At 51.0% G+C, this 57,671-nt stretch carries 46 protein-coding genes (1 of these 46 running past the window's edge); 23 read left to right on the plus strand and 23 right to left on the minus strand.

Annotated features, from left to right (window positions below):
* Positions 1-123: 123 nt before the first annotated feature.
* The 6 genes from ACNRUY_RS06400 to glnA form a co-directional block, all read right to left on the minus strand.
* Positions 124-846: a fimbrial biogenesis chaperone gene (locus tag ACNRUY_RS06400; RefSeq protein ID WP_488110815.1), complete on the minus strand. Its 723-nt coding sequence runs from the start codon at positions 844-846 to the stop codon at positions 124-126.
* Between the two features lie 116 nt (positions 847-962).
* A complete protein-coding gene (locus ACNRUY_RS06405; RefSeq protein WP_488110816.1) occupies positions 963-1,508 on the minus strand; it encodes a hypothetical protein in 546 nt (181 codons plus the stop codon).
* Positions 1,509-1,682: 174 nt separating this feature from the next.
* On the minus strand, positions 1,683-3,140 hold the full coding sequence (gene glnG, locus ACNRUY_RS06410; RefSeq protein ID WP_488110817.1) for a nitrogen regulation protein NR(I): 1,458 nt from the start codon (positions 3,138-3,140) through the stop codon (positions 1,683-1,685).
* 116 nt (positions 3,141-3,256) lie between these two features.
* Positions 3,257-4,336 carry a nitrogen regulation protein NR(II) gene (glnL, locus tag ACNRUY_RS06415; RefSeq protein ID WP_488110818.1) on the minus strand — a complete coding sequence of 360 codons (1,080 nt, stop codon included), beginning with the start codon at positions 4,334-4,336 and terminating at the stop codon, positions 3,257-3,259.
* Between the two features lie 271 nt (positions 4,337-4,607).
* A complete protein-coding gene (locus ACNRUY_RS06420) occupies positions 4,608-5,219 on the minus strand; it encodes a DUF4124 domain-containing protein (RefSeq protein ID WP_488110819.1) in 612 nt (203 codons plus the stop codon).
* Between the two features lie 198 nt (positions 5,220-5,417).
* Positions 5,418-6,821 (minus strand): glutamate--ammonia ligase, encoded by a 1,404-nt coding sequence (glnA, locus tag ACNRUY_RS06425; protein ID WP_488110820.1) that lies wholly within the window; start codon positions 6,819-6,821, stop codon positions 5,418-5,420.
* Between the two features lie 736 nt (positions 6,822-7,557).
* Here glnA and thiI point away from each other — a divergent pair.
* The 4 genes from thiI to ACNRUY_RS06445 all read left to right on the plus strand — a co-directional run bounded on the left by thiI (position 7,558) and on the right by ACNRUY_RS06445 (position 13,418).
* The gene (thiI, locus tag ACNRUY_RS06430; protein ID WP_488110821.1) at positions 7,558-9,024 is read left to right on the plus strand and encodes a tRNA uracil 4-sulfurtransferase ThiI; all 1,467 of its coding nucleotides are present in this window, start codon (positions 7,558-7,560) and stop codon (positions 9,022-9,024) included.
* 26 nt (positions 9,025-9,050) lie between these two features.
* A complete protein-coding gene (locus tag ACNRUY_RS06435) occupies positions 9,051-9,554 on the plus strand; it encodes a dihydrofolate reductase (protein ID WP_488110822.1) in 504 nt (167 codons plus the stop codon).
* A gap of 186 nt (positions 9,555-9,740) precedes the next feature.
* A complete protein-coding gene (locus tag ACNRUY_RS06440) occupies positions 9,741-12,581 on the plus strand; it encodes a hypothetical protein (RefSeq protein WP_488110823.1) in 2,841 nt (946 codons plus the stop codon).
* A gap of 144 nt (positions 12,582-12,725) precedes the next feature.
* Positions 12,726-13,418 carry a YccT family protein gene (locus ACNRUY_RS06445; RefSeq protein WP_488110824.1) on the plus strand — a complete coding sequence of 231 codons (693 nt, stop codon included), beginning with the start codon at positions 12,726-12,728 and terminating at the stop codon, positions 13,416-13,418.
* A 126-nt stretch (positions 13,419-13,544) separates the two neighbouring features.
* Here the strand turns inward: ACNRUY_RS06445 and argA are convergent, their stop codons facing one another.
* From argA to ACNRUY_RS06465, 4 genes are all read right to left on the minus strand, one after another.
* A complete protein-coding gene (gene argA, locus ACNRUY_RS06450) occupies positions 13,545-14,867 on the minus strand; it encodes an amino-acid N-acetyltransferase (RefSeq protein ID WP_488110825.1) in 1,323 nt (440 codons plus the stop codon).
* 36 nt (positions 14,868-14,903) lie between these two features.
* Complete coding sequence (gene argE, locus ACNRUY_RS06455; RefSeq protein ID WP_488110826.1) at positions 14,904-16,058, minus strand: acetylornithine deacetylase; 1,155 nt, start codon at positions 16,056-16,058, stop codon at positions 14,904-14,906.
* A 101-nt stretch (positions 16,059-16,159) separates the two neighbouring features.
* Entirely contained in the window at positions 16,160-17,428 is a 1,269-nt protein-coding gene (locus ACNRUY_RS06460) for an inorganic phosphate transporter (RefSeq protein WP_488110827.1), read from the minus strand.
* A 35-nt stretch (positions 17,429-17,463) separates the two neighbouring features.
* Positions 17,464-18,144 carry a TIGR00153 family protein gene (locus ACNRUY_RS06465; RefSeq protein WP_488110828.1) on the minus strand — a complete coding sequence of 227 codons (681 nt, stop codon included), beginning with the start codon at positions 18,142-18,144 and terminating at the stop codon, positions 17,464-17,466.
* Positions 18,145-18,325: 181 nt separating this feature from the next.
* Here ACNRUY_RS06465 and ACNRUY_RS06470 point away from each other — a divergent pair, with 181 nt between their 5' ends.
* From ACNRUY_RS06470 to ACNRUY_RS06495, 6 genes are all read left to right on the plus strand, one after another.
* Positions 18,326-18,946: a CYTH domain-containing protein gene (locus ACNRUY_RS06470; RefSeq protein ID WP_488110829.1), complete on the plus strand. Its 621-nt coding sequence runs from the start codon at positions 18,326-18,328 to the stop codon at positions 18,944-18,946.
* A 269-nt stretch (positions 18,947-19,215) separates the two neighbouring features.
* A complete protein-coding gene (locus tag ACNRUY_RS06475) occupies positions 19,216-20,535 on the plus strand; it encodes a GntP family permease (protein WP_488110830.1) in 1,320 nt (439 codons plus the stop codon).
* Between the two features lie 154 nt (positions 20,536-20,689).
* Entirely contained in the window at positions 20,690-22,429 is a 1,740-nt protein-coding gene (tfpB, locus tag ACNRUY_RS06480) for a type IV pilus assembly ATPase TfpB (RefSeq protein ID WP_488110873.1), read from the plus strand.
* A 155-nt stretch (positions 22,430-22,584) separates the two neighbouring features.
* Positions 22,585-23,103: a hypothetical protein gene (locus ACNRUY_RS06485; protein WP_488110831.1), complete on the plus strand. Its 519-nt coding sequence runs from the start codon at positions 22,585-22,587 to the stop codon at positions 23,101-23,103.
* Positions 23,104-23,116: 13 nt separating this feature from the next.
* On the plus strand, positions 23,117-24,166 hold the full coding sequence (locus ACNRUY_RS06490; RefSeq protein WP_488110832.1) for a YopT-type cysteine protease domain-containing protein: 1,050 nt from the start codon (positions 23,117-23,119) through the stop codon (positions 24,164-24,166).
* The gene (locus tag ACNRUY_RS06495; RefSeq protein WP_488110833.1) at positions 24,150-24,533 is read left to right on the plus strand and encodes a CesT family type III secretion system chaperone; all 384 of its coding nucleotides are present in this window, start codon (positions 24,150-24,152) and stop codon (positions 24,531-24,533) included. The genes ACNRUY_RS06490 and ACNRUY_RS06495 overlap by 17 nt, the downstream gene beginning before the upstream one ends.
* 4 nt (positions 24,534-24,537) lie before the next feature.
* Here the strand turns inward: ACNRUY_RS06495 and ACNRUY_RS06500 are convergent, their stop codons facing one another.
* Positions 24,538-25,473 carry a phosphatase PAP2 family protein gene (locus tag ACNRUY_RS06500; protein WP_488110834.1) on the minus strand — a complete coding sequence of 312 codons (936 nt, stop codon included), beginning with the start codon at positions 25,471-25,473 and terminating at the stop codon, positions 24,538-24,540.
* Between the two features lie 282 nt (positions 25,474-25,755).
* On the opposite strand from ACNRUY_RS06500, the gene ACNRUY_RS06505 reads away from it, so the two are divergent.
* Positions 25,756-26,805, plus strand: coding sequence for an NAD(P)-dependent oxidoreductase (locus tag ACNRUY_RS06505; protein WP_488110835.1), 1,050 nt, complete (start codon positions 25,756-25,758; stop codon positions 26,803-26,805).
* On the opposite strand, the gene ACNRUY_RS06510 is transcribed toward ACNRUY_RS06505, so the two are convergent.
* The 3 genes from ACNRUY_RS06510 to ACNRUY_RS06520 form a co-directional block, all read right to left on the minus strand.
* Positions 26,798-28,495: a hypothetical protein gene (locus ACNRUY_RS06510; RefSeq protein ID WP_488110836.1), complete on the minus strand. Its 1,698-nt coding sequence runs from the start codon at positions 28,493-28,495 to the stop codon at positions 26,798-26,800. The genes ACNRUY_RS06505 and ACNRUY_RS06510 overlap by 8 nt on opposite strands.
* 216 nt (positions 28,496-28,711) lie before the next feature.
* Positions 28,712-30,490 carry an acyl-CoA dehydrogenase C-terminal domain-containing protein gene (locus ACNRUY_RS06515; RefSeq protein ID WP_488110837.1) on the minus strand — a complete coding sequence of 593 codons (1,779 nt, stop codon included), beginning with the start codon at positions 30,488-30,490 and terminating at the stop codon, positions 28,712-28,714.
* A gap of 148 nt (positions 30,491-30,638) precedes the next feature.
* Positions 30,639-31,208, minus strand: a complete 570-nt coding sequence (locus ACNRUY_RS06520; RefSeq protein ID WP_488110838.1) for a hypothetical protein — start codon at positions 31,206-31,208, stop codon at positions 30,639-30,641.
* Between the two features lie 350 nt (positions 31,209-31,558).
* Here ACNRUY_RS06520 and ACNRUY_RS06525 point away from each other — a divergent pair, with 350 nt between their 5' ends.
* Positions 31,559-31,819 carry a hypothetical protein gene (locus ACNRUY_RS06525; protein WP_488110839.1) on the plus strand — a complete coding sequence of 87 codons (261 nt, stop codon included), beginning with the start codon at positions 31,559-31,561 and terminating at the stop codon, positions 31,817-31,819.
* Between the two features lie 121 nt (positions 31,820-31,940).
* Here the strand turns inward: ACNRUY_RS06525 and ACNRUY_RS06530 are convergent, their stop codons facing one another.
* On the minus strand, positions 31,941-33,731 hold the full coding sequence (locus tag ACNRUY_RS06530) for an acyl-CoA dehydrogenase C-terminal domain-containing protein (protein WP_488110840.1): 1,791 nt from the start codon (positions 33,729-33,731) through the stop codon (positions 31,941-31,943).
* 540 nt (positions 33,732-34,271) lie between these two features.
* On the opposite strand from ACNRUY_RS06530, the gene ACNRUY_RS06535 reads away from it, so the two are divergent.
* Positions 34,272-36,695: a glycoside hydrolase family 2 protein gene (locus ACNRUY_RS06535; protein WP_488110841.1), complete on the plus strand. Its 2,424-nt coding sequence runs from the start codon at positions 34,272-34,274 to the stop codon at positions 36,693-36,695.
* 153 nt (positions 36,696-36,848) lie between these two features.
* On the plus strand, positions 36,849-37,490 hold the full coding sequence (locus ACNRUY_RS06540; RefSeq protein ID WP_488110842.1) for a TetR/AcrR family transcriptional regulator: 642 nt from the start codon (positions 36,849-36,851) through the stop codon (positions 37,488-37,490).
* 86 nt (positions 37,491-37,576) lie between these two features.
* Here the strand turns inward: ACNRUY_RS06540 and pdxR are convergent, their stop codons facing one another.
* Positions 37,577-39,112, minus strand: a complete 1,536-nt coding sequence (pdxR, locus tag ACNRUY_RS06545; RefSeq protein ID WP_488110843.1) for a MocR-like pyridoxine biosynthesis transcription factor PdxR — start codon at positions 39,110-39,112, stop codon at positions 37,577-37,579.
* A 95-nt stretch (positions 39,113-39,207) separates the two neighbouring features.
* Here pdxR and ACNRUY_RS06550 point away from each other — a divergent pair, with 95 nt between their 5' ends.
* Together ACNRUY_RS06550 and ACNRUY_RS06555 are read left to right on the plus strand one after the other, a co-directional pair.
* A complete protein-coding gene (locus ACNRUY_RS06550) occupies positions 39,208-39,858 on the plus strand; it encodes a pyridoxamine 5'-phosphate oxidase family protein (protein WP_488110844.1) in 651 nt (216 codons plus the stop codon).
* A gap of 117 nt (positions 39,859-39,975) precedes the next feature.
* On the plus strand, positions 39,976-41,328 hold the full coding sequence (locus ACNRUY_RS06555; protein ID WP_488110845.1) for a GH1 family beta-glucosidase: 1,353 nt from the start codon (positions 39,976-39,978) through the stop codon (positions 41,326-41,328).
* Positions 41,329-41,619: 291 nt separating this feature from the next.
* Here the strand turns inward: ACNRUY_RS06555 and ACNRUY_RS06560 are convergent, their stop codons facing one another.
* On the minus strand, positions 41,620-43,194 hold the full coding sequence (locus ACNRUY_RS06560; protein WP_488110846.1) for an OprD family outer membrane porin: 1,575 nt from the start codon (positions 43,192-43,194) through the stop codon (positions 41,620-41,622).
* Between the two features lie 81 nt (positions 43,195-43,275).
* A complete protein-coding gene (locus tag ACNRUY_RS06565; RefSeq protein ID WP_488110847.1) occupies positions 43,276-43,920 on the minus strand; it encodes a hypothetical protein in 645 nt (214 codons plus the stop codon).
* Between the two features lie 421 nt (positions 43,921-44,341).
* Between ACNRUY_RS06565 and ACNRUY_RS06570 the strand changes: the two genes are divergently transcribed.
* From ACNRUY_RS06570 to ACNRUY_RS06580, 3 genes are all read left to right on the plus strand, one after another.
* Positions 44,342-45,757 (plus strand): MFS transporter, encoded by a 1,416-nt coding sequence (locus tag ACNRUY_RS06570; protein WP_488110848.1) that lies wholly within the window; start codon positions 44,342-44,344, stop codon positions 45,755-45,757.
* 232 nt (positions 45,758-45,989) lie between these two features.
* Positions 45,990-47,198, plus strand: a complete 1,209-nt coding sequence (locus ACNRUY_RS06575) for a hypothetical protein (protein ID WP_488110849.1) — start codon at positions 45,990-45,992, stop codon at positions 47,196-47,198.
* A 325-nt stretch (positions 47,199-47,523) separates the two neighbouring features.
* Complete coding sequence (locus ACNRUY_RS06580; RefSeq protein ID WP_488110850.1) at positions 47,524-48,435, plus strand: hypothetical protein; 912 nt, start codon at positions 47,524-47,526, stop codon at positions 48,433-48,435.
* A gap of 56 nt (positions 48,436-48,491) precedes the next feature.
* On the opposite strand, the gene bioD is transcribed toward ACNRUY_RS06580, so the two are convergent.
* The 5 genes from bioD to bioB are packed head-to-tail and all read right to left on the minus strand — an operon-like array spanning position 48,492 to position 53,223.
* Positions 48,492-49,175: a dethiobiotin synthase gene (bioD, locus tag ACNRUY_RS06585; RefSeq protein WP_488110851.1), complete on the minus strand. Its 684-nt coding sequence runs from the start codon at positions 49,173-49,175 to the stop codon at positions 48,492-48,494.
* A gap of 58 nt (positions 49,176-49,233) precedes the next feature.
* Complete coding sequence (gene bioC / locus ACNRUY_RS06590; protein ID WP_488110852.1) at positions 49,234-50,073, minus strand: malonyl-ACP O-methyltransferase BioC; 840 nt, start codon at positions 50,071-50,073, stop codon at positions 49,234-49,236.
* A complete protein-coding gene (locus tag ACNRUY_RS06595) occupies positions 50,070-50,849 on the minus strand; it encodes an alpha/beta fold hydrolase (RefSeq protein WP_488110853.1) in 780 nt (259 codons plus the stop codon). The genes bioC and ACNRUY_RS06595 overlap by 4 nt, the downstream gene beginning before the upstream one ends.
* Complete coding sequence (gene bioF, locus ACNRUY_RS06600) at positions 50,846-52,105, minus strand: 8-amino-7-oxononanoate synthase (protein WP_488110854.1); 1,260 nt, start codon at positions 52,103-52,105, stop codon at positions 50,846-50,848. Before bioF ends, ACNRUY_RS06595 begins: the two co-directional genes overlap by 4 nt.
* Positions 52,105-53,223, minus strand: a complete 1,119-nt coding sequence (bioB, locus tag ACNRUY_RS06605) for a biotin synthase BioB (RefSeq protein WP_488110855.1) — start codon at positions 53,221-53,223, stop codon at positions 52,105-52,107. The genes bioF and bioB overlap by 1 nt, the downstream gene beginning before the upstream one ends.
* Positions 53,224-53,332: 109 nt before the next feature.
* Between bioB and ACNRUY_RS06610 the strand changes: the two genes are divergently transcribed.
* The 4 genes from ACNRUY_RS06610 to ACNRUY_RS06625 form a co-directional block, all read left to right on the plus strand.
* A complete protein-coding gene (locus tag ACNRUY_RS06610) occupies positions 53,333-54,064 on the plus strand; it encodes a ComFC family protein (protein WP_488110856.1) in 732 nt (243 codons plus the stop codon).
* 124 nt (positions 54,065-54,188) lie between these two features.
* A complete protein-coding gene (locus ACNRUY_RS06615) occupies positions 54,189-55,187 on the plus strand; it encodes a serine/threonine protein kinase (protein WP_488110857.1) in 999 nt (332 codons plus the stop codon).
* 354 nt (positions 55,188-55,541) lie between these two features.
* Positions 55,542-56,528 carry a hypothetical protein gene (locus ACNRUY_RS06620; protein WP_488110858.1) on the plus strand — a complete coding sequence of 329 codons (987 nt, stop codon included), beginning with the start codon at positions 55,542-55,544 and terminating at the stop codon, positions 56,526-56,528.
* A 67-nt stretch (positions 56,529-56,595) separates the two neighbouring features.
* Positions 56,596-57,671: the 5' portion of a hypothetical protein gene (locus tag ACNRUY_RS06625; protein WP_488110859.1), read on the plus strand. 424 nt of this gene lie beyond the right edge of the window; 1,076 of the gene's 1,500 nt are visible here — the first part of the coding sequence; the start codon lies at positions 56,596-56,598; its stop codon lies off the right edge, out of view.

A 57,671-nucleotide genomic window follows, 5' to 3' on the forward strand; every position in this document is an offset into this window, starting at 1 on the left:
TAGCAACTCGTTACGAGCGGCTTCTGCGTAACTATACGGGAATGCTTCAAATAGCAGCCATCATGGTCTGGTTGGCATGAGTTTGAGTTAAAATCTGGCAGATCGGTTAGATGAGAACGCCGCCTAGATGGGAAACGTCTCCGTTTTTTCAAACTCACCGTCAAACAGCCCGTACTGAATAAACCCTTTCCCTTTTGCCGCGCCTTTCATAGCCTGCTCAGGAAGAGGCAGCTCCCAACTTTCACCCGCGTAAATCCGGGAGCCTTCACCAAGATTGGTGCAACTGTCAGGCTGGTTGCTGGTGCAGTATTTTCCATTCCTTAAAACAACGTTGATATTACCGCTATTGGTAAACCTCATGGCACCCTTGCTAACGGAGGCCGCCACCTTGTACTCAGGGTTTTTCGGCCTTACAAAAACCAGAGCCTGATAAGCCACCAGCAACTTGATGGCGGTTCTTTTCGCTTCCAGATCCCCAACCACCGGCCGGAACGTCACCCGGTACACCAGCTCTTTGTCTGCCGGTGTTTCCAGACTGACCAGCCTGACGGTTTTTCTGCTGTTGGGAGGGATAATGGCTTTGTTGGGGGTTGCCAGCAGTTTCACTGCTGAAGGATCAGTAACACGAATGCGCTCTTCTTTATCGGTACCGGGATGAACCACCTTATAGACTTCCGTCTGCAGGTACAGATTCTCTTTATCAGGGTTTGAGACGATAACATCCTGCCGTGGCAGTTTATCGGGCTTGAAGTAAACAATCATCCGGTCTAGGGACATTGTCGCCACTGAGCTGCCAGTAAAGGCCAGGCCAGCCAGCAGGCAGAATCCTTTTACGGTTGTTTTCATGATGTACCCGTTATCCCAACCTGGCCCTGCCCATCCGCGGGCAGGAAGCAGTGTTTTATTTATACGGCTTTATTTTAAGCTGGGTAAACAGGATGGTAAATATGTAATAAAAGGTATTATTCCGCATGAATGACCAGCACCGCCGCTTCGCTGGATCCGGAAAAGCCATCCAGTGACTGGGCGGTCAGCGTTCTGGAAGATGCCTCACAGTCCTGTTCAACCCCCAGAGGCCCGGTGGGCTGACCGGTAATTGCAAGACGACTGCCTTCCGGTTCACTGACAATCAGATTCACCCCTCGCATCACCGTTGCAGCCAGGCTGAAGTGAGCAAGCCCCCTGCCCGTCACACACAGTGAGGCTGGCTGATCAAAGCTGAGAATATCCGTTGATACTCCGGACTGGCTGCCATTGCTTCCCTCACTTTCAGAAAGCTGAACCCTTGTGTCCAGAGAAGGATAAACCACAAAGTTGATAGTGAAGGAGCCTGATGAGCTGTTTCCGAGCTGTCCCTGGGAGGCGGCAAAGGCAGGGAGCTCCGTCAGTGAGATGACAGCGATCAGGCTGGTAAAGAAAATAATGCCAATTTTCCGACGGGTGTCGGCGGTTTTTTTGAGCGTTTTCTTAAGGGCTTTTCCAAACGTGCTTCGAAGAATCCTTTCCATGTTAATACTGCCTTACTGCAACATGTTACGTTCAGTATAGGCAGCATATTTTCAGAGCCAGGGGCCTTATATCGTTCAGAATCCCCGGATATCAGAGGCGGATAAAGATCCCTTTTTTTCACACCGCTTTTCTTTCGCTGCAGGCATTGCTGTGTTGCAGGAAACCCAGCGCTCTCAATCCACCAGCTCTTCAACACTGGAGGACAGTCCGGGCTCCAGATTCAGCTCCTTGATTTTACGGGTCAGGGTATTGCGCCCCCAGCCAAGCAGTTCCGCCGCATCCTTCTTGCGGCCACCGGTGTGGGCCAGGGCAGACTCAATCACAATCTGTTCAAAAGCAGGCACCGCCTGATCAAGAATCCCAACGTGACCTGCCGCAAGCTCTTTGTCGCACCACTGACGGAATTGCTGCTCCCAGTTACCCATTGCAGCCGCTCCAACCAGGCTTTCTGGTTGATCAACCAGTTCCGGTGGCAGGTCTGAAACCAGCACTTCCCGACCTGAAGCCATTACCGTCAGCCATCGGCAGGTATTCTCCAGCTGCCGGACATTGCCAGGCCAATCCAGCAGACTGATGTAGTTCACCGTATCCGGGTGCAGTATTTTGGGTTCCACCTCCAGCTCTTTGCCCGCCTTATCCAGAAAAAACCGGGCCAGTCGGGGAATATCCTCCCGACGGTCACTGAGTGTTGGAAGATGCACCCGGATCACATTCAGTCGATGGAACAGGTCTTCCCGAAACTTGCCCTCTTCCACCAGCTTCTCCAGGTTCTGATGGGTTGCGGCAATAATCCGGACATCCGCCTTTACCGGGGTATGCCCACCCACCCGGTAGAATTCCCCATCAGCCAGGACCCTGAGCAGCCGGGTCTGGGTATCCGCTGGCATGTCACCAATTTCATCAAGAAACAGAGTGCCTTCTCCTGCCTGCTCAAAACGTCCCCGACGCATTCCTCCCGCGCCGGTAAAAGCGCCTTTCTCGTGACCAAACAGCTCCGATTCGATCAGGTCCCGGGGAATGGCGGCCATGTTCAGGGCGATAAAAGGTTTCTGGGCTCTTGGGCTGTGACGGTGCAATGCCCGGGCCACAAGCTCCTTGCCGGTCCCGGATTCGCCATTGATCAGAACGGTGATATTGGAGTGTGACAACCGGCCAATCGCCCGGAACACCTCCTGCATGGCCGGGGCTTCACCAATAATTTCCGTGGCCTGGACGTCTTCCGCTTCCGGTGACACCTCTTCCAGACTGGCCTGCAGCTGCAGGCTGTGCTCCTGCCCTCTTTTGACCAGAGCCACAGCCTCATCAATATCAAAGGGTTTGGGCAAATATTCAAAAGCACCGCTCTGGTAAGATGCGACTGCGCTGTCCAGATCAGAGTGTGCCGTCATGATGATCACAGGCAGATCCGGTTTGCGCTCATGAACCGCTTTCAGCAGATCAAGGCCATTCATTCCCGGCATCCGCACGTCACTGATCATTACCTGGGGTTCGCTGTACTCCAGCTCTGCCAGCGCCCGGTCACCGGAGTCAAAGCTGCGGGTATCAATCCCTGCACCATTGAGGGCACGCTCCAGTACCCAGCGAATGGCCTGGTCATCATCGACGATCCAGACCCTGGAATCTACGCTCATACATCACTCCTGTGGCTGTTGTCCGGTTCAGGACGTTATCCATATTGTTCAGTGCAATTAAGCCCAATTGCTGAAGGCTTTAAATCCAACCGCTCAGGGCTGTTTAATCCACCCGCTCAGGGCTGTGTTTCCAGCGTAAGCGGTAAATAGACATTAAAGGTGGTCTGGCCAGGTTTGCTCTCACACTCAATCAATCCCTGGTGAAGACTGATGATGGACTGGGCCATGGGCAATCCAAGTCCGGTGCCGTCGGCCCGGCCACTGACCATGGGGTAAAAAATATTGTCAATCAGATCCGCCGGAATACCCGGCCCGTTATCCATAATGGACAGATGACACACCAGACGCCTTTTCTGAGTACCAATGGTGAATTGCCGGGCAATACGGGTTCGGACGGTAATCAGCCCCTCATCCCTTGGCATGGCCTGGTCAATGGCCTGCATGGCGTTGCGTACCAGATTAAGCAAAGCCTGAATCAACCGCTCAAAGTCCCCGGGTATCCCGGGAATGCTGGGGTCATAATCCCGCTTCAGCTTCAGTTCGCCACCGGTTTCAGCACTGATCAATTGTAGAACCCGCTCAAGCACCTCATGAATATTAAGGTCCACCATTTGCGGAGGCTGCAGCGGCCCAAGCATCCGATCCACCAGATCCCGAAGACGGTCTGCTTCCTGAATAATGATTTCAGTAAAATCACCCAGCCCGGATTCGGCCTGGCCTTTATCCAGCTCTCTTGCCAACTCTTTTGCCAAAAGCTGGGCAGCTCCCCGGATACCGCCCAGAGGGTTTTTAACTTCATGGGCCAGAGCCCTGACCAGGATACGGGATGTCTCCTGCTTGGCAATCAGGGACTCCTCCCGGGTAATTCGCTGCAGACGGTCCCTCGGATGAATTTCAAGCAGCAACTGAGCCTCGTCCCCGGTGATGGGAGAGACACTGTAGTCCACCGTCATCACCTCACCATTGATGGGAAAGTCCGTTTCACGTCGGGTGTATTGCTGCCCCTGGGTCAGGGCGCGATCCAGGTCGGCCTGCAAATCATCCTGTGGAATCAAGGTGGTCACCGGTTGCTGCTGAACTCTTTTCACACTGGTATCCAGCAGGGCTTCCGCAGCCGGATTCAGTGTCAGGATCCGGAGATTCTGATCCATGACAATCACAGCAGTATTGAGGTTATCCAGAATTATTTTTTGCATTTGTCTCTGTTCTTAACCCGATTAGCTCAACAGGTGTTATCAGGGCCTGTTGGCAGCGATTACCTATTGCAAAATAGCGTTGCAAAAATCAAACCACTCTTTCAAAAGGCCTCCCAGAAAGGTGCAAAAGATATGACACACACCTCACATTTCGGCAGGCTCAAATACCCATAGCGACCGAAAAATCCTTTTGAGCCAACCACCCGCCAAATGGCAGAGCATCCGATTTTTGCACCTGCACCATAACAGTGCAAGCACTTGTATCCAGCAATCAGGGGGAGGCCAGAGGAGAAGGAGGTTCCGAGGTGGGGGGAGAGGCCTGAGAGGAAGGGGGTACCGCAGGAGCGGTGTAAATGGCTCTCTGAACATGCACAGTGCTGACAGCAGACTGAACCACATTATTCTGCTGATCAACCACCTCTACGGTCAGGACATGGGTACCCCGATCAACATTCAGCAGGGTAAAATTCAGGCTGCGCCGGGCCGGTTCCACAGCATTGCCATCCATCAGCAATCTCAGTTTATGGCCCGGCTGAAGTTTTGGAGTCGTCGCCACTTTGACGGCAAAATTGCCTGAATTTCGAACGGTCTCATCGTTCACCGGTTCGATGATCTCAAGTCGACTGTACACCTCTGCAGAGGGTTCCTGCTTCTCTTCGGGTGGATGGGCTGAAGACGGTTCAACAGGCATCACCTGCATGGGAGTAATCGGGCGAAGCTTGACCTCTTCGCTGGGCTGATGAGTGGGGCGGGTATCACTGAAAACCACATTCCCGTTTTCATCCACCGTTTTGTATATGGCTGCTTTAACCTGAAATGTCCACAAGCATAGACCTATGGAAAAAACAGCTAATAACAGGCGTACATTCATTGTTATTTTCATCAGCCACACACTCCCAGCAGAACACCTGAACGGGTCGCAGAATTATGATTCCAGCATACTGACCGCCAACCCGTTTGAACAGAGGCAGGGGTCTCAAATCCCTACAAAACAAAACGGCCGGATCCCGAAGGAACCAGCCGCTCATTGTCACTATTTAAAGTAAGTCAGCCGATTTCGCTGACATCCTGTACCGGTGCCTTATACGGAATAGTACAGGTCAAACTCAACCGGGTGAGTGGTCTGGCTGACGGCCAGGCACTCATCTTTCTTGAGCTCCAGGTAACCGTCAATCATGTCATCAGTGAAAACACCACCTGCGGTCAGGAACTCACGATCCGCATCCAGAGCCGCCAGGGACTCTTCGAAGCTTTCAGCAACAGTTGGGATTTCAGCAGCTTCTTCCGGCGGCAGGTCATACAGGTCCTTATCCGCTGCATCGCCAGGATGGATCTTGTTCTTGATACCGTCCAGACCGGCCATCATCAGGGCTGCAAAAGCCAGGTAGGGGTTCGCGGTAGGGTCCGGGAAACGCACTTCGATACGGCGGGCCTTGGGGCTGTTCACATAAGGAATACGGATAGAAGCGGAACGGTTACGGGCAGAATAGGCCAGCATAACCGGCGCCTCAAAGCCCGGAATCAGACGCTTGTAGGAGTTGGTGGAAGCATTGGCAAAGGCATTGATCGCCTTGGCGTGCTTGATGACACCACCAATGTAGTACAGCGCTTCATCAGAAAGGCCTGCATAGCCGTCACCGGCAAAGAGGTTTTCACCGTTCTTGGACAGAGACATGTGAACGTGCATACCGGAACCGTTGTCACCCACCAGCGGCTTGGGCATAAAGGTTGCCGTCTTGCCATAGGCGTGGGCTACATTATGCACCGCATATTTCAGCACCTGAACTTCATCGGCTTTCTTGACCAGGGTGTTGAATTTAACACCGATTTCACACTGACCGGCTGTGCCCACTTCATGGTGGTGAACCTCTACATCCAGGCCCTGAGCTTCCATGGCATCACACATGGCAGCACGCAGGTCATGGAGGGAATCCACCGGAGGTACCGGGAAGTAGCCGCCCTTCACTTTTGGACGGTGGCCAATATTGCCCCCTTCAAACTTCTGGTTGGAAGACCAGGCCGCTTCTTCAGAGTTCACTTCGTAGGAAGCGCCGGAAATATCCACACTCCACTTAACGTCATCAAACACAAAGAACTCAGGCTCGGGACCAAAGAAAGCGGTGTCAGCAATACCCGTAGACTTGAGATATTCCTCCGCACGCTTGGCCACAGAGCGGGGATCACGCTCGTACCCCTGCATGGTGGAAGGTTCAACGATATCGCAACGCAGGTTCAGGGTAGATGCTTCGGTAAACGGATCAATGGTGGCAGTGCTGTCGTCGGGCATGAGAATCATGTCGGACTCGTTGATGCCTTTCCAGCCCGCAATGGAAGAACCGTCGAACATCTTGCCGATTTCGAAGAATTCTTCATCCACTTCACCGATGGGGATCGATACATGCTGCTCCTTCCCCTTGGTGTCAGTGAACCGCAGATCAACCCACTTGACGTCATGTTCCTTGATCAGGTTAAGAGTCTTCGACATTTATTATTTCCTCCAGGGGACAAATACCGCACTGGTGACTGGCCGTCACTGCAGCGACCTCTGATGGCTATCTGATAGCTAAGAGGTGCCTGCGGATCAGGCGGTTTTTCGATCAGTCTCGATCAATCAGAAAGAAACCTGTTTGGTGTAAGGCGATAGCAAGTGCCATGCCACCGTACCGGCTTTTCCTTGAGAAACAGATAAATCAACTGCATCGGGGAGTTATTACAGCTGAAACACACCCACTGATCTGGAAGTTGTTGGTAATAACCATTAAGTAGCCACCACTGAAGGCAACCCGCACACCTGAAAACCCGGTGAAATGACTTCCCTTGCACCGGAACAAGGCAGCCCTCAATAGTCCCGCCCCATGCGGCGCACCATAATAGCGCAAGATAAGAACCTTTAAGCACCAGAACAGCGCACCCTCAAACCAGCACCTGTTTATCCAAAAAAACCGGCGCAAAACAGTGTACTCGCTTTGAATGTCAATTGCAGTTCAACCTATAAAAATAAGTACTCATACACCTCACCCCAAAGTTTCATGCTTTATTCTCTGGCCAGGAGTACTGACCCGCTTTTTCCGGTGGGAGGGGCAATCCGAACTGTCTCCCAGGGGAAAAGAACCTGTATAATGGTGCGTCAAACCATTTATTGTAAAAGCCATCCATGGCTGCCCAGTGCTCAGCTCCCCTTCCTGCCTGGGGAAAAACCGCTGGCAAGGTACCCCAGATTCATGAAGTTCATCATTAAACTCTTCCCGGAAATCACCATCAAGAGCGCTCCGGTCCGCAAGCGCTTTATCAAGATGCTGAGGCGGAATATCCGTTCCATTCTCAAGCGAATTGATGAAAACATTGAGGTGTCAGGTGTCTGGGACTACATCGAAGTCACCACCACCAGCGATGACCCTGTTCTGGTGGCTGAAGCCGGAGACCTGCTCAGCCATATTCCCGGCATTGCCTACTGGCTTCAGGTGGCCGAACACCCCCTGACCGATATGGATGACATTCTGGACAAAGCGCTGGCTGCCCATTCTGAAGCCCTGGCAGGCAAAACCTTCCGGGTCCGCTGCCAGCGTTCAGGAAAGCATGAATTCAGGTCCGTCGATGTAGAGCGTTATGTGGGTGGCGGCCTGAATATGAAAACCGAGGCTCAGGGCGTTAACCTCCATAATCCGGACATCACCGTACGGATCGACATCAAAAACGACCGCTATTTCATGACCCAGAAGCGGGGTGAAGGTCTTGGGGGTTATCCTCTTGGCTCTCAGGAACCTGTGCTATCCCTGATATCCGGTGGCTTTGACTCTACCGTATCCAGCTTCCTGACCATGAAGCGGGGGATTCGCACCCACTTCTGCTTTTTCAACTTGGGAGGGCACGCCCACGAGCTGGCCGTAAAAGAGGTTGCTTTCTATCTCTGGAGCCGGTTTGGCTCCTCTCACCGGGTCAAATTCGTGACGATCCCCTTTGAAGGGGTGGTGGAAGAAATACTGACCAAAGTGGATAACCCCCAGATGGGCGTTATTCTCAAGCGGATGATGCTCCGGGCCGCCTCAAAAGTGGCCGACGCCATGGAAATGTCGGCACTGGTCACCGGAGAGGCCATAGGCCAGGTGTCCAGCCAGACCCTGCCCAACCTGTCCGTTATCGATTCTGTTACCGACACCCTGGTGCTGCGCCCGCTGATCACCATGGACAAACAGGACATTATCGATACGTCCATCAAGATCGGCACAGAGGAGTTTGCCCGGAATATTCCCGAATACTGCGCGGTCATCTCAAAAAATCCGACCACCCGGGCCCGGGAAGAAAAGATTGCCGCAGAGGAAGCCCGGTTTGATTTCGACCGGCTGGATGAAGCCGTTGCCCAGAGAAGAATGGTCTCCATTCACGACATCATTGCCGACGACCTCAGCCGGGAAGCCGTGGAGGTGGTTCATGAAGTCAGCCAGAACGAGGTCATTATCGACATCCGCCACCCCACGGAGGAAGAGATCAAACCCTTCCAGATGCCAGGGCGGGAAGTCATTAAAATGCCCTTTTATCGCCTGCGAACCCAGTTCCCCGAGCTGGACAAAACACGCCAGTACCTGCTCTACTGCGAAAAAGGCGTCATGAGCCAGCTTCATGCCATGCACCTGAAGGACGAAGGCCATGACAATGTGGGTGTTTACAGCCCTGACAGTCAGAAGCCCTGAGATAACAAAAAGGATTACCCAGCCCGATGAAACTGGCCCTGATCGCTGCCGTTGCCGATAACAACGCCATTGGCATCAATAACAAAATGCCCTGGTACCTGCCTGGAGACCTGCGCTACTTCAAGGCCGTCACCATGGGCAAGCCCATCATTATGGGGCGAAAAACCTTCGACTCCCTCCGCAAGCCTCTGCCCGGGCGCACCAATATTGTCATCACCCGTGACCCCCACTGGAAGCATGAAGGTGTCAAAGTTGTCCACAGCCTGGACGATGCCCTGGCCCTGGCTGAAGATGTCGCCCTGATCAATGGCAACGAGGAAATTATGGTCATTGGTGGTGAGCAGATATACCGTCAATCCATTGACCGTGCTGACCGGCTCTATCTGACAAGGGTCTACCAGAGTTTTGAGGGAGATGCGTTTTTTCCGGATGTGGACCCTCGATTCTGGCAGGAAACCTCCCGTCAGGATCTTCACAGTGAAGATGATGAACCATTAACCTACAGCTATCTGGTACTCGACAGAAAGTGACCCTCTCCGGGGAGGCTTCCTTGCCTTCCCCTTTCCCCTCCTTGGCTATAGTTAATAAATGTTGTTGCTGAGCCTCTGCCCATAAAAAAGTAAACAACCTTTTCCCGGCAGCCGCTTCGGTATCCTGATTTAGTCACTGCATGAATAATTGCATTTTCAAGGTTAAGCCACTCCAGGGATTGAGGAATGGGCGACAATACGGACATTGGACCACCGAGACTCAGACCGCCACTTTCAACCCCTCCCGGTAAATTACCAGGGCAGCCTTCCCCGCCCCCCCCTGACAGTCCGCTTCCAGACACGGATTACCAGAAGTTTGGTCACTGGGTGGTCCGCTGGTGGCACAAATTCACCGGGTTGTTCCGGCACCTTCCAAAAGAGGGTGCCCAGGCTCTGGTCACTCGCTTGACCGAACGGAGCTCCGCAAAAAGCTACTACAAAACCGCCGCAGTGCTTGAGCTTTATATTCCGAGACAGTTCAAACTTCAGGCCCGTGATGGAAATCAGGTCTCCTTCTCTGAAAAGCAGATTGCCATTGACACGGGCACTTTGGATGAGCTCAGCCAAACTCTGGAGCTAAACCCAACCGAAATCGCCTATCGTTTCGAACTTGAGCAGCGCCCTATTCCAACCGGCTACTTAAAACGCGAATTATTTCCCCACCTTGCCCATGACGTAAATCAAAGGCTCAGAGCCAGGGGGAAAAGGCCACCCCGGGATCCAATTCATGTGATTGAAACCCTGGCAAACCGTACAGGGCTCACCTCAGAACAACAATTCAGCTTTGAGCGGATGCTTGAATTAAAAAAAGCCATCCGACAGAGGTTTGGCCCTTCTCTTGAAGAGCTGGCGGACACATCAAGAGCAAAGCCTCCTCCCCTGACTCAATACGACCCTGAGCAGCCACACCTTACTCCCCCTCTTCTGGAGTCTCCGGGCAAAACAGATGCTTATATGGAGAAGGAAGATACCGCTTTTATAAAGATGAAAGTGGAAAGTGGGGGTTCCCTGAAACTGGAGCCCATGCACGACGTCAGAAACCGGGTTAAGCGATGGCTTCTTCGCAATAAGAGAGAACAGTTCATGAATGGCGCCCACCTGGTGGTTGGGACTGCCCTGGCTGCTGTGGTAACTGGAGGTATTGCCGCTGCAGTCAGTGTTCTCTTTACCCTTGGGTATCTTGCCTTCTGGTCCGGAGGCACAGAAGCCATACGCATGGCCCGGGTCATCCGGAAAATGCACAAGATGGAAAGCTCAGCGGATTACGTATCAAACCCCTTGGATCCCGAGGACATTGAGGCTTTTGACAACCTTGATGAAGAAAAATTTGAACTCTTCATGAAATGCTGCCGCTATGTATGCAGCCATGACACTCTGGCACGAATATACAATGCCTATTGTGAACTGGAAAAAGACACGGAACGAAGTATTGCTCTGGCCAGAAGGCAGAGAAGCACTATCAGTGAAATGATTGCCTTTGAAGAGAGCATGGCCCGTTATCAATACCGACGAAAAAACCTGGAAGTCTCTTTTCATCTGTTTAACCGGCTATACACCGGTGTCGTTGGTGACCTCAGGAGGCTGGAAAGAAAGTGGCAACCGGAAATGGAAGCCCTGTGGAATGAAAAGTTCAGAGACATGGATGAAAAAAGGCGACTTGCTATTTTCAAACAGGCCTCCAGAGATGGCCGCGTCATCGTCAGGGGACACTGCATTCGCACCCAGTCACCCAACTGGTTAAGCGCTATTCTTCCGGAGCTGGCTGGCGTCAAGCGGGCAAAAGACCAGAAAGATATCCTGCTGAAAGCATCAATGGCCATGGATGAACCCATCGAAACAAGCCAGGTTCAACTCGAAAAGCAAAACACAGGTATGACCACCAAAGCTATTGAAACACTTAAGCTAATGGGTAAGTCTTACGTTATCAAACAACTGAAAAAAACCATCTTTGCCACCATTGCTCATGGCTTCAAGATAACCTGGAGAGCTGGAAGCCATTTGCCCAGCCTGGAAATCACACCACAGCTGCCCAAAATTACCGTTGACGGCCTCATTCTTTTTGTTTTTTTCTTTTTCGCGGAGCTTGCTACTGCAGCTACGAATAACAAACAAAATGAACGCCGGATGGAAGAAATACGAAAGGGCGTCAAAGGCAAAACCGGACTGTTCATAAAAAGAGAGCGTACCGGCCGTGAAGAAATTGCCACGTTAAGGGCCATGACAAAAAAACAGCTGCCTTCTGTTATTGACCTGCTTTTTGACTTCCATAAATTGCTGGATGAACATTGCAAAACGCTGGAGGAACATAAAAGACGCAGTTTTGCTCTGGGTGTCAAACCTTATTCTCATCTCAAAGATCAGGAAGCTGCTGTCATTATTCTGCAGCAGGCCGCCTGGCAGCAGCTGCTGGAGAACAAAATAGGCGGCGCCTTTGGTCTTTTCTACCAGCATGTCACCGACAAAACCTACGACCTGGACAGAAAAATGATTGAAGCCCTGGTTGAGTCAGAACCAGCGCAAAGGCGAAAAACACCGGTTCCTTTTGCCTCGCCTTTTGCCTCAAGAATGCCAGGTACACAGCCCCCCCCTTTAAGACAGAAAAAGAAACCTGCAAGACAGAAAGTCAAAGCACAAGGCCCACTCACCGCCCACTCACCGCTTTCACCCAATGAGAGTCCTGCGGATTGGAAAAAACCGGCTCCTATCTGGCAGGTTCAGCCTCCTGGAGCAACCCTGACAGCAGAGAGAGTTTTCAAGGCCTGTTCCCGCCAGGTTAAGGACCTTATCAAGGCTTATAACAATCAGTCTCTTTCCGAAAAGCAGTTGCGACAACGTCTCACCCTACTCTCTTTTGATGAGATGAGCCTGCTATTGAACTGGATAAAGCTGGAAGCCCGGGAAAACCCCGGGAGAAGAAGCGAGCTAAATTCAGTAGAACAAATCGTTAACCATGTATTTCAACAGTCTGGCCGACCAGAATCGTTAACCCGACAACAAACTCGCCGCCCTCCTCCCAGCCTGGTATAAATCATCACAGGGCGGCCACCTCTTATCACTCTATTCCCTGAAGCTGGATTTATATCAAGAAAGTCAAAACTGCGGTAATCAACAATACGAAGCTGTAGTTTTACCGATCTATAATTGTTCAACAATTTGATTGAGAGATATCTTATGTTTGTACGTCGTTTGCTGGGGGCGCTGATGATTTCAACGCTGGCCCTGCCCGTTCTGGCCGACAATACCTTGGTACCACCGGAGAAAGCCCGCCTGCTGGTACTGGATGGTAAAAATGCAGAAAAAACCGATACCCAGTCCGGAATCCGTCTTGACAATGGCCGTCACCAGCTGGTTTTCCAGATAAAAACCCTGGTCAGGGACTCGGGCGATAGCAAAATGTACACTTCCACGCCGTACATCATGACCTTCAACCTGGAAGGCAACCAAAAATACACGATTCAGACTCCCAAGTTCAAAACCAGCCGTGATACCGACAAACTGGAGCGCGCACCGGAACAACAATTTACCCTGGTGAACCAACGGGGGGAAACCACACCTTTTGAATTCAAAACCCTGAACAAGTCTGGCCTGATGATTGGCTCAGATACGGTTGAGGACATCCAGAAATTCAACCTGTCGGATCACCCTGCTGCCGTCAGGGAGCTAGCGGGAACAGTTTATATCGCCGCACCTGCGGGCAGTTATTACCCAGCACAACAGCCTGCCCCGGCAGCGGTTCAGCCTGCACCGGCCACCGCCCAGCCCATGAGTGAAAACATGCTGCAGTACTGGTACAACCAGGCTGATGAAGCCACTCGTGAGCGCTTTATGAAATGGGTTGCGGAAAGTAAAAAACAAGCCAAATAAGCTTTTTTCTTACTTATCCCGTAAAGAATTCTGTTGCGCCTCGCTTTGCTCAACCGCAACCTGCGGCATAGATGAATTTTTGAATGCGGTAGGTTGCCGCTGAACGAAGTGAAGCGCAACAGCCAGCTAGCCCAATACCTTGGTCAACACCTTTGACTGCCGCTCAGGGTGTTGCTTTGCCCTGATTTCCTCAGGCAGACCTGAACCCGACACCTCCTCAAAGCCGCGCTCAATAAACCAGTGAGCCGTCTGGGTTGTCATCACATAGACTCTGCTGATGTTTTTTTCCCTGGCTTTATTCTCAAGATGAGCCAGCAGACGATCCCCCCGCTTGCCCTGACGGTATTCCGGGTGAACCACCACACAGGCCAATTCAGCCTTGCCAGCATCCTCGCCGGCAAACGGATGCAGTGCCGCACAGCCAATGATCATGCCGTCGAGCAATACGACACTGAAAAGACGAATTTCCCGCTCCAGCTCCTTTCGTGATCGACGACGAAGTATGCCCTTCTTCTCAAAAGGACGAATCAGGGCCAGAATGCCGGCAACGTCTTCAATGGTGGCACTGCGCACTTCTTCGTAATGATCTCTGGAGATCAGGGTTCCTGCTCCGTCGCGGGTAAACAGCTCCATCAGCAGGGAACCGTCCTCCACAAAGCTAATGATCTGGGTGCGTTCCACCCCCTCCTCACAGGCTCTGACCGCAGAAGCGAGCAGACGCTTTGACTCTCCAGACTGAAACACAAGCTCCACCAGGGCTTCATCGGGAGAAATGCGGTTGATTAACTCACCCTCTGGATTAAAGATGCCCCGTTCACTGCTGTATAAAAGCAGTTTTTCCGCACCCAGGCTGATGGCTGCCTCAGTGGCGACCTCTTCCGTCTCCATATTAAAAATTTCCCCGGTGGGTGATAGCCCAAGGCAGGAAAGCAATACGACATAACCACTGTCCAGCAAATGACCAATAGCCTGATGATCGATTCTGCGAACTTCGCCAGTATGCTGAAAATCAATCCCATCATGCACCCCCAGGGGTTTGGCCGTGACAAAATTGCCGCTGACCACCCGAATTCTGGCGCCATGCATCGGTGAGTTGACCAGACCAATGGAAAGCCGGGCTTCAATCAGGGCACGCAGATTTCCCACCGCGTCCTTGACACTTTCCAGGCTCTTTCGGTCGGTAATCCTGTGGTGATTGTGATACCGACTTTCAATACCTCTCTCATCAAGCCGCTCATTGATCTGGGGGCGGGCTCCATGAACCAGCACCAGGCGAACCCCCAGACTGCTCATAAGGGCAATGTCGTTAATGATGTTGCCAAGGTTGGCATGAGCCAATGTCTCACCACTGAGCATAATGACAAACGTCTTGCCCCGGTGAGCATGGATATAGGGTGAAGACTGACGAAAAAAGGTCACATAGTCTGCTGAATGATCGTTGTTATTCACGCTGAATGAGGCTCCCCCCTGATGGTCAGCAACAATTTAACAGCAATATTGCCGAATTAACGCTTTGAGTAAACCAACCATCGGTTGAATTCGATCCATTGCAAGAAATTCATCGGGCTGATGTGCCTGGTCAATATCACCAGGCCCCAGGACAACGGTATCCATTCCCATACGACTATAGAAAGGCGCTTCTGTGCCAAAAGCGACGCTGTTGGCAGAGTATCCGGTCAACTTTTCACAGGCAGCAACCAGTTCAGAATGTTCAGCCGCCGCAAACCCTTCAATAGACGGTGTAATCGCTTCCAGGGAAATGTCCACCCGATCCGCCTCTGCCAGGGGAAGCAGCCTTCGCCGGATTTCTTCCCTCAGGCTTTCGCTGCTCATGCCAGGCAGAAGTCGTATATCAAAATCCAGTTCACACTGACCGCAGATCCGGTTGGGGTTATCTCCCCCATGAATGCAACCCAGGTTGAGCGTAGGGACAGGTATGGTAAATCCGGGGTTCTGATACTGGTCGGCCAATTGTTCCCGGAACCGGATCAATTCAGAAATGACCCGATGGGCCGTTTCCATGGCATTTCGTCCCAGAGAGGGATCACTGGAATGACCAGACTGCCCGAGTATCCGGATCCGCTCCATCATAATTCCCTTGTGCATATGAATGGGCTTCATGCCGGTAGGCTCTCCCACCAGGGCATAGCGTGCTTCAGGCTTACCCAATGCCGCAAGTGCTCTGGCCCCGTTCATGGAAGACTCTTCATCGGCAGTTGCCAGCACAATTAATGGCGCTTTCAAGGGCCGGTCCAGATAGTCTCTTACCGCTTCCATCACCAGGGCGAAAAAGCCCTTCATATCGCAGACACCCAGACCATAGAAGCGGTTATCTCTCTCCTCCAGAGCAAAGGGAGCACTTTGCCAGAGACGTTCATCAAAAGGGACCGTATCCGTATGACCGGCCAACACCAGCCCTCCTGGTCCACTGCCCAGAGTGGCAATCAGGTTGGCTTTACGGGGGTTATCAGGCAGGGGCTGTATTTCACAGCTGAATCCCATTGATTCAAGCCAGCCTGCCAGTTCATGAATCACTGGCAGATTGCTCATATCATGCTCAGGAAGAGTGGAACTGACAGAGGGTATCTCTATCAGCCGGGACAGTGCGCTTTTGAATTCTGGCTGAACAATAGCCGACATAATGACCTTCCAGTGGATCATCCAGTAAACAGCAGATGTATTTATGCTTTGTTAACAGTGATGATATACAGAGAAAGGTGCTGGAACCAACCCAATAATGGTTATCCAAAATAAGCCTTCAGGCCGTGAAAGAAAATAATGGACAATAGCGCGCCCGCTGGCAGGGTAATCAACCAGGACATGAAAATCGTACCAATCACCCTCAGGTTCAATGCCCCAATCCCCCGGGCCAGTCCCACTCCCAGAACGGCACCGACCAGGGTATGGGTGGTGGATACCGGCATCCCGGTGCCTGAGGCCATTACCACGGTGGAAGCCGCTGCCAGTTCTGCAGAAAAGCCGCGGCTGGGCGTCAGTTCAGTGATATGGGAGCCTACGGTCGCCATGACCTTATAACCCCAGGTGGCCAGCCCCACCACGATTCCCAATGCCCCAAGCAATAGAACCCAACTGGGCACAACGGATGTTCCGGCCACCTGGCCACTGTGGATAATGCTGGCCACTGCCGCCAGAGGCCCCACCGCATTGGCAACATCATTGGAGCCGTGGGCAAACGCCATGGAACAGGCGGTGAAGACCATCATGACCCCAAAGACCTTTTCCACACTAGAAAAGTGAAAGGACTTGTCCGCCTGAACATCCTCTTTGATCCTGGAAAGCGCGGCCTTGCCAATCAGCATCAGCAGGAGGCCTAGCACCAGAGAAAGCAAAACACTTTCATTGTGATCCAGGGGCAGCCCGATGTGTTTCAGCCCTTTGACCAGCGTCACCATGGACATCATAAAACCCACCAGGAACATATACAGGGGCATGTACCGCTTGGCATTACGAAAAGGGTTTTCAGTATCCAGAATCAGTCTCTGGACACTCATGAAAATCAGAAAAGCCATCAGACCCGACATCAGCGGGGAAACCACCCAGCTGGCCACAATGGTGGATACCTTGCCCCAGCTCACGGCAGCCGGAGCAATTCCAACGGCGGCAAACCCTACAATGGCTCCGACAATAGAGTGCGTCGTCGACACTGGCCAGCCATAATGGGTGGCAATCAAAAGCCAGCTGCCTGCAGCCAACAGAGATGCCAGCATGCCATACACCAGCAGGTTTGGATTGGCCACCAGCTCGGGCATGGAAGGATCAATGATCCCCTTGCGGATCGTGTCGGTTACTGAGCCACCTGCCAGATAAGCACCGGTGAATTCCAGCACAACGGCAATGATAATGGCCTGCTTGACGGTCAAAGCCCCGGAACCGACAGAGGTTCCCATGGCATTGGCCACATCGTTGGCTCCCACTCCCCAGGCCATGAAAAACCCGAACAGACAGCCCAGCACCAGCAGGAGGGTTCCGTATTCAGAGATAATGGTCATCAGTCATGCCCCGGTCACGATTGTCTGGCCCACTATCAGCGGGCCAGCAACAACTGCAGGTAGCTGCCCACCCGGGAAGCCCGGTCAGCCAGGTCGCCCACCCAGTCAATGATCTTGTAGAGAAACATCACATCCACCGGAGGGAGCTCCTGCTCCAGCCCAAAGAGCATCCTGCGAATCTTCACCTGGTCCCTGTCCGTCTCGCTTTCAATTTCGTGCAGCTCTTCAATCAATTGCTCCACCAGATCCACTTCCCTTCCCCTGAAGCCGGTTTCCAGCAGCTCATCCAGCTCATCCATAGCCCTGAGCGCCTGGGCAGAGGTGGCAATGGAGCGACGTACGTAAGCCTGGAAGTCTTCTCTCATGGACTCAGGAATCACCATCTTTCTGCCCACCACCAGCCCGGCAATGTCCTTGGCCCGGTTTGCTACTTTGTCCTGAACCGTAACAATTTCCAGCAGGTCAGTGCGGGGAACCGGCAGGAAAAGGCTTTTCGGCAGGGACAGACGAACGCTTCTTTTGATGGCATCCGCCTCGTGCTCCAGCCGGATAATCTTTTGCTGAATGTTATGGACTTCATCCCAGTTGGCAGCAAAGGTCGCCTCGAAAAAAGACTCCAGCTGTGACGCACATTCATGGGCAGTGGTAATATGCTTCTGTATTGGCCCTATGGGTGAGCGCCCGAAAACGCTCGACAGAAGGTTGCTGGTTGGCATATTGGCAAATCCTTTCGGTTGAACGCGAGAGTATAGAAGTCAGTCCGGGTTCCTGCCTGTTTACCCAAGAGCCCGGGTTGATCTCTATTGCACCAAGCAATAGCACAAAGACAATTGCCAGGACAAACGGTTCCCTGAATCCGCCCCTTTCTTCGCTGGCCTCCGGAAGCATGGATAAACGATGAGTATTGAAACTGAACTGAAACTGTCTCTGTCCCGGACTGAGGCAGAAAAACTCCGAAACCTGCCATTCTGGCAAGCTCATGCCCTGGAGGCTCCGGAAACCCTGCAACTGGGCAACCGGTATTTTGATACCCCTGATCAGCGACTCAACCAGGCCCGGGTAGCCCTTAGAATCCGCACCCTTAATGGCGGCTTTATCCAGACACTGAAAACCAGAGGCGAAAGCATCAATGGCCTGACACGCCGTGGTGAATGGGAGTGGCCTCTGCCTGAGGCACAACTGAATGGCTCGCTCCTAACTGAAGTCTGGCCAGAGTCCCTTAAAGGCATTGATGTTGATCAGCTGCAGCCCCTTTTCACCACCGACTTTACCCGTACCCGCTGGACCCTTCGCTGGCAGAATCCCAGGGCAGTGATAGAAGCCGCCCTGGATACCGGCCAGGTGGAAGCAGCCGGGCGTACCAGCCCAATCTGTGAGCTGGAACTGGAACTGATTGAAGGCGATGAACACGCCCTGGATGCCGTTGCAGACCAACTGAAACAGAGCATTGATCTGATGCCCTCAGATAAAAGCAAGGCAGAAAGGGGGTTTGAATTACTCACCAGAGAACCAACATAACGGCAACAGGACCAAGCAGCCTGTCGGACCTACGACAATTTCGGCCTAAAATCCAGAAAGAGCGGCCAAATCTTTCGATGAATTCGATTGAATAGACCGGCTATTCGCACGAATCCATCGAAAGATTTGACTCGCTCTACTAAATTTTATGCTCGAAAGCATAAGCCCGGCAGGCTGCGGCTGAAAATGTGGGTCTTTTGACAGAATCAGCTACGCTGCTTACCTGACAAACTGAACAATAAGCATTTTCTGAGGCCTTTCCTTGTGCCATGACCCCTTTACTCACTGTGCTGGCCGGTTTTATCGGGTCGGTCGCCCTGCTGGTGCTGCTAACCGTCCGCTGGCAATGGCCAGCCTTCCTGGCATTACTGTCGGCCAGCTACTTTGCGGGTATCTGCTTCGGCTTTCAGCCTGACAAAGTTGCCTCACTGGTGATGGAGGGGTTTGGATCAACCCTCGGAGACATTGGCCTGACCATTGCCCTGGGAGCGCTTCTGGGGGTCATACTGGAACATTGTGGTGCCACCGAAACCATCGCCCGAGGCGTGATCAACCGGCTGAATAACCGTTACCCGGCCCTGGCCCTGGCCATTACCGGCTATATCGTGTCCATTCCCATCTATTGCGATTCGGGCTTTGTCATCCTGAACTCGGTAAGAAGCTATCTGGCCAGAAAACACCGGGTTTCCCCCGTTTTTCTCAGTACCGTGCTGGGCTGCTCCCTCTATGCAACCCATACTCTGGTGCCTCCCACTCCCGGGCCACTGGCAGCAGTAGCCAACCTGCAACTGTCACAACAGCTATCCCTTGTGCTGGTTTCAGGCCTGTTAATCTCTACCATGGCGGTACTGGCCGGTTTCGCCTGGGCGTTAACAACCCGGCATCAGATGCCGCAAAAAGAACAAACCGCCACCACAGAGCCAGACCCGCTCCCGATCCATTTTATTCCAGCGGTGACCCCGATTCTGGTGCCCATCATTCTGATTACCCTCGGAGGGTTAATGACCGACAGGAGTGGCCCCATTAGTCAGTGGCTTGCGTTCGCCGGACAACCCGTCAACGCCCTGCTGGCAGGCCTCCTTTTCTGCTGGCCCCTGGCCAGAAAGAGCCAGTGGCATCGCCTTCAGGCCAGCATCACAAAAGGCCTTGAGGCCGGGGGCAAAATTATTCTGGTGGTGGGCTGTGGAGGGGCTTTTGGCTTTATCCTGAGAAACAGCGGGCTGGCTCAGCTTCTCACAGAACACTCAGGCCTGATTCACCTGGGCCTGCTGATGCCCTTCATGATGGCGGCCCTGATCAAAACCGCCGAAGGCTCCGCCACCGTGGCATTGATCACCGCATCTGTGCTCGTTGAGCCCTTGCTACCGGCCCTGGGACTGGACAGCACCACCGGCCGGTTACTGGCCCTGTTCGCCTGTGGCGGTGGAGCCATGACCATCGCCCATGTCAATGACAGCTTTTTCTGGGTGATCGCCGAATTCACCGGAATGGATACCGCCACCGCTTTAAAATCCCTGACGGTGGCCACGCTCTGTCAGGGCATTACGGTGCTGGTGTGTGTTCAACTGCTGGCGCTACTTCTGCTCTAATCCCGGCCTTTCTCCCCATGGAAGGTCAATGGATTTGTCCAACCGCCGAAAAAAGAGAGAGAATAAGCCCTTTCCATCCACCGCAGCTTATTCATAAAACACGGAATTCCAAGTGATCGGTTTGAAAGCCTCCGGACTGCAACATCGGGAACAAATGCTGGATCTGCCCATGGTCGTGTCAGACCTGGTCAGAAGTATGCACATTGACCAGTCAACCGCAGATGAAGTTCTGGCCAGTCACCGGACTCCGGAGCAACTCCGTCTTAACCCCATTGAGTATATTGCCAGCCTTGAGCTGGACGATATTGGCCGCAAGGGCAAGAAGCTGGATATGGAATATCTATGCCAATGGCTGGCGGAGCTTTCCGGCCAGGATTACTTCCATATCGACCCACTGAAAATCGATGTCGCTTCGGTCACACCGATCATGTCCCACGCTTATGCCATGCGCCACCAGATTCTGGCCGTTGAAGTCAATAATAAGGAAATCGTGGTCGCTTCAGCCCAGCCCTGGCACAAAGTCTGGGAAGACAATCTGCGCCACGTGAACCGCCGGGAAGTGCGCAGAGTGGTGGCCAACCCGGCGGATATCCGCCGCTATACCGTTGAATTTTACCGCCTGGCCCAGTCCATCATGGGAGCCAGCTCCGACTCCGGAGTCGCTTCCACCAGCCTCAATAATTTTGAACAGATGCTGGAACTGGGCAATATGCAGGCCCCGGATGCCAACGACCAGCATATTGTGAATATTGTGGACTGGCTATTGCAGTACGCCTTTGAGCAACGTGCCAGTGATATTCACATTGAGCCCCGACGGGAACAATGCAACCTCCGGTTCCGGATCGATGGGGTTCTGCACCTGATTTATCAGATGCCTGCCAAAGTGGCCGCTGCGGTCACCAGTCGCCTGAAAATCCTGGGCCGCATGAACGTTGCGGAGAAACGCAAACCCCAGGACGGGCGCCTGAAAACCCGAAATGCCGATGGCTCTGAAATCGAATTGCGCCTGTCCACCCTGCCAACGGCGTTTGGCGAAAAGCTGGTCATGCGTATTTTTGACCCGGAAGTGCTGGTGAAATCCTTTGGGGACCTGGGCTTCTCCCGTGAGGATGAAAGACGATGGACTTCCATGTCCAGCCAGCCCAGCGGCATCATCCTGGTCACAGGCCCTACGGGCTCGGGAAAAACCACCACCCTCTATTCAACACTGAAGCTCCTGGCTACGGATAAAGTGAATGTCTGTACCATTGAGGACCCCATCGAAATGGTGGAACCTTCCTTCAACCAGATGCAGGTGCAGCACAATATTGATTTGACCTTTGCTACAGGACTCCGGGCCTTGCTCCGGCAGGACCCTGACATCATCATGGTTGGGGAGATAAGGGACCTTGAAACCGCTGAGATGGCCATTCAGGCGGCACTGACCGGCCACCTGGTGCTGTCAACCCTGCACACCAACGATGCCCCCTCAGCACTGACAAGATTGCTGGAGCTGGGTGTTCCCCCATACCTGATCAAAAATACCGTGCTGGGAGTGATGGCCCAGCGGCTGGTGAGAACCCTTTGTCCCAACTGTAAAGCTCGTACACCTCTGGATAAAGAGGGATGGAAAGCGCTGACCAAACCCTGGGCGGCATCCGCCCCGGCAGAGGTGTTTCAACCAGTGGGCTGCCTGGACTGTCGCGAAACCGGCTACCGGGGTCGTGCCGGGCTCTACGAAATTCTGGTGATGAGTGACCCAGTCAAGGCTCTGATCAATGAAAGCCCGGATATGCCTCAATTGCACCGCCAGTGCATAAAAGAAGGGATGTACAGCCTGAGACTCTCTGGCGCACAAAAAATCGCCAGTGGTTTGACCACCATTGAGGAAGTACTGAGAGTCGCTCCAGACTAGAACTCATTGATAACCTGCCGAACGTTCGTTATGTTAAAAATCGTAGGATACAGTTAACCGGTGGACGTCCGGCAGAATAAATGCGGTGAAACCAGACTCCGATTGTCCGATAACTTCATTTATTGCCTGGAAAAAACACTGACAGCGGACCTTCCATGATCAGATTCCTCCTTGTTGCGTTAACCGCTTTCTCTCTACCCGCCCTCTCAAACAGCCCCATTATGGAGATCATAGCCACTGAGCCTCCCGATACCTTTGCAGAACAGATGGCTGTGGAAATGAAAACAAACCGGTCAACGGATGAGCGGCGCACAGCCATGGAAAGCTATTTGAACAGCCTGCTTAAGGCTAACGCCGTCTATAGCACCCACCAACAGGAGCAAAAGCCCAGCCTGTTTTTCCAGATCCGTGCCAACAAAGAAGGGCTGCTGGTCATTACCCGAAACCAGCAGGGAAAGTATGGCCTGCAAAAAGACAATCGAAGCCTGTCCGTCTATGGCGTCAGTAACCAGCTGGAGTCGAACTGCTCATGGCAGGAGCAGCTCTGCTGGATTCTCTACCCTGCCAGAACCACAAGGGGAAAGGAAAGATGGCTGGAAATCAGTTATGCCCCACAGGCCATTCATGAACTATCGGATGGTATGAGTCTGCTGATTCGGGATATGCAGAAATAACGCAGGGAAAACAATGGACCCCATTGATCCATCTCGCCCAGCCTTCACCCGCTATAACGGCAATGGCAGTCCCGACACACCGGCCTCTGAAACCACTCAAATAGGTGCGTTTTCATTATCTGCTGTCTTTCCTGAAGGTCGCGATGAATTAATGGACCTGATTGCCAGGCTAAAGGCAAGCATTTTAGAAGAAGCTCAACACGCCCCTCCAGAGCCTCCCCCTCTGGAATCAAGGCTGATTGCTATTGCCAAGTCTCGAAAACCGTCTAATTCTTTTTTAAATACCATTAAGGCCGTTGGAAAAAAAGCCGTTAACCTGGGCAGTAAAATATTTCATTTCCTGATATGGAGGTGCATCAATCCGGTAAGGGATTCCTCAACAGAAGCAGGAGGTGAAGTCACGTTCAAATTTTCCCAGGCAAAGGGAAAATGGCTGGAAAATATGGTGTGGGACAGCTCTACCCGGGAAGGTGTCTGCTGGGCTCTGTCCCTGAACTGGTTAAAACATCGCTGCCAGGGTACCTCCCTTTTTCACAAAATTTATGATGGCTGCCAAAAAGGAGACATTAATCCAGAAGTCTTCGAGGAAATAAGGGCATTGCAGGAAGCCGGAAAAGGAAACCAGCCTTACTACGAGGCTCAATGGCTGCCCATGCATGGAATGACCCTTAACGAGATCACTTATAGTGATCCAGGCTTTCATAACGACCAACACATGCCCGTCGACCCCGAAGTGGAGCACCCAGGTAATTTCCCACGAAAACTGGCCGAAGCCATTACCGACCCGGAAAAATCATCATCCCCCCTGAAAATGATTTCCATTGGAGGCCATAACAAAGGCCATGCAATATCAGCCCATATTGACCCAGACAACAGCGCAGTCACCTTTTTTGACCCCAATTTTGGCGAGTTCCGGTTCCCGAATTCAAAGACGTTTAACACATGGTTTACTGAGCATTTCTGGCCTAAATCCAAATATGGAGGAAGTTTAATCGGAATGAACCAGCATTTTTCGGTGAAACATATCACCCCCTCAGGAGAAAACAATGAACGCTCAATTTGAACACCTGGTCAAACAGGTTCTGTTGACTATTGGGCTGGAATTGGAGCCTACCCGGGAAGGACTTTACATCATGGAGGTTGATGGCAAACTCGATATTTACCTTTCCTGTCACGAAGACAAGTGGGTTTTACTGTATTGTGAACTGGGCGAAGTGGACGACACTCGTAAAATACTGGCCGCCACCAACCTGTTTGGCAGACAGTGGCCTGCTCACATCATAGGGCAATACGAAGAAAAAACCATTTTCTGGTCTCAATACTGCCTGGATAGCCTGACTCCCGTTGAGCTGCAGTCCTGGCTGGAACGATTCATTGCGGATGCTGAGCGCCACCTGAGTGAGCTTATGGCGCTCGATATGGAAACCTGACGATTCAGTTTTGCAACTGCACCACCCCTTTTTCGGATGACTTTTCAACTCTGGGTGACAGGCCACACAACATAAACAGGGCGGGCGCCCCCAGCGACAACCATAAACCGCCAGCCACATTGGCCAGGAACAGGGTCAGGTAGTACTGCAAATTCTGTTCATCTGGAAGCAACCCTCCCGCAAATTTCATATAAGCCAGCAGCACAACCATTCCCAGGAGGTAACGGAGCAGCCTCTGCCACCAATGGCCATGCCCGCTGTACCCCATTACCCGGGAAGCAATAATGGCTCCAACCCCAAAGCCAAAACTGAGGGCAGACAGAATGGTGATTACCGGACTTTCAGAAAGCCATACATAGACAACGGAGAAAACTGTCAGCACCGACGTCAGGATAATAATCAGCCGCCCGACGGACTGGCTTGCCATCCATTGGGCTACTGAACCTCCCCAGGCGTAGAACCCCCAGAGAAGAACAGCCGCCAGAAACCAGCCTCCCATCACATCGGTAGGAAAGTGCACTCCCAGATATACTCTGGACAGACCAATGAGCAGCGCCATGGTCAATGCCAGAATCCAGAACCATTTCTTTGCGGTGCCTGCAGCCAGCATGATCCACAGCAATGCAGAATTCTGGGCGTGCCCGCTGGGCAGACCATAGCCATACTCCCGGTCCGGGGAAATATCCGGGTCCAGATCAAAAGGCCTTGGGTGAGCAAGGGCATCCTTGAACCCCATATTGACAAAAAACGACAGAAGAAACATAAAGCAGATATGGAGCGAAAAACGGAAGTTCAACGACCACACAATAAAAGGAACAAGATAGATATAATATCGCCCACCAAACTTGGTGATCTGTCGCATAAGTTCATCAAGAACAGGGGTTCGGTAAGACTGGATCCAGGCAATCAGCTCCAGCCCCCATTGCAGGACTTCGTTCACAGGCAGCTCCTTATTGTTATTGTTACCTGGCGTCAACAGAGTCAGGCTGACCGCTACAGTAAATCATTTCTCACCTATTTTAAAGCAACCGAATTAAACAAATACCCACAGCCAAAGAAAAACAGTTTGCGCTCCCCACCACCACGAACAACAAGAAAGCAAACGGTTTTTTGATGGTAAAGTTGGCAAACTTGCGATCGGTATCTGATATCTGGTTTGCACAATGCCGGTTCTCCGATACTCTTTGCCAGTGACCGATAATCAATGGCACCGGGTGATAAAATGTCCTTATTAGAAAAAACACTGCAAGCCGTCAAGAGCAACTTTTCGACATCGGAATACCCCTGTCTGGAGGAGCAGTTTCAACGCTTTGCCACTGAAAAGCCTCTGGCCGGGCGAAAAGTGCTTTATGGGGCTCCTCTTACCCGAAACACCCAGGTTGCTCTGCTACCCATGCTTGCATCGGAAGCAGAGCTGACCGTTTCCTGGCCACCGATTATTCCACCGGACCAGCAGGTACTGGAGCTGCTTCAAAAAGAAGGCGTCGAGTGTCTGCCGGAAGTTCCTCCCTCCCACTCCTTTGATGTCATTCTCGACTGCTGCGGAGCCAATGCCTTCTGTCAGGCAGGCTCCGGTTATGTGGAGCTCACCCGAAGCGGCCTCAGGCATTACCAGGATGTTCAGGACAAAACCTGCATTGATATTGACTCAACCCGGGTAAAAAAAGCGGAAACCATTCTCGGTACCGGCGATGGTCTACTCCGGGCCATGGAGCAAAAAGGGTATGGCGATCTACAGGGAAAAAACGTTCTTCTGTTTGGCTATGGAAAGGTAGGACAGGGCATATGCCGTGCTTTATTGCAAAAACAGGCCAGCATCACCGTTGTTGAAGTGCAATCGAATCTTCGATTACCTGAAAGCATCCACTGGATTAGCTCAACAGATACAGAATCCATCCTGCATGCTCTTTCAACCAGCGATTTTGTAATTACCGCTACTGGAATCCCTGGCGTAATAGAAAAAAACTATCCAGTCAGAGCCTTTATTGACTCAAAGGCGGTGCTGATCAATATGGGGGCCGAAGATGAGTACGGTCAGGAATTCCAGGGCAGCAGAGTAGAAAACAATAAAACCGCCCTTAATTTTATCCTGGAAGAACCCACACTGATGAAATTTATGGATCCGATTTTTACGCTGTTCAACGAAAGTGCAGCACTATTGGTATCTGACACCTGGCCAACTGGAATACAGTCCCCTCCTGATCGCCTGGTAGAGTCACTGATTGACCGGTTCTGCCTGGCACAGGGCTATCAGAAAGAGGCATTTATTTAAAACAGCGCTTCCCCTCTGCTCCAGTAACCGGGTGAAAACCGCAATCTTCGCCCTCCTCACTCCAGTAGAGGGGTTCATACTCGATCTTCACTGCTGGCAGAGCTGCTTTGTCATGCCTTGCATCATACTGCCCAGGAGGTAGCAGCCCTTTTAAATACGGATATGGGTCTTTCAAGCCATGGGCAAAGAAGCGGAGCAGTCCCCACTCAGAGGAACCGTACCCTTTGCCTCTGGCAAAATACCACTGCTGGGAAGAGGCACCGCCGGGCAGACAGTGTTCCAGAGTCAGCTGTTCTGAACGCCAGCTAAGACAAAAGTGTTCACCGGCTTTTTTACTGAACAGTCTTTTGGTACGCAGATCATGCTTCCAGATCTGATTGCTGTTGCTCTGGCAGGACTTCATCTTTACCGCGGTACCGCCATAACAGTCATAACGACCGCTGTCACCAGAAGAACAGTTTTGAACAGACAGGCAGGTTCCTTCACTGCGGTTAGTGATAAAGAGATCTTCTGTCAGTTTTTTCGAAACCCACGACCATTCAGTAGAAGGCGCCCAGGAATCCTGAGATGCCGGTGTGGAGCCACAGTTGATCTTTCCGGTAACAGGGCTCCGGTAACAGGAGTGGTACCCATTTTCCGAGCCAAACATCTGAAACCGAAACGGCTTGTGATCTCGCCCGGTTTCCTGATCCACCAGGTTCAGTAGTTCTATGTTGTCCTGACCTTCCAGTTTGTAACCGAGAGCCCTGTCCTGGTTAAACACCCACTGAGTATCGCTATCCTCACAAGGTAGAAGGCCGGAAGTCGCTCCTCCCCGAGTCAGGCAGTAGTGCTTTTTATCCGCAAGAAAATAAAGCCGTTTTTTTGAAAAATCAAAACGCCAGCCCTGAGATTTCTCATGCTCAATGCAGCCTTGCAAAGTGACCATGGTGTTTCCGCTGCAAATGGCTTCATCAACCTCATTCTCCACAGGGCAGACATACGAATCTTCATCCGGACTGCCCAGGGTCAGGCAACCGCTGTCGGATTTAAGCAAAAAATTCTCTTCCACCACTCTTTGAGCAAAGTCAGTGTCACTGAAAAGAGTGCTATCGCACTCAACCCTGCCAGTAAATGGACTTTTATAACAGAAATCGTCCCCCATCTCAGACTCAGAAAACAGGGATGATAAAGGCTCTTTTATCTGCCCCAGGTTCTTTATTAACTTCACATACCCATGCTTCTCAAGAAAATCGACCCGGCTGTTCAATATTTCCTGGTGATTGAAATACCAGGCCTGCTTTAAGTTTCCGGGCTTACAAGGCTCCATTGATAGTTTTTGGTCCTGCCGGGTCAGGCAGAGGCTTGAGGCATAACTGTCTGAGTAAATTCTTTTTTTCTGGAAATCAAAAACCCATTTCTGAAACCGATCAGTGTCGTCACAGGTTTCAAGAACCGCTTCGTTCGCTTTGTAACAAACCATCGTTTTGCCATCACTGCCTGGAAAACAACCTCCTGAGTCGTTACTGGACTCTCTGATTGCCAGACATTGCTGACTATTATTCTGCCTGAGCATAAACCGGCTGGCATAATCCTCAGGTTCATCGGCTTCTGATTGGGAAAAAGGAATACAATTCCATAAAAAAAGAAAGAAGAAACAGCCAAGCCATTCGCTTCGATTATTTTGACCCACCATAGTCAGCTTCACCATCCGTAGTGTCTGCTTTGACGTGAATAGCACCTGCTTTCATGTCAAAAAGAGCCTTTTCCAAGGCTGTCCACCCAAGAAAAAACCCCGCCACGCGAGGTTAATTGGCTGGATATGACATCAATGGGCTTCCTGCCTCTACATTATTGGGTGCTTCCTTGCATACATCCCTGTAAAAACAACGATCCAGCTATTTAAACTATAGACAAACCCGATGCCTCAGAACTGCTCATCACTCAGGGCAAACAACTCTTCGGTTCCTGAAAGCGCAGCCGTCGCCATACTTTCAAACCGCGGCAACAAACGCTTGAAGTAATAACGGGCAGTCAGCAGCTTGGCCTGATAAAAGGCCTCTTCAGAGTCACCTGATGCCAGTTTTTCCGCCGCAGCCTGTCCCATCAACGACCAGATCCAGGCATAAGCCACGTAAGAAAATGCATTCAGGTAGTCGACACAGGCTGAGTTAATGAGATTCGGGTCATCCTTGGCCTTGCTCAGCAACTGGCGTGTCAGCTCTTCCAGCTGATCGGCAGCCGCCAGCAACGGCTGGGCAAACTCCTGATCCGGTCCAACAGAGCTGCGGATTTCCCCAAGGAACTGCTCCAGGTATTCCCCGCCATTGAGGGCAATTTTACGGCCCAGCAAATCCAGGGCCTGGATACCATTGGTTCCTTCATAGATCTGGGTAATGCGGACATCACGAACCAGCTGTTCCTGGCCCCATTCACGAATATAGCCATGCCCCCCGAAAACCTGCTGACCCGCCACACAGCTTTCCAGCCCCGCATCGGTCAAAAATGCCTTCACCACTGGCGTCAGTAATGCCACCAGGGCAGAGGCTTTTTTGCGTTCGTCAGCATCGTCGCTGAACTTGGCAATATCCAGCTGTTTGGCCACGTAAGTGGAGAAGGCTCGCCCACCTTCATTGAGGGCTTTCATGTTCAGCAGCATACGACGAATATCACCATGCACCATCAAAGGGTCCGCCGCCTTCTCTTTCTGCACCGCTCCGGTGGCTGAACGCCCCTGAATCCGGTCTTTGGCGTATTCAAGGGCGTTCTGATAAGACATTTCACTGCTGCCTAGCCCCTGAATGCCAACAAACAGGCGTTCATAGTTCATCATGGTGAACATGGCATTGAGCCCTTTATTAAGCTCGCCCACCAGGTATCCCCGGGCGCCATCAAAGTTCATCACACAGGTGGCAGAGGCATTAATACCCATTTTGTGTTCTATGGAACCACAGGCGAGACGGTTGGGCTCACCCAGTGAACCATCTTCATTCACCAACACCTTGGGCACCAGGAAGAGGGAAATCCCTTTGGGTCCGGGAGGGGCATCCGGCAGCTTGGCCAGCACCAGATGAATAATATTATCGGTCAGGTCATGCTCTCCGCCGGTGATAAAAATCTTGGTGCCGGAAATGGCATAAGAGCCATCGCCATTGTCTTCCGCTTTAGTACGGATAATCCCAAGATCACTGCCAGCATGGGGTTCGGTCAGACACATGGAGCCTGCCCATTCACCCGAGTACATTCTGGGCAGGTAGAATTCTTTCAGGGATTCGCTGGCATGAGCATCAATAGCAAGGCTGGCACCAGCCGTCAGGCTTGGATAGAGAGTAAAGGCAAGGCTGGCACTGCAGACCATTTCATCAAATTGAGCGGCCAGTACCTTGGGCATGCCCATACCACCATAGGCCGGGTTACCACCGAGCCCGGTCCAGCCACCCTCCGCAAAAATATCGTAGGCGTCTTTGTAACCTGCAGCCGTGGAGACTTTGCCATCGTTCCAGCTGCAACCTTCTTCATCACCAGAACGATTAAGAGGAGCAATGGTGCGGGAAGCCAGCTTGGCCCCTTCTTCAAGAATGGCATCCGCCGTTTCCTGATCCACCAACTCCCGGGTTGCGGACCATTGTGACCATTGGCTGGCCACATCAAACACTTCATACATGACAAAGCGCATATCGCGCAGAGGGGCTTTATAATCGGCCATATCCGTCAACTCCTGGAATTCATTATTGTTAATCTCATTCCGTGAGGCCATATTACCGGAGAGAATTGCCGTTGGACAGTACGTTTTAAACAAACGTTTGGATCACTTGGGAGGCTCATTTACCAACCCCATTCAGCGAACGTTGCCATCAAAAGCGATAATAGAACCCTGCGGTCGCCACCACCCCGGCCCAGGAAAACTCGACACCAAACCCCTTGTAGTCGATGTCCAGCAGTGTTTGTAACAATGGATAGAACTTAGTCCCGAATAGCTGCAGATACTGGCTGTAACCGTACATCACTCCGGCACGATAGCCTGCCTCCACATCAAAGATGCCCCAACGGTCCTGATACAAAGTCCTTTGCCAGCCCGCAGACCAGACCCGATCCCGAAACGTATTGATAAAAGTGCCAGCGTAATACCCCTTATAAGCCAGTGCGATAAGCTGGTTGTTATTTTCCTGGTCCTCTCCCTTCTGAAAATGGGTCGTCCACATCCCCAGCAGCAGGTGGTCACGAAAAGGGCGCCCCCAAAGCGTATTCCACAGGCCAGACTCTTCACGAAAACTGTTATAAGGAAGGCTGAGATCGTATTCAAAGGGTTTCACCCGATCAGTCTCCATTGTTTCCTGGTCAGAGGGTTCATCGGAAAGGACGTTTTTCAGAGGAATCATCAAAATCAGCAGAAAAACAGCTGCCTGCAGTAATTTATTCTTCATAGGGGCCATGTTCTGGATACAGCACTCTGGCTGAACCGCTCTCCTTGGTCACAAATTAAAAGCTAAGCCGTTTTGTATAGACCATGGTTTAGAGCCAGGCAAAGTCGCCTTATGAAAGTGGCCTTATGTAAACACTCTATAAATTGGGGGGGGTAATCCAAGGCTGGAATAAAAAAAGTGATGAATTGGCTGCCCATTGCCGATTAGGTACGTTAGTTTATTATTTAGTAATAAGCCGCTTTTCTTCAGATCTGCACACGGGTTGAAAGCAGTATTGCTTATCCAGCTTCACCCTCTAACCCAAAGCAGGAATGTTTGTTTCACCCTAAATAGAATAGAAAGGTTTATCCATGCGCAATCTGTTTACCCTGGCTGTAACCATGATCCGCATCGCCTTTATGTCTTTCGAGAAGCCTTATTCTGCAGCGGATGCCATCCATCCAAAACGACGCCTGCTGTCCAGAAAACACCAGATCAAGCGAAGCTGGGTCAAATCCATCTGGATCGCCGCCGGTTTGCTGATGCTATTAAATCCGGTACTGCCCATTGCCCTGATCATTGCCCTTCCCACAACCTTTCTCAGCTTTGTGATTCTGGACGAGACGTCATAAAACCTGAAGCTGAAGAAAACCCAGAGAGAAAGAAAAAACAGTTTGAGCAGGAAAAGGGCTGAGCAAAAAAAGGGCCACCGTTAAGGCAGCCCAAGCTATCAGCCTCGCGTCAGCCGGCTAATCAGATATCACCAAAATCGTCCTCTTTCATGGACAGGAGGTTATCCGCTCCAGACTCAATACAGGCCTTGTGCATCTGGGCCCTGGGAAGGAGACGCTGGTAGAAGAATCGGGCGGTCTGGACCTTGGCTGTGTAGAACCCTTCTTCAGTGGTGCCGGCATCCAGAGCCTGCTGGGCAGTCAAAGCCATCTCGGCCCAGAAATAAGCCAGACAGGCATAGCCCGAATACATCAGATAATCCACAGAAGCCGCACCCACTTCATCAGGGTTCTTCATGGCTTTCATGCCGATCTGCATGGTCAGCTCGCCCCACTCTTTATTGAGAGCGGCCAGGGGCTTGATAAACTCCTGAAGTTTTTCATTATCCACCTGGGCCTGGCAGAACTTGTGAACCACTTTGGTAAAGGGCTTCATCGTCGCGCCCTGGGTCATCAGCACTTTCCGCCCAAGCAGGTCAAGGGCCTGAATTCCTGTAGTCCCTTCATAAAGCATGGAGATACGGCTGTCGCGGACATTCTGTTCCATGCCCCACTCGCTGATGTAGCCATGACCACCGTAACACTGCAAACCATGGTTCGCCGCTTCAAACCCTGTTTCGGTCAAAAAGGCTTTCACAATGGGTGTCAGGAAGCTCATTTCCAGGTCAGCTTGCTTGCGCACTTCCTCATCAGGGCTTTTCATCAGGTCCGCTTTCTTGGCGGTGTAGTAAACCAGGGCCCGGTTTCCTTCCGTAAACGCCTTGATCGTCAGCAGCATCCTGCGCACATCCGGGTGGACAATAATCGGGTCAGCCGGGCCATCCGGGTTTTTAGGTCCAGTCAGAGAACGCATCTGCAAACGATCACGGGCATAACGAACAGCCCCCTGATAAGCCACTTCGGCATGGGCCAGACCCTGAACCCCTGTTCCCAGTCGGGCAGAGTTCATAAACGTGAACATACAGTTCAGGCCCTTGTTGGGAGGACCAATCAGATAGCCAGTAGCGTCATCAAAGTTCATGACACAGGTAGAGTTCCCATGAATGCCCATCTTGTGTTCAAGAGAACCACAGCTGACACCATTACTTTCAGTCAGTGCATCGGGCAGATGCCTGGGAACAATAAACAGAGAGATACCTTTGGTACCGGAAGGGGCATCCGGCAGACGGGCAAGAACAATATGAACGATGTTCCCGGCCATATCGTGTTCACCAGCAGAAATAAAAATCTTGGTGCCTGAGATTTTGTAGCTACCATCCTCCTGAGGAATGGCCTTAGTCTTCAGCATACCCAGATCGGTACCACAATGAGGCTCGGTCAGACACATAGTACCGGTCCACTCACCGGAAATCAGTTTGGTCAGATAAACCTCTTTCTGTTCATCGGTACCATGGGCTTCCAGGGTATTCATGGCGCCATGACTGAGACCGGGATACATCCCCCAGGACCAGTTGGCTTCCCCCATCATTTCACTGAGCACCAGCCCCAGGGAAGCGGGCAATCCCTGACCACCATGCTCTGCCTCACTGGCCAGAGAGGGCCAACCGCCTTCAACAAACTGATGATAAGCTTCTTTGAAACCACTGGGGGTTTTCACGCCCGTTTCAGACCAGGTACACCCTTCTTCATCGCCCACCCGGTTTAAGGGAGACAGTACCTGTTCACAGAATTTCGCACCTTCCTCCAGAATGGCATCCACCATATCAGGCGTGGCATCTTCACCTTCCGGAAGATTGGCATAATGCTCTTCATAACCGAGCAGCTCATTACGGACAAAACGGATATCACGGAGAGGGGCTTTGTATTCTGGCATGACGCGTCCTCAATATTCTTGTTGTGATGAAAACAGTATAGCATCAATTCAAACAGTTGTTTGAAACTTACGTTTGCTCAGCTTCAAAGTCAAGTTATGTAGCAAAAAGTAATTTTCTGTTTCTTATACAGTACGCTTGTCTTCTATTGTTCGATCATCCACTGAAGCCAGAGGTATCCCGGGTCTCAGGTCGACTTCATAACTTACTTCGGCCAACACTCGCCACTCTCAAACCCTGTGGATGCTCACAAGGAGCATTAAACGACAGACCTTCCGGAAGAAACATGAAAAACAATCACTATAAAATGGGCGGATATTGCATAAGTCTTGAAATCTGCAGGTTAATCGACCAATTCAAATTGACGCCAATCATAAAAACTGAATAAAAATCACATTTCATATTGATCTTCTCAGGAGCATCCCTGATATTGGCCCTCGAAACGTGGACAGACAGGACCGGCACAACCACTGCCGGATATGAATGGCTCATCCAGGCCCAAGGCCGGAAACCAGAAGGACGCTCTGCAGCAGGTTTGTACTATGAGAGAAGTAAGGCACCTGAATTTTGAATGGAAGTACTGCCCCGACTTCAGGCAGGAGTTTGTGGACCCCGGTTTTGATGACCGCCAGTTCGAAACCGTGCAGATTCCCCATGCCAACCGTGAACTGCCTTACAACAACTTTGACGAAAAGTTGTACCAGTTTGAAAGCTGCTACCGGAAAACTCTGTTTGTTGAGGAGGAACAACAGGGAAAACCGGCAATTCTTCATTTCGAAGGGGTCATGACCTGTGCCAGGGTCTACCTGAATGGCCAGCTGGTCATGGAGCACAAGGGAGGCTACACCCCTTTCAAAGCCGATATTTCCAGCTACCTTAATTACGGCTCGGAAAACCACCTGGTGGTTTATGTGGACTCCCGGGAAAGAGCTGAAATCCCGCCTTTTGGTTATGTGGTTGACTACCTGACCTATGGCGGCATCTACCGGGAAGTCTGGCTGGAATTCACCGCTCCCGTGATTGTGGAAAACTGCCATGTCAGAACCCGGCAGGTTCTCTCTACGGAGAAGCTGCTCGACCTGGATCTACACCTGGACAACTTTGCTCAACAGTCCGGCACCATTGAGCTGGACTTCTCACTGGTTCACGAACAGAAGAGCATCCATACCTTCAACAAAAGCATTACGCTGAGCGGTGACCGGCAACAGCAACTGAATATTAAGGAACCGGTGCAGGGCGTTAAGCTCTGGGACACCGAAAATCCAAACCTTTACACCCTCCAGGTAACTCTCAGGCATGACAATAAAGCCCTGGACAAAAACGCTTTCCGTTTCGGGTTCCGCCAGGTTGACTATAAAAACGACGGTTTCTATCTCAATGGCGAGCGCCTGAAACTTCGCGGCCTTAACCGGCATCAATCGTTTCCCTATGTGGGCTATGCCATGCCCAGAAGGGCTCAGCAGAAAGACGCCGAGATCCTCAAACACGAACTGGGTGTGAACACTGTCCGGCTTTCCCATTATCCCCAAAGCAATCATTTCCTCGATCGCTGTGATGAACTCGGACTTCTGGTCTTTGATGAAATTCCCGGCTGGCAGCACATCGGCGAGAAAGGCGAATGGTGGGATATTACCCTCCAACATGTTGAGGAAATGATTAAAAAAGACTGGAACCGCCCCAGTATTTTCATCTGGGGAGTCCGGATCAATGAATCAGAAGACTGTGATGAGCTGTACCGGGAAACTAACCGGATCGCCCGGTCACTGGACGACACTCGACCAACAGGTGGCGTAAGATGCAGAAAAGACAGCAGCCTGCTTGAAGATGTCTACACCTATAACGACTTTGTTCACAACGGCAAAACCCACGCCCTGGACAGCCCAAAAGAGGTGATCGGCCACGACGCTCCCTATCTGGTGGCCGAACACAATGGCCATATGTTCCCCACCAAACGCTTTGATTCCCAGGAGCACCGGCAAGAGCATGCTCTCAGACACCTGAGGGTGCTGGATGCCATGTACGCCAACAATGGTATCGGCGGTGCCATTGGCTGGTGCATGTTCGACTACAACACCCACAAGGATTTCGGCAGTGGCGACCGGATCTGCTACCACGGTGTAATGGACATGTTCCGTCTGCCCAAGTACGCGGCAGCAGCTTATGCCTCCCAGCAAAACGATCAGCCTTACATGGAAGTGCTGAGTAACATGCGAATGGGGGATTACCCGGCCAGCGAACTTTGCGATGTTCACGTGTTTACCAACTGTGACTCCGTTAAGCTCTACAAAAACGACCAGTTTATTGAAACGTTCTATCCGGCCCGGGAACAATACCCCCATGTGCCCAACCCACCAATTATCATCGATAATTTCATCGGCAACCTGATCGCAGAGAACGAACCGTTCAGCCCCTCCGACAGCCGCCTGATCAAATCCATTCTGATTGAAATCAGCCGGGTAGGTATTAAGGCGCTGTCGTTGAGCAGCAAACTGAAAATGCTTTATGTCCTGAAAAAGAACCGGATGAAACTGAGCGACGGGGTAGCGCTCTACGGTAAATACGTCGGCGGCTGGGGCGATGCCTCCACCACCTTCAGAATTGAGGGCTACCAGGGTGACAGGCTGGTATGCACACAATACCGGGGTCAATCGTTTGAACAGAAACTGGATGTTCAGATTGATGATGAACACCTGACAGAGGATACAACGTACGACACAACTCGCATTGTTATACAGTGTCTCGACGAAGGTAATCACCTGATGCCTTACGCCAGTGATGCATTGAGTATTGAGACCGAAGGCCCTGTTGATGTAATTGGTCCCAGGCTGATCGCTCTCACTGGAGGGGCCACGGCATTCTGGATCAAAACCACCGGTGCATCAGGAGAAGCCAGGATCCGGATACGCAGTGAGCGCTTTGGTGTTGTGGAGAAAGTGATCCAGGTCTCCAAAACCAACATATCGTAAAGAGTCAGAGCGCCTGGCCCGTCGACCCATCCAGCAGCGGCTGTTGAATAAACACAGCCGCGGTACAAAACAGTGAAACATTGATCCTGGCCCAATCAACCAAAACTGAATTTATGTTATATTCCAGCTCGCCATTACTTGCGTACCTGTATCATGAGCGAAACAATTGATTCCCCAAAAAGCCGTCAGAAACGCAGAAGCCCTACCCAGGAGCGAAGCCGCTCAAGGGTTGATGCCATCCTCAATGCCACTCGCGACATCGTCAGTGAAAAAGGCACCGGTGGACTGAAAATTCAGGAGCTGGCCGAGCGGGCCAACATCACCCCCAGCTCTATTTATCAATACTTTCCCAATAAAAGAGCCATTATCCAGGCACTGGATGAACGGTACATCAACTCGTCCAACACTCTGATCGCTCGAAAACTGCAAGGGATCCAAAGCCTTCAGGAAGGCTTTCAGGTGCTTCAGGAAATGATGGATGAGTACTATGAGTGGCATAAGGCCGAACCGGTGATCACGGATATATGGTACGGTCTGGCCTCGGAAAAAGTCATGAAGGACGATGAACTCCAGGTCAGCCGGGAGTCTGCCAAAATTGTGATGGAAGCCCTCTCACCCTTCGTGGACGAAAGCAAGCTGCCGGAGCTGGAAAATTATGCCCTGCTGATGACCCACTTGGCTGGTACAACCGTCCGACTCTGTCTGATGACCGGAGAGGAAGAAGGAAAAAAACTTCACGAATCCTTTAAGCACCTTCTGAAAAGTATGGAGCTTTTGCTGATCTGGAACCGGTAAATCACCACAACCTGGCATGGAGCACAATTAGGTAAACACCAGGCTCCTCGCCCTGATGGCAGTCCTTACCCGCTCCACCAGCCAGCTTAAAACCTGAGGGCCGCCACTTTTTCTCTGGCAGCCTTCCCGGCCTCCATTTTCAACAACACCTCCCGAATAAAACCAACCCCTCTGAAAATCTCTGCTTCTGAACTGTTGGCAAAGCCCAGTACCAATCCATACCGTTTTGGTTGATCCACATAATACTGACTGAGCCGGGAGAACAGCAGGTTATGCTGGCTGAGCGCATCAACAAGCGCCTCCTCAGAGATACCAGCCTTCAACTCAAGCGCAAGGTGCATACCTGCTCCATGACTGTGAATTCTGCACCAGGGTGAAAGCACCCGGCACGCCTCCAGCATGACCTGAAGCTTACTGCCATAATTCACCCTCATCTTTCTTACATGCCGGCCAAAGTGCCCCTCTTGAAGAAAAGCGGCTGTAACCGCCTGGCTGTGCAGGTTTGTTTCACCGGAGTGCTCCATTTTTGCCCTGGTGAACACATCCACCAGCGCCGGGGGCAGAACCATATACCCCAGCCTCAGGCCAGGAAACAGTACTTTGCTGAACGAACCAATATAAATAACCTGCTGCTGTCGTGCTAATCCCTGCAGGCTGGCCAGGGGACGATGAGCGTAATGGTATTCACTGTCGTAGTCGTCTTCGATCACCCAGCATTGTTGGGTATTGGCCCAGTTCAATAAGGCCGTTCTGCGTTCCAGCGTCATCATAATCCCCAATGGGTACTGGTTGGCTGGAGTGACATAAACCAGTCTGGGCGACACCGGCAGCTGGTCAAGCATTGAAACCTGTATTCCCTGGTGATCCACAGGACAAGCATGCAGCTCAGCTCCTGCAGCCATCAGTGCCCGCCGCGCTCCCATATAGCCAGGCTCTTCGATAACAGCCTGATCCCCCGGGTTCAACAGCAGCCTGGCGCATAAATCCAGAGCCTGCTGGGCACCGGAAGTCACCAGTACCTGGTGGGCTTCACAGTTAACGGCTCTGGAACTTCGCACATAATCCGCAACGGCTTCTCTCAATGAAGGCAGCCCCGCCGGGGATGAGTACCCCATGAGCTCTGCCATACCCACCTGGCTGTACTGATGACTCAGTCGATTCCAGGTTCTGAGTGGAAAAGCCCTAAGGTCCGGTACTCCCACACAAAAACTGTGATTACCACCTCCTGCTCTCACTTTTTCTCCTGACAGTGCAGCTGCAACATCCGACAAAGGGTAGTCAGGCACAGCGCTACCATTTTCCCGTGAAGGGGAAACCGGTGCTAACCAGTGGTCAGGGAGTTCAATGGCCACATAAGTGCCCGATCCAGGCCGTGACTCAAGATAGCCTTCCGCCAGCAACTGCTCGAACGCGGAGATAACGGTGTTTCTTCCCAGGTTCAACTGAGAGGCCAGCGCCCGGGAAGATGGAATCCGGGCACCCGGTTTCAGTCGTCCATCCAGCATTCTCGCTCGCAGCTCCAGATAAAGCCCCCGAAAAAGAGGAGTGTCTCTTTCAGCGTTGACATTCAAGTCCCGAAGCTCGGCCAGTGGAACGGCCCTGTCGCTTATAGGTGCAGCCAATGTGGTCCCCCTTTTTTTCACAAACTGGTTCTTATGAAGGAACCAGCAGGGATATACCATGGCCACCATCAGGATAAAAGCAGAAAGGAATAACCATGGATAAACTGGCAGAAACCCCGAAGACCCGGGTAAGAAGAGGCCCCGGAAAAGCCGTTTTTGACCGGGAAATGCTCTACCGTATTTTCGATGAGGCACGGGTGGCTCACATCGGGTTTACCATTGACGAACAGCCCTACGTCATCCCCATGCTGTGCTGGAGAGTGGGCAACAGGCTTTATATCCATGGCAGCAATGGCAGCCGTATGATCAATGCCGTAACAAAGCGCAACTGCTGCCTAACTGCAACCATTGTTGATGGCATGGTACTGGCCAAATCCGCTTTTCACCACAGCACCAACTATCGTTCAGCTGTCGTATTTGGCCGATTTTCCACCGTATCAAACCCTGAGGAAATCGATGAATCCCTCAAACAGTTCATGGAAAGTATTGCACCGGGCCGCTGGGAAGAAGTTCGGCCTCCCTCAGAAAATGAACTCAATGCCACAACCATTCTTTCTGTGGATATTGAAGAAGCCTCCGTAAAAGTCAGAAGCGGCCCTGCCAATGAAGACACAAAAGATCTGGATATTCCCGTCTGGACCGGAGAGCTGAAGCTGAGGCAGGAAATAACCACCATGGCGGCGGATAAGAATTCCCCCGAAGGTATGCCTGCTCCTGATTACAGTACCGCATGGCAGGACTATTGATCCATGTCGAGATAAAGTGAATAACTGTCACATTAGGATTGACACTTAGCCGGGCACAAAGGAAGATTAATCTGAATTTTTTTCACATTATTCTTTCCTGCTCATATGACATCACAATTGCGTATTCCAAAGGACTTCCTGATCGGCTCTGCCACTGCAGCCTATCAGATAGAAGGGGCTGTAAAGGAAGACGGCCGGGGCCCCAGCATCTGGGACACTTTCTGTCACAAGCCCGGCAAAATCGATCACGGCCATAACGCCGACATTGCCTGCGACCACTACCATCGATATCAGGAAGACGTTGATATCATGGGCCAGCTATCACTGGATGCTTATCGCTTCTCTATCTCATGGTCCCGCATCTTTCCCGAGGGAAAAGGGCCACTCAACCGGAAAGGCCTGGCTTTCTACGACCGTCTGGTCGACTCCCTGCTGGAAGCGGGCATTACCCCCTTTACCACCCTGTTTCACTGGGATACACCGGAAGCCCTTTTTAAAGACCATGGGGGTTTTATGGGCAGGGAAACCTGCCACCATTTCGCCAACTACACAAGCACCGTCGTAAAACACTTTGGTGATCGCATCAAAAACTGGATCACCGTTAACGAGCCATGGGAACACGCTACCTTTGGGCATTTGTTTGGCCATCATGCGCCGGGCATGAAAAGCCCCTGGGCGTTCTGGAAAGCAATGCACCATATTTTGCTGGGACACGGCATGGCCATGCAGGCCATCCGCAGTGAAGACAGCAGTGCCAAAGCAGGCCTGACGCTCAGCTATACGCCCATGCACACCAGGGGCAATCGCCCTATTGATCAGGAAGCAGCAGCCACCGCTAATGCGTTCATGAACGGCATCGCCTTTGACCCGGTGTTCAAAGGACGTTATCCGGAAGTGCTCTGGAAACGGTTCCGCTGGTTCCGCCCTCCGATTCAGCAGGGGGACTTTGATATTATTCAGACCCCAACAGACTTTACCGGCCTGAACTACTACAGCCGTGAATTTGTCAGAGGTAACCGGCTCATTCCCGGCTTAAAAGGCACCTTTGTCAACCGGAAGCCAGAAGCCGATCCCTATAAGTTCACTGCCATGGACTGGGAAATTTACCCTGAAGGCTTCAGTGAACTGCTGACCCTGGTTCGTGAAGAGTACGGCAACCCCACGGTGTATATTACTGAGAACGGTGTCGCCTACTTTGATGAAGTGGAGGAGGGGGTCGTCGATGATCAGCCTCGTATCAGCTATCTGAAATCCCACATTGAGACGGTATTGAAAGAGAAAAACAAGGGCTCTGACGTCCGTGGTTACTTTGCCTGGTCACTGATGGATAATTTCGAGTGGGCCAAAGGGTTCAGCACCCGGTTTGGGCTGGTGCATGTGGATTATCCCACTGGACGACGAACCATTAAGAACTCCGGCCATTGGCTGGGTCAGCAGATCCGCCAGCGCGGCCCTCTGATCCAGTCATAGATTTACTTCAGCACTCCTTAGCAACCACTTCACCTGCCAAGTCTCACTCAACTCTCCAGCAATGTCCCTGATACTTGCTGGAGAATCCATACAGCCCCATCTCACGAATACCTGCAACGCGCTAACTTTTTAAAACCCAAAAAAAACACCATTACCGACTCATTAAAGAATCAGGCAATGGTGGAAATAACATCACACGTATCTTCTGAAAGAAGTATCAGGCATAGATAATTTTGAAAGGCTGGGCCGCCCTCATCCGCTGATCAGCAGCCCATTAATTAACGACGATGGTCAGAAAAGCGTCGCATTGTACTCAACAAAGATACCGAAACCACTCACCTTGGCCTGGTTGCTCTCAAAGCCATAGATCCCCCGCATAGAGAGACCTTTCAGCGGGCCTTCCTGGAGCTTGTATTTTGCTTCAAACAGGGTTTCAGTAAACTCCTTCTCACCGGTGAAATAGTATTCAATATCGCCGCTCTTCAGCACCTCGCTCATATCAATGTCCCTGGAGTGGGCGGTGATCATGCTGGTATCAAGACCGGGCAGGCCTGCGTTTTTCCAGTTATAGCCCATGGCAAAGGTATAGGTCTGCTGATTGGGGCGGTGCCACTGGTTAATCAGGGTTTGCTCCGCCATAGTGGTTCTCAGACCGCCATCCCCGATACCTGCCTTATACCAGCCCTTCTCTCCCACATCGGTATAGGAGAGCCCTGCAAACAGTGCATCCGCCTGGAAGCCCAGCATGAAATCGGTCACTTTGGCTTTATGATCCGGTAACGCCCGGCCATATTCGTTGACAAACCCATCCTTGGCTTCCTGCCAGTTATGGTAGATCTGGAAAATCAGCAGATAATCCATCTCTTTCTCAGCAGGAACATTGGCTCCCAACCAGGCAACCGGCAAACCACTTGCGAGCTGAATGGTATTCGACGTCATGTAGTCACTGGACCAGGTAGACTGAAAGCGGGCCATGCCGTAATCGGAGAAGTAATCCAGTCCCACAGAGTGGGTACTGTCAAAACCGGCTTTGCTGTAATAGTCACGGTCTTCGACTTTAATAAAGCCACTGCCAGTAATATCACCATAAGCGGTAATATCCATGGCATAGGCACTGAAATCTCCCCACTGTCCTGTGAGCATGGTCGCTTCATAGGTTTTATCCAACAGCCACTCATCAGGATCACGGTCAAAATGAGGGGTTTCCAGCATCACCCGGCCATAACGGCCTCCAATGTTTTTGTCCTCGCTGCCCAGACGCATTTTCACATTGGCGGTACTGGCCCGGCCATAGCCCTCAGCGCCTCCATAAGTCAGAATGCCACCTTCACCATCATCCTGATAAAGGCTACCTCCCTGGTAACCCAGATCAAAACCAATGAGATCAAACAGATAACCGGTTCTGAGTTCAGTCCATAACTGAAGGCCACCCTGGTTGATATCCCCATTTCTTTTCACTTCATCAGCCAGCAGCTTATTGATCCCCTCACTGATGGAAGCATAATCCAGCCCCAGATTGTCCACCAGGATTTCGGCGGCCCTGTCCCCCAGCCCAGTTATCTGCTTCACCAGAGCCACTGCCATATCGCGGGTCACGGCATAATCATAGGAAATATCAGAAGGTGTCATATTGATATTGGACAGCCGGAATTTGGCGTCCATGGTGGAGTCGTCAATAAAGCGGCTCCACGCCGTCTGTTCTTCGAAAGGGTTTACGTCCCCCAGAGGCAGATTATCAGCCTGACTGGTGGTGACCTCTTTCTCCAATTCGTGAGCCAATTTTTCGAGATCACTGGCAACAGCAGCCTGCATGGTTACCGCAGCAATTGCAGTGGCAAGAACGGCCTTCTTTAAGGAGTACAGCATTACATCCCCCGGAATAATATGGTCTGTTTTAATCGCTTACTATCTGGTCGTACAGTCGTGTTTTTACTGGACACTCATCGGTCACAGTTTTTCCAGGGCCGTTTTGATTTCATTTTCCCTGAACTGGCTGAAGGCTTTTCGCCCCTGCTCTTCAGTGGCAGACACTTGTTGCAGTGCGGATTCAAACAGTGAGCGGGCCTGTTCAAGATTTTTCTCCCCGTCCACGCTCATGGCATGGCCATATTGAGTCAGAATTTCCAGGCTGTCAGGGTTCTCTTTCAGGGCATCTTCAAACAGCTTCAGGCCTTTCTTTTTATCCCCAAAAGACAGTGGCCAGCCCGGTGCCCAGTAAACGACGGATGCCAGACTTGCTTCCGCCATGCCATCCATCGCCATGGGGTCCAGCTCAATGGCCTTTTCCAGATCCTTCCGCCCCTCTTTCAGATAACCGAGGGATTTCATACTGTTGAGGGCATTGGCAATTTCCAGGTTACTGTTTCCTTTAACAATCAACAGCTCGGCATCGTCGGGGGTTTTCGCCAGCTCATCGACCGCTGCCTGAAACACCCCTTCAAGGACCTTCACCCTTTGATCCGCATCTTCTTCCTGAAGCGCTTCAACCCAGCGCGCTTCCAGTTGATACCCCATACTGGCCGCGAAAGTCTCAGCAGAAAAAACCAGAAAAGCGAATGCGCAGACAGCGATCAACTTTAGATTTGCCTTCATCGTTTACCCCCTTGGACTGAAGAAGTCTGGAGTCGGGTCTGGAGCCGGATAATCGGTTCAGAGCCACTCAAATAAAATGAAAAACTTTCATCTTTATTATTCAGCAACTGTAAAGATTGCTTCAACAGGAACATGAATAAACGTCAGATATCGTTGATGCACGTCAATTTTGAACCGTGATCGATGATTTAGTGGACAAATTAGAGGGATAAGGCAGTAAGATGACTGATACATAGGCGAAGTTCGGTGTCAGGCCTGGAAAAATGACATTCATCACTAAAAACCTCAATTTTTCGCTTTTCCTGACTCAACCTCTACCTTCTTTTTTCAAATATGAATAATATTTACATTCTAGCGCGATAGGTGATCTTCATCACAAGGCCACCTGTGTCCCGTTGATAGCTTGTGATGGAGTGAATCCGTGCAACGACTGACCACAAAAGAAAAGCTCACCTACTGTGTGGGTAACTTTGGGAATGGCATCGCCATTGGTATCAACATGTTCTGGGTGGTTTATTTCTTCTTCCCGCCCCTGGACGCAGAAATTCCTTATGTTATCCCTCAGGGCTCCCTGTTTCTCGGGCTGACCCTGATCGGCCTGATTCTGGCCGGTAACCGCATGATTGACGCCATCACCGATCCCTGGATCGCCAGTGTCTGCGACCGAAGCAAAAACCCAAAGGGCAAGTACATTCCCATGATGCGGCTGGCGGCCCCGGGTGTACTCTTTTTCATGGCGGCGATTTTTTTGATTCCTGATCCAGGTGAGATCACTGCGCTCAACGTCATCTGGATTACGGCCTGTATTGCCCTTCAGGCGCTGTCGCATACCATGTACAACATTCCCTATTATGCACTTCAGGTAAAAATAGCCCCACATACCGATGACAAGCTGGATTTAAATACCATTATGGGCGCATTCTGGTTCAGCGGGCTGGTGCTGGCATCCTTTGCCAGTATTATATGGATTACTCTGGGGTCACAACTTGGCATTGATAAAGTCAATGGCATCCAGATCACATTTCTGATACTGGCTGCAATCGGTACTATTGCACTGCTAATCCCTACCTTCCTGATCAAAGAAACCGATTATCAGGACGTCGATCCCTCACAGACTCGTCGCCCCACCTTTTCAGCAACGATCAGTGTGATTAAAAACGATCATATTTTCCTGCGTTTTCTTCTGATTCTGGTTCTCTATTACCTGGCCACTTATATGTTTGAAACCGGGCTGACCTATTATGTGACGGTGCTGGCCAGAATGTCTGAAGCCATGTTGGGCACCATTGCCAGTATTACTGGAGTGGCCAGTATTTTCTTCTACCCGCTGGTGAACCGGCTTTCCAAGAAAAAAGGAAAGAAACCTCTGATGAAGATGGCCTTTATGCTACTGGGCATCACCCTGGCCATGGTGTCCATTATTGGTCTTGGCAGCATTTCTCCAATGATTTTCATCGTCCTGCTGGTGATCTTGTCGCCCTACCCCCAGGCAATTCTTTCCATACTGCCTGGTGCCATGACCGCAGACATTGCCACCTATTCCAAAAACAAAACCGGCCAGGATAACTCCGGTATGTATATGGCGGGCTTCTGGTTTGTCCAGAAAATAGCCGCCACCTTTGCCATGCTGCTGTTCACCTCCTTCCTCCTGTTAGGAAAAGACATCGGAGATGATCTCGGGGTCCGTTCAGTGGCCATTTTTGCCGCGGCCATCTGCGGTTTTGCCTACCTTCTGGCCAAAACTTACAACGAAGACGAAGTCATGAAGTACCAGAACAAAGAGGATGTGCAACCCCAGCCAGAAACCACTGGCACTCTGGAAACCCAGCTTTCATAAAGAAACAACGGGTATAAGCAATCCACTCACTCCGACTGTTATCAGGCCAACCCATAACAGTCGGTTCTTCTATTTATCCTGTTCCAATCCCGTTTCGTTAAATTCCCTTTCCTGATTTGATTTTCGTCTCTTATTCAAGACTGAAAAACTCAGCCAAGCTTCCTTTACAGATAAAGGATTCATGACTACTTTCCTGTCTACTCAGACAATCTTCCTCTTTAAAGGAGTCGTTATGAATCCTCATCTAAGATGCCGTTTTGTTTCACCTTACATATCGAAAACAACTAAATTTTCTATTATTTTTTTATTGCTATGCCCGTTTAACCTGGCGTACTCGTCTGTCATTCCAAAAAAGGACAACTCTCACAAAGAAACAACGCCCTGCAAGTACTTTTGCTCTGAAGCTGCCAGAACAGAGCAGCTGCTTCAATCCACACTTCTCACTGTCATTATCAGCCCTGACCTGTCTCTTGAAAACATGGGTTTTAAAATCCCACAAAACGTACTGGACTCGATGGTAAAAATCAGGAAAGCCTTTCAGGAAGGAAATTACTCAGGCAGCAATATTGAAACCCTTAGTGATGATTTAAGGCAGTTATCCTATGCTTACGCAGCAATCTATAACGCAGACCCGAAGCAACTGATTAGCTCTTTCCTGGCAGGTGCTACTATGACTACGTTGACATGGGGCGTTCTGGGAAGTATATCAACATTGGCAGGATTAGGAACAGGTGCTGCCGTAGCCTACGCCTATCCTGCAGATATAAAAGACTCAGCAAGATATATGCTCGTTCACCCTAAAGCACTGGAATATTACACGGACTTCCTGATCAGCCAATCCCCTGGACAAATAAACGATAGACCCTGGTATTACCCAAGCATCTACCTTGATAGAGACTTATCTCAACTGAATCCCATTGAATATTTTGGTGAAACCAATCTGAATCCATTCCTGACTGCTATTTTCCACCCATCTCTCAGAAAAATACTGGCTGATCAAAAGTTGCAACAAGTCTCTCCAACCACGGAAATAAAAAACCGGCTCAACAACAGTTACAATACAGAGTATTCAGAAACAAAAGTAACGGGTTTAGCCAGCTGTCCAGAAAAAGCCATTGAGGAAAACTCAAACAGTTACCAGTCATGCCTGGACAGGAATAAAACAGCACTATCAAAACTGGTCAGCCATGAGCCTGACACCTGTCAAATCATCAAGCTGTACGCAACCGGAGAAAAGCACCTCGATCGCACTGAGCCCCTCACAATAGTCAACAAGTGCCAGGATACCCATTCAACCTACCTTCAGATTCCAGTGTTACTTACCGACGAAAATCAAGGCAGGCCTTATAAACTGGCAAGCACAACAGAAGCATTTGATTCTCTTATGACTCGAATCCTCGAGCTAACTCAACCGGTCAGTGTCTCAGTGAGCGTCTATTAAGGTTAATAACGCCTTGGATAGCGGCTGCTGTAAACATGACCACTTATAGCAGCCATTCTATAAATCACTTAATATTCAATAAGTTGAAAACAGCTACTGGAACTACGACAAGAAAACCAAACCCAAAACACCCTCCTCAAAATGCTCACCACAACAACCAGAGGAACCTTTTTATCTCACCAGGGTCAATAGCCTTTATTCAAACAATACGATTTACAGTACATGGGATTTCATGTATCTGGAGGCTTAGATATGGCAAACCCACCCCCCCCCCCCTAGTGCAACCCAGGTCTTATATGACTTCGCTGTGCATGCAGGTACATCTTTGGCATCCACTGGACTTAAAGCTGCTCAATATTGCGTAAAATGCGGGCTATTCCTTGGCTATAAAGTCTGCCAGACAACTGTAACACTCCTTGTTTCAGGTCTTTGTCGTGGAAAAGATTTTTTAGTGACCCATGTAAGAAAGGTTCTTTCTGAAAGATCGGTTGAAGCTTCTAATCCAAGATCTCCACAAACACCTGGATTACGAAAACCGCTTCCCAATGGACCAGTTCAACAACCGACTGAAGAGCAGTTAATCGAAAGATTGAGTAATACTCCATTACTTCCTGGAACTACAGACTATGAATATAACGAAGTCATTAATCTGGTTAAAACCAAGCCAGAAGTAAAACAACTGGCAGATGAAATATATTCAGCCAGTTGCATTGAACTGCTAGATCACTTCAAGAGAAAAATAAAAGAACAACCATGGAAAGAGAAGCTTTATAAACAAGAAAAAGAAGCTTTTAAAGCATTAATTAAGGCAAAAGAGAATCAGTTCTCTCCACCCTCTCCTCCCAGATTCCCGTACAGTCTTAAAACCCATCAAAGGAAAAACTATCAATACCTATTGACTGATATCAATAAAATGTCTCATCAGGAGATAAAGTCTTTTCGATCTCACATAGAAAGTGACCTTAGATCAAAAACTAACAATTACCCAAGCATAACAAAAGATCAAAAAAAATCACTCTTAGCAAAATTAATGAAACAGCAATATTGCCTTCAAATAGATCAAGCAAGAACAACCAGCGAAGTTGATAGCCTTATTAAAGATGCAGAACAAAAAATCACTAAAATGCCAAAAGGTACGTATGGTGAATTATCGAGCCTAGCTGATTTAAGAAAGCGCGAACTTAACAATAACTTTCTTAAACTTCCAGCATTAAGAAACAGGCTTAACAAGGTATAAACGTTATCAGCACCTTCACGTTGAAGGTGCTGATTTCTTAAAAGAGACATACTCTTTCAATTAAAAAGACCTGATACCTCCAAACACCCTGCCACCGTCGTTTTATCAGCGCTGGCCAGCCAGGGCACCTCACCCAGGCAGGGAATGGGAAGCATGGCTTTAAGCGTCTCAACATTGTCTTTATACCGACTCATTTCGGGGTCTATCCGGTTAGCCACCCAGCCCGCCAGTTTCACCCCGTCCCTGACAATGGATTCTGCCGTCAGCAGGGCATGGCTGATACAGCCCAGTTTCATGCCAACCACCAGGATCACTGGAATATCCATTGCCCTGGCCAGGTCACTGAGCATCTCTCGATGATTCAGAGGAACCCGCCAACCGCCAGCCCCTTCAATCAACGTGAGGTCATTCTTCTGCATCATGGCCCCCCGACAATACCCCACCAACCGATCAACGGTTACGGTAATACCGGCTTCTCTTGCAGCAATATGGGGAGCAATGGGAGGCTCCAAAGCAAAAGGGTTCACCTGCTCATAGGGTAAAGACAGCGTCATGGCCTCCATCAAAGCCAGGGCATCCTCATTTCGCCAACCGGCTTCAGTATTCTGGCTCCCGGCCGCCACCGGCTTTAACCCCAGGGTCGACAGACCTTGTTGACGAGCCGCTTCCAGCAGGCCACAAGTCACCACGGTTTTCCCCGCATCGGTATCCGTGCCCGTCACAAAATAGGTTTTTCCCATCGTGATACAACTCTCTTTAATTGGGGATGGCGTATGGGGCTGAAGAAAAAACAGTAGTTTAAACTGTTTTTTGCAATACGCCGTAGAGCACCTGGTAAGTCAAAGGCAACCCGGCCTCTGTCCGAAACGACTCATAGGCTTGTTGCAACCCTTTCAGCTTACTGCGTGTCACCAGCCCGTTTCGCCCGGCCAGAACCGTATTGACGCCCAGAGCCTTCAGGCTTCTCAGCAGAGAAATCACATCGGGGTAATAGACTGTTTCCGCCTTCTGACTGAACATCACCGGAACCATTGAGCAGCTATGGACCTGTTGCTTTTGCAGGACTTCAGAATCAAACCGGTTAACCCGTTCATATTCCCCCACCGCACGCCAGGCCAGATCCAGCTCCTTAAGGCTCCCTTGTGCCAGAGTGGAAAAGACAAACCGGCCACCGGGACGAAGAACCCTGCGTACTTCATTCAATACCCGGTCAAGTTGGCACCACTGAATCGCCAGGCTGGAAAAAATCAGGTCAAACCCGGAGTCCATAAAAGGCAGAGCTTCTATATCTCCCGAGCACCAGTGAATCCGGCGGTGATCCGACTGGGTGTTTTTCGCATAGTTCACCATGCCCCAGGCCAGATCCATTCCCATGACAGCAGCCTGTGGATAAAGGATCGATAACTGACGCGTCTGATGACCGGTTCCTGCACCAAGATCGAGTATTTGCTGTATGTCCTCTCCGCCCTGCTCCAGGCCGGGTAACCCAAGCATCGCTCTTGCCGCCACGCGGTTTTGCAGCCCGGCAGCCTGGTCGTAACTGCTGGCCGCCCTGCTGAAATTGGCCGCAATACGTCGCTTGACGTCCATAGTCGCAGCCGGACGCTCTTCCGGAATGATTGAACTCAGTTGATTCATAGAAGACGACACAGCGATTGAATTTCCCTGACCACAAAATCCGGGTCATCCATAAAGAAACAATGCCCGCCTTTCACGGATTGCACCCGGTGCTCCGGATACCGTTCAGACAGTCTTTGAGCAGCCTCCACTGGAACCAGAGCATCATCCTGGCCCAGTATGTGCGAGACAGGGCAGCGAATATCCGCCAGCGCCGAACGGATGTCACTGCTTCCCAGCAGCGTTAACAACGCCTGCAGAACGGTAGGCTCCAGCTCCGTTTCTGCCTGAATGTCACGAAAAAGTGACTGCAACGCTTTGGCTCTTTCACGCCGGTTGATGCTGCCCGCACTGCACAGCAGGGTAAACTGTTGCAGGGTTTGCAGGCAGTGCTTTGAGACCCCGGCCTGAAACCCGGAAAACAGCTCAGGATCCATGGCCGCTGTCCACTGTGCATTTTTGACAAAACAGGCATTGGTGGCCAGATTAACCACAGCCGCCACATTCCCCGGATGCCTGCTGGCATAGAGACTGGCCAGAACGCCCCCCATGGACCAGCCCACCAGAACCGCCGGTTTCTCAAACAGTTGCTGATCAAGGTAGGTTAGCAACCCTTCCCAGTGGATATTTTGACCCCTGGCTGAATCGCCTATCTGAACCAATCCCGGCAGTTCAACCACAGAAACACGACGATGGTCTTTATCCAGAGCAGCAGCCAGCGATTCCATGGCCATGGCGGGCATGGCCCAGCCACTGATTAATACAATAGGCGGTGACTCAGATGACTGGCTCATCATACAGGCGCTCCTGCCAATTTGTCGGAAGAAAAAGTGGCATCCGATACGTTCAATGGCTTTTCGTTAGCTATGGGCATGTTTCCTTCACTGTGGGCATTTGTCCGTTTAAAAGCGATTTCCAGGGATTCCAGCAGTCGCTCCACATGGTGGAGCTCATGGGCTGCGCTCAGTGTGATCCGTAGCCTTGAGGTTCCTTTTGGAACCGTGGGTGGACGTATGGCCGTCACCAGAACTCCCTGATCGGCCAGCGCTTCACTGAGCGCTGTGGCCTGCTCAGCACTGCCCACCAACAGGGGTTGAACAGGGGTGCTGGATGCCATCAGTTGCAAACCAAGCTGTTGACAGCCTTCCCTGAAGCTGTGGATCAGCCGCTGAAGTTTCTCACGACGCCAGCCCTGCTCCTGGAGCAGCACCAGGCTGGTTCGGGTGGCCGCTGCCACAGCAGGAGGCATAGAAGTGGTGTAGATATAAGTTCGGGCAAACTGAATCAGTGTTTCAATCAACGCTTCACTGCCCGCCACAAAGGCCCCAGAGGTTCCGAATGCCTTACCCAGTGTGCCCACCAGAACAGGCAGCTGCTCCTGGGAAAGACCGAACCGTTCAGCCACTCCTCCACCAGAGGCTCCCAGACAGCCAAAGCCATGGGCATCGTCCACCATCAGCCAGCCCTGATGCGACTTTGCCTTCATGGCTAACTGCCGCACCGGAGCAATATTGCCATCCATGCTGAACACCCCATCCGTGACGATCAGCTTCCGGCGGGCTTCGGTTTTCTGCAACCGGGCTTCCAGGCTCTCCACATCACAGTGCAGATAGCGCCGGAACTGGGCACCGGACAACTGACCGGCATCCAGCAGCGAGGCATGGTTCAACCGATCCTGGAAAACCGCATCCTGCTTGCCGAGAAGAGCACTGATCACCCCCAGGTTGGCCATGTAGCCATTGGAAAACAGCAGTACCCGTTCCCGACCGGTAAATTCAGCCAGTTCTTCTTCCAACTGGTGGTGTGCACGACTGTGTCCCACTACCAGGTGGGAAGCACCGCCACCCAGACCATAGCGTTCCGTTGCCCGGCGAAAACTGGCCACAACGTCAGGGTGATTCGCCAACCCAAGGTAGTCATTACTGCAAAAAGCCAGAAAAGACCGACCCTCGATCTGAACCTCCGGGCCCTGGGGAGAGTCCAGCGTTTTCCGGCTACGGTAAAGCCCCGCAGACTGACGTCCCCGGAGATCCTGCTCCAGCTGAAAAGCCACTACAGGCCTCCGGCAACGGCCTTACCCGAAGCCGCCATGGCATCAAAATACTGGTCGTTGCTTTTCTCTGCATCGTGCATCGCTTTGAGGGGACAGTGATAATCCAGTGCAGGATCATCACTGTCGGTCAAAGCCTGTTCACCCTGATTGATCCCCAGTTTACTGAACAACTGACGGTCGCGGCTGGCTTGTGGATTGGCCGTGGTCAACAGCTTATCCCCCAGAAAGATCGAATTGGCTCCGGCAAGAAAAGCCAGAGCCTGAAGCTCATCACTCATTTGCTCCCGCCCGGCGGACAGGCGCACATTGGAAGCCGGCATCATGATTTTGGCCACCGCAATGGTACGGACAAAATCAATACCATCCACCGCTTCCACATCTTCCAGTGGTGTTCCCGCCACTTTCACCAGCATATTGATGGGGACACTTTCCGGGTGCTTTGGCATATTGGCCAGCTGCACCAGCATTCCCGCGCGGTCACGTTCATTCTCCCCCAGCCCGACAATGCCACCACTGCAGACATTCATGCCCGCTTCCCGAACGTGGGCAAGGGTGTTGAGACGGTCTGAATAGGTTCGCGTGGTGATGATATTGCCGTAAAACTCAGGAGAGGTATCCAGATTGTGATTGTAATAATCCAGCCCGGCATCGGCCAACTCACTGGCCTGGTCAGGGCTCAGCATCCCCAGTGTCATACAGGACTCCAGCCCGAGGGCCTTGACCCCTTTGATCATTTCGAGAATATAAGGCATATCTCTGGCAGGGGGGTTTTTCCAGGCCGCCCCCATGCAGAAACGGGTAGCACCGGAGGCTTTCGCCGATCTCGCCTCCTCCAGCACCTTGCGTACCTCCATCAACTTCTCTTTCTCCAGACCGGTGTTGTAGTGACCACTCTGGGGGCAGTACTTGCAATCTTCCGGGCAGGCACCCGTCTTGATCGACAGCAGTGTGCTAACTTGCACCTGGTTCGGATTAAAGTAGGCCCGGTGAGCCAGCTGAGCCTGAAACACCAGATCATTAAAAGGGGTTTGAAACAGGGCCTCCACCTCATCCAGAGTCCAGTCATGGCGAATTACAGCGGCAGGAATTGAGGCGGAATCAGAAGCAGAATGGGTCATGAAGTCCTCGGGATGAAAACACTTTTTACCGGACAGTTGCCCGCTGTTTATTGATATTGGAAATAATGATTTGACCCGATGATAACGAAATTAAAAGCTTCGTCAATCCATGAATCTCAATCAGGTTTACAACTGGATAAATATTAAACGCCATCTTGCCATGCACTGCCTGTTGTGCCGTGGTATCACTTCATGCCTGAATCCCATCTGCCCGCTCTGCGTAAACTCATTTCCTTTTATTGACAGCGCCTGCTCCCACTGCGGGCTGCCTTTGATTTCCAGCGACACCGGCCTGTGCAGGCAGTGCCTGAATCAGCCTCCTGATTTTGATCAATGTCTCAGCCCACTGGTTTATGCATTTCCAGTGAACCGAGCCCTTCAGTCCATCAAGTACCAGTCGCGCCTTGAGCTGGTTCGCCCCATAACGGGGCTTCTGGTTGACCTGCTGGAGGATCAGTACATCGGGCGCTCCTGGCCCGAAGCGATGGTTCCGGTTCCTTTGCACCCGGCCCGCCTCCGTAAAAGAGGCTATAACCAGGCTCTGCTGCTGGCCCGGGCGATCCGCCGGCAGTTGAATACCTGCCCCCCGGCCCTGGATGACCGGCTATTGAAACGAACCCGAGCCACTGCCCCACAGCAAGGGCTGGATGCCAGGGCCCGGCGCCGGAATATCCGTCAGGCATTCACACTGAACCACCCTCCTCCCTGGCAGCATATTGCCCTGGTAGATGATGTGGTGACCACCGGTGCCACAGTCAGTGAGATCGCCCGTCTTTTGAAACGCTCCGGCGTCAGTCAGGTCGATATCTGGTCCATTGCCAGAACTCCGGAGCAGCAATAACACGACAGCAGATTAACAACAAAGCCCCCTCCTTCACTCGACCTCTAACGGTTAGGGTAGCTAGCCAACGCCATTGACTATAAAATCCACCCCCACAGCCCATTCACTCCTGCCGGAGGCCTTCATGAATTCCACAGCTCAACATCCTTACGACCAGCTGACCCCGGACCGGGTCCTGGATGCTGTGGAAAGTCGGGGTTATCTCAGTGACGCCCGGATTCTTGCCCTGAACAGTTATGAAAATCGCGTTTATCAGGTGGGCATTGAAGAGGGCCAACCGATCATTGCCAAATTCTACCGTCCCGATCGCTGGAGCAGAGCGCAAATAGAAGAGGAACACCAGTTCAGTCTTGAGCTTCAGGCCATGGAACTTCCTGTGGTAGCCCCTCTGGCCGACAGCAAGGGTTCGACACTCCATGAATTTGAAGGGTTTCTTTATGCACTGTTTCCCCGCCAGGGAGGACATGCTCCGGAACTCGACAATCTGGATAACCTGATGATTCTTGGGCGAACCATGGGACGAATGCACAAGCTGGGAGCATCAAAACCCTTCAGTCACCGCCCCCAGATCAGCCTGAAACGCTATGGCATTGATAGTGTGGACTACCTGCTGGAAAACGACTTTATTCCCGCTTCCCTGCGCGAAGCTTATGAAACCCTGGCCAGAGATCTGCTGCACCGGCTGGACAGTATCCAGCAGCAAAATCCCTGCACCGCCATTCGAGTCCATGGGGACTGCCATGGGGGCAATATCCTCTGGCGCAACGATGCCCCTCACTTTGTGGATTTTGATGACACGGCCATGGCCCCCGCTGTTCAGGATCTGTGGATGCTCCTCAGCGGGGATCGCCAGAGTCAGACATTGCAGATGGCTGAAGTTCTCGAAGGCTATACCGAATTTATGGACTTCCATCCCGCTGAACTGAATCTGGTGGAGTACTTCCGGACATTGCGCCTGCTCCATTACAGCGGCTGGCTCGCCAGACGCTGGGATGATCCTGCCTTTCCCATGGCCTTTACCTGGTTCAATACCGAGCGCTACTGGGCGGAACATATTCTTGAGCTCAGGGAACAGCTGGCAGCATTGGATGAGCCTCCGCTGTCAGTATTTGGCCAGATGTAATTCGGATGCAGACAAGCATCGTGGGAATAAAAGGCAGGTAAGTACAAACCCATTTACCATGGCCTTATTTATAAATGTCATGATTTTTAGCTGCCTGTAAGAAAACGGGCAGCCATAAAGCCCGTCAGCCAGAATATTAAGATTTAGCATTTATAAAAAAATACACTATGATGGATGGAAACAATATCCCAGATATCATAAACGGAAGTTTCAATTCTGCCCATTTTCATCATAATCTGCATTTGATAGAGGCATTTAAAATAAGGATCGTAATTACTTAGTTAAAATATTACCAACATAAAGACAACCATTACTCTATCTTTGATAGCTGTTCAATTGAAAATCAGTTTGCCTATGACTTATAAGCGTAAAAAAGCCGCCCTCCTTCTTATGATCGTTCATAGCTTGTTATACATACTTCAAGCTTGCCCGGTAATGAGCAACAACCTAGAGACTGCAGATCAGCAGCTTCCTGTTATTCCAGACTCCCGCCACAGTGAGAGATGCCAAAATCTGGGATTGAGTTCAACATTATGTGAGCATGCGCTCCATATAGATATTGTTCTAAAAATACTTGACGTTGACCCATTTTTCGACAATTACAGACCCACTCACATCGCTTATAAAACATTCGAACAGTTTCGAAATGTCCTTGAAAACAATTTTGGACGAGAAGACTATAAAACATTCAGCCAATATAAAAAACAATTTCTTGAAAAAGCCCTCAGCCAACTTGGGATGACAAAACAATATCCTTTAGAAAGGACTTTAATGTCATCACAACATGATAAAGCACTACTTATTTTTTTGGGAGCACACCCAAAATCACTCTGCGACTCACTTAACACCTTGGAAAAGATAAAACCCAAAGTCGAGGGTGCCCTGGTAATCGGAACCTACCAATCTTATCCATTTCCTGGAAATGAAGTTTGCCCTGAATATTATCAATTACTGAAAAGTAAAAGAGGTGTACCTGAACCAGATAGCCTCTCTATCACTCAACAGCATTTCATGGTTAAGCTTCTTAACACCGTTGGAATACAGACATTCTCCCTCTTTCCGATGGAAAGCTATTATCCAAAGCACAGAAACACAAACAATAACGATCACTTATATGAGTTTCTATCAACCTCTCATGAAATTTACAGACAATTCTCAAAAGTAATAATTATCGCTCACCAACCTTTTGTTAGAGAAGCAAAGCTCATCTTAACAGACTATTTTAAAGGAACAGATACAACACTGCACTGGATCAGCCCAACTCCAACCATTGATATTGCAGAAAGCTTACAAGCCCTTATGTGGTGGGTCATTCGTGACTATCACCTGAACCCTCACTAAAAGGTCATACACTGTTGAACTACCAACATACTAAAATCCTCTACTTATTTTAGAGAGTGTCAGAATAGTGGAAACCACCAAAAACTCATACACTCCCGTAAAGCTTCATTACTTCTCTGCAATATTGATGATGTCTGTTCTTCCTGTATTTGCAGAAATGACAGATCGGGTAAACTTGATGACACGAACCTGTCCTATCACAAAACACACTGCCTCTAAAAATTGTTATGGAACTCTATTTCAGGGGGGGCGCATTGAATACCGATCACAATACAGTTCTTTTGGTCTTCCAGAGGTGAAACCATTCACACTCAAGCAAACATTTGCATTATTCGATTTACTGGCCATCCACGGTATTATTGATCATGAATACAACCTCAATACCATAATGAGGATGACTCAGGCAAAGGAACCAGCAAAACTCACGGATGTACAAAAACATCAAACCGTTTCCTGGTATCGTGACGAAAGCGCTGAGCCCCTTCCGGACAAAATTTGTCGTGACAGACCTCACCTCAAACAAGATACAGTAAATGCACTTTCTGACATGGGTATGTACGCCCCTCATTTACCGCCTGTACACCGCTATGAATATACTTTTTTCCTGGGGGGCAGTATTCAGGATATGCAGCTTAGACTGCTGACCCTGCTCTCAATATTTTCTACCTACGAAAACAATCCGCACTTTGACTTCGGTACCATTGTTGTCCTAACCTGTGATCGCCAGATAATGACAACCCCATGGGAGCTCGATAGCAATCGAGTCGGCCTGCTGTTTGACAAAACGCCCAGGTCCGTATGGGACTTATCCAACCCGACAAAAATGATGGACATTATCTCAACTGGTCCCGAAACAACCGTCGAGGTCAGTGCCATGACGGAGGCCGATGCTTTTAAGGCCATTTATCACAGCCTGAATAAAATATGCCGCGATCCTGATTATTTTCAAAAAATAAAATACAGCTCTTTGGGATATCATTCTGTGCTTCCGGCGGATACTCTTGCGGAAAACAGTTTTGAAAGCAATATCTATAAAAAAGAGGGGGACTTATACCAACTAAGCGACGATGTCCCCAACCTCGCGTGCAGGTTTCTGGAAAAATACGGCATCCCTGAAACCCACATCAGCCAGCAAACTCAATC

Source organism: Endozoicomonas sp. Z74 (assembly GCF_057680865.1).

What these genes read in the sequence shown, in the direction of transcription:
- ACNRUY_RS06400 (WP_488110815.1), bottom strand. Translation starts at nt 846, where the DNA reads ATGAAAACAACCGTAAAAGGATTCTGCCTGCTGGCTGGCCTGGCCTTT.
- ACNRUY_RS06405 (WP_488110816.1), bottom strand. Translation starts at nt 1,508, where the DNA reads ATGGAAAGGATTCTTCGAAGCACGTTTGGAAAAGCCCTTAAGAAAACG.
- glnG (WP_488110817.1), bottom strand. Translation starts at nt 3,140, where the DNA reads ATGAGCGTAGATTCCAGGGTCTGGATCGTCGATGATGACCAGGCCATT.
- glnL (WP_488110818.1), bottom strand. Translation starts at nt 4,336, where the DNA reads ATGCAAAAAATAATTCTGGATAACCTCAATACTGCTGTGATTGTCATG.
- ACNRUY_RS06420 (WP_488110819.1), bottom strand. Translation starts at nt 5,219, where the DNA reads ATGAAAATAACAATGAATGTACGCCTGTTATTAGCTGTTTTTTCCATA.
- glnA (WP_488110820.1), bottom strand. Translation starts at nt 6,821, where the DNA reads ATGTCGAAGACTCTTAACCTGATCAAGGAACATGACGTCAAGTGGGTT.
- thiI (WP_488110821.1), top strand. Translation starts at nt 7,558, where the DNA reads ATGAAGTTCATCATTAAACTCTTCCCGGAAATCACCATCAAGAGCGCT.
- ACNRUY_RS06435 (WP_488110822.1), top strand. Translation starts at nt 9,051, where the DNA reads ATGAAACTGGCCCTGATCGCTGCCGTTGCCGATAACAACGCCATTGGC.
- ACNRUY_RS06440 (WP_488110823.1), top strand. Translation starts at nt 9,741, where the DNA reads ATGGGCGACAATACGGACATTGGACCACCGAGACTCAGACCGCCACTT.
- ACNRUY_RS06445 (WP_488110824.1), top strand. Translation starts at nt 12,726, where the DNA reads ATGTTTGTACGTCGTTTGCTGGGGGCGCTGATGATTTCAACGCTGGCC.
- argE (WP_488110826.1), bottom strand. Translation starts at nt 16,058, where the DNA reads ATGTCGGCTATTGTTCAGCCAGAATTCAAAAGCGCACTGTCCCGGCTG.
- ACNRUY_RS06460 (WP_488110827.1), bottom strand. Translation starts at nt 17,428, where the DNA reads ATGACCATTATCTCTGAATACGGAACCCTCCTGCTGGTGCTGGGCTGT.
- ACNRUY_RS06465 (WP_488110828.1), bottom strand. Translation starts at nt 18,144, where the DNA reads ATGCCAACCAGCAACCTTCTGTCGAGCGTTTTCGGGCGCTCACCCATA.
- ACNRUY_RS06470 (WP_488110829.1), top strand. Translation starts at nt 18,326, where the DNA reads ATGAGTATTGAAACTGAACTGAAACTGTCTCTGTCCCGGACTGAGGCA.
- ACNRUY_RS06475 (WP_488110830.1), top strand. Translation starts at nt 19,216, where the DNA reads ATGACCCCTTTACTCACTGTGCTGGCCGGTTTTATCGGGTCGGTCGCC.
- tfpB (WP_488110873.1), top strand. Translation starts at nt 20,690, where the DNA reads ATGCTGGATCTGCCCATGGTCGTGTCAGACCTGGTCAGAAGTATGCAC.
- ACNRUY_RS06485 (WP_488110831.1), top strand. Translation starts at nt 22,585, where the DNA reads ATGATCAGATTCCTCCTTGTTGCGTTAACCGCTTTCTCTCTACCCGCC.
- ACNRUY_RS06490 (WP_488110832.1), top strand. Translation starts at nt 23,117, where the DNA reads ATGGACCCCATTGATCCATCTCGCCCAGCCTTCACCCGCTATAACGGC.
- ACNRUY_RS06495 (WP_488110833.1), top strand. Translation starts at nt 24,150, where the DNA reads ATGAACGCTCAATTTGAACACCTGGTCAAACAGGTTCTGTTGACTATT.
- ACNRUY_RS06505 (WP_488110835.1), top strand. Translation starts at nt 25,756, where the DNA reads ATGTCCTTATTAGAAAAAACACTGCAAGCCGTCAAGAGCAACTTTTCG.
- ACNRUY_RS06510 (WP_488110836.1), bottom strand. Translation starts at nt 28,495, where the DNA reads ATGGTGAAGCTGACTATGGTGGGTCAAAATAATCGAAGCGAATGGCTT.
- ACNRUY_RS06515 (WP_488110837.1), bottom strand. Translation starts at nt 30,490, where the DNA reads ATGGCCGATTATAAAGCCCCTCTGCGCGATATGCGCTTTGTCATGTAT.
- ACNRUY_RS06520 (WP_488110838.1), bottom strand. Translation starts at nt 31,208, where the DNA reads ATGAAGAATAAATTACTGCAGGCAGCTGTTTTTCTGCTGATTTTGATG.
- ACNRUY_RS06525 (WP_488110839.1), top strand. Translation starts at nt 31,559, where the DNA reads ATGCGCAATCTGTTTACCCTGGCTGTAACCATGATCCGCATCGCCTTT.
- ACNRUY_RS06530 (WP_488110840.1), bottom strand. Translation starts at nt 33,731, where the DNA reads ATGCCAGAATACAAAGCCCCTCTCCGTGATATCCGTTTTGTCCGTAAT.
- ACNRUY_RS06535 (WP_488110841.1), top strand. Translation starts at nt 34,272, where the DNA reads ATGAGAGAAGTAAGGCACCTGAATTTTGAATGGAAGTACTGCCCCGAC.
- ACNRUY_RS06540 (WP_488110842.1), top strand. Translation starts at nt 36,849, where the DNA reads ATGAGCGAAACAATTGATTCCCCAAAAAGCCGTCAGAAACGCAGAAGC.
- ACNRUY_RS06550 (WP_488110844.1), top strand. Translation starts at nt 39,208, where the DNA reads ATGGATAAACTGGCAGAAACCCCGAAGACCCGGGTAAGAAGAGGCCCC.
- ACNRUY_RS06560 (WP_488110846.1), bottom strand. Translation starts at nt 43,194, where the DNA reads ATGCTGTACTCCTTAAAGAAGGCCGTTCTTGCCACTGCAATTGCTGCG.
- ACNRUY_RS06565 (WP_488110847.1), bottom strand. Translation starts at nt 43,920, where the DNA reads ATGAAGGCAAATCTAAAGTTGATCGCTGTCTGCGCATTCGCTTTTCTG.
- ACNRUY_RS06575 (WP_488110849.1), top strand. Translation starts at nt 45,990, where the DNA reads ATGAATCCTCATCTAAGATGCCGTTTTGTTTCACCTTACATATCGAAA.
- bioD (WP_488110851.1), bottom strand. Translation starts at nt 49,175, where the DNA reads ATGGGAAAAACCTATTTTGTGACGGGCACGGATACCGATGCGGGGAAA.
- bioC (WP_488110852.1), bottom strand. Translation starts at nt 50,073, where the DNA reads ATGAATCAACTGAGTTCAATCATTCCGGAAGAGCGTCCGGCTGCGACT.
- ACNRUY_RS06595 (WP_488110853.1), bottom strand. Translation starts at nt 50,849, where the DNA reads ATGATGAGCCAGTCATCTGAGTCACCGCCTATTGTATTAATCAGTGGC.
- bioB (WP_488110855.1), bottom strand. Translation starts at nt 53,223, where the DNA reads ATGACCCATTCTGCTTCTGATTCCGCCTCAATTCCTGCCGCTGTAATT.
- ACNRUY_RS06610 (WP_488110856.1), top strand. Translation starts at nt 53,333, where the DNA reads ATGAATCTCAATCAGGTTTACAACTGGATAAATATTAAACGCCATCTT.
- ACNRUY_RS06615 (WP_488110857.1), top strand. Translation starts at nt 54,189, where the DNA reads ATGAATTCCACAGCTCAACATCCTTACGACCAGCTGACCCCGGACCGG.
- ACNRUY_RS06620 (WP_488110858.1), top strand. Translation starts at nt 55,542, where the DNA reads ATGACTTATAAGCGTAAAAAAGCCGCCCTCCTTCTTATGATCGTTCAT.